Genomic DNA, 57671 nt, shown 5'->3' with positions numbered 1-57671 from the left:
CGAATAAGCGTAGCAAGATTATTTCGTTGCCGTGTCACAAATCCTGATTTATATCAGAAAGCACCCTAGCCAGCGTCTATATTATCAGCGCTACGTCCGAGTCTCGGAGTCCCTCAACCTATGGTCACATACTCTCCTCACGCCTCTGCAGCTCGCTTTCATGCGCTGCGTTTACTCCCTGGCCAGGAAGTCTTTTCCCGACTGCACGATTTTATCCAACAGCATCAATTACATGCCGCCTGGATTGCCGGTTGTACCGGAAGTTTAACCCACGTTGCCTTACGCTTCGCGGGTCAGGAAGAAACCACATTGCTCACCGGCACCTGGGAAATTATCTCCCTGAACGGCACGCTGGAACTGACCGGCGAGCACCTGCATCTTGCGGTTTCTGACCCACAGGGCGCGATGTTGGGAGGCCACATGATGCCGGGCTGTACCGTGCGAACCACGCTGGAACTGGTGATTGGCGAACTCACAGAGCTGGCGTTTAGCCGTCAACCTTGTGTCGTTTCCGGCTATGACGAACTGGTTATCACATCCCGTTAACGCTTCACTTTAAAGAGGTTTTCTATGGCGCGTCGCCAATTTTCCAGCCAGTCACTGGTACTGATTGTTATTGCCATTGCCATCAATATGGTCGGTGGACAGCTCATCAGCATGGTGAAACTGCCTATTTTTCTCGACTCCATCGGCACCATTATCAGCGCGGTGCTATTAGGCCCGATTGTGGGAATGTTAACGGGATTACTCACCAACCTGCTGTGGGGATTACTCACCGATCCGATCGCTGCCGCCTTCGCGCCGGTAGCCATGGTTATCGGGCTGGTCGCAGGATGGCTAGCACGAGCAGGATGGTTTCGTACCTTACCGAAAGTGGTGATCAGCGGCGTGATCATTACCCTGGCCGTCACTGTCGTTGCCGTGCCTATCCGCACCACCTTGTTTGGCGGCGTGACCGGCAGCGGCGCTGATTTATTTGTTGCCTGGATGCACTCGGTTGGCGAGGGTCTGGTTGAGTCGGTGGCTGTCACGGTGATTGGCGCCAATCTGGTAGATAAAATTCTCACCGCCGTGATTGTTTGGGTACTGTTGCGCCAGCTTCCATTGCGCACCACACGTCATTTTCCAACGATGTCTGCTGTGCGCTAAATGCACCCGTTTACCTCGTTAACCCTGTGGGCGCTGGCCGCATGTTCCACATTGCTGCTACCCGCGGGAATACCGCTTACCGTTTACAGCACGGTCGTGTTCCTGTTCTTACTGTGTATGCCAGCCACGCGTCCCCGGGCGAAATATGTCGTCTGGTTGATGGTGCCCCTGGGCGTTGGATTGTGGCTGGTCCACGGTGGCTGGTTGACCGAATGGATAAGCGGACAACCGCGCACGCCACAACGGTGGGCCGATGCCATCACGCTGTGGCTGCGGATCCTGGCAATTGTGTCAACGTCACAGCTGTGGATGCAGTACGTGCCGGTATCGCGGTTTATTCGCGCCCTGTTTGCCTCCCGCCTGCCACCCGGCGTTGCCTACCTGTTTGCAGGCCCGCTGCTGGTTGTTGAGCAACTCAAACGCCAGTTGGCGATTATTCACGAAGCCCAGCGCGCGCGCGGCGTGCCGTTGGACGAGCACTGGTATCAACGGCTGCGCGCCATGCCAGCGCTGATCGTGCCACTCACGCATAATGCGCTTAACGATCTGGTGGTTCGCGGGGCGGCACTGGACATGCGGGCCTTTCGTTTGCATCGCAGACGCACAACGTTATGGGCACCGGAGGACAGCACCTTACAACGCATTGCCCGCTACACGATGGTACTCGCCATGCTGGTCGAAACAGGAGTGTGGATATGGTTACGCTAGAGCAGTTTCGCTATCTCCCGACGCACGCCACGCGCCCACCAGCCTGCTTTGACTTCCACTATGCAGAACCCGGAATGGTGGCAATTTTCGGTGATAACGGCAGCGGAAAAAGTACGCTGGCACAGCTGATGGCAGGCTGGTACCCCGATTTTCTTCCCGGAGAGATTGAAGGGAAAGGAAAGTTGCTGGGAAATCCTGTCGGACAACTGTCACTCGTCGAGCAGTCGTGTACCATCCAACTGGTGCAGCAATCGCCTTATCTGCAGCTTTCTGGCTGCACATTCAGCGTGGTGGAAGAAGTGGCATTCGGCCCGGAGAACCTCTGCCTGCAGGAGGCTGAAATTATGCGTCGAATTGACGCCGCACTCACACTGACGGAATGCCAGTCGTTGCGCCATCGCCATCCAGGAACGCTTTCCGGCGGAGAAACACAGCGGGTGGTCATTGCCAGCGCGCTAGCCATGCAACCCAGAATATTGATTCTGGATGAAGCATTCAGTCGTCTGACGGCGCAGGCCACCAGTATGTTGCTGGATCGGTTGCATCAATGGGCGCAGGAACAACAGGCGTTGATTGTGCTTTTCGAACGCGACCACACCCCTTTTATCAGCCATTGTCAGCAGGCATGGCAACTGCGTGACGGAGCGCTATCCCCACAATGCTAACGCTTAACCAGGTGACGTATCGCTGGCCGAATGCCTCTTATAACTGCCTGCACAACATCTCGCTTAATCTTAACGCCGGTGAATGGCTGGCGCTGACGGGCGATAATGGCGCGGGAAAATCCACGCTGCTGCGCATCATGGCGGGCCTTCTGCCCCCCTCATCTGGCACGATAACCTTGAGTGACAGATCGATTGCGCAACTGAAAAACCGCGAAAGAGCTAAGGTGCTCGGCGTATTGTTTCAGGAAGCCGAAAACCAAATTTTTCACAGCAAGGTCGTAGAGGAAGTCGCCTTTGGATTGCGACTGCAAAAGCATCCCGCCGCAGAGGTTGCGCAACGCACTGCAGCAGCCCTGCAGTTATGTCAGTTAGCGGACGTCGCCGACGCTCATCCGCTGGATCTGCACACCGCGCAACGACGTATGGTCGCCGTCGCCAGCCTTGAAGCCATGGCACCGGCCCTTCTCCTGCTTGATGAACCGAGCCGGGATTTTGATGCACACTGGCTGGCGATATTTGAGAACTGGCTCGCGGTGTGCCGCGCACGAGGCACTAGCGTGATCGCGATCAGCCATGACGTTGCATTTACGCAGCGTCATTTTTCTCGCGTAGTGCGCCTTGAAACGGGTCAGCTACGCCAAGAAAAAATCTGACGCACAATAAAAAGGGCCGCCTGAGCGACCCGTTATACCGTTGTAATCGTAATTACAGCAGTTCTTTGGCTTTCGCAACCACGTTGTCTACGGTGAAGCCAAACTCTTCAAACAGCAGCTCAGCCGGAGCAGACTCACCAAAGGTGGTCATACCGATGATAGCGCCGTTCAGGCCCACGTATTTGAACCAGTAGTCCGCGATACCCGCTTCAATTGCCACGCGAGCAGAGACAGCTTTCGGCAGCACGGATTCGCGATAAGCGGCATCCTGCTTGTCGAATGCATCGGTAGACGGCATGGAGACCACGCGCGCTTTAACGCCTTCCGCCGTCAGTTTGTCCCATGCAGCCACCGCCAGTTCAACTTCAGAACCGGTAGCAATGAAGATCAGCTCAGGCTGGCCAGCGCAATCTTTCAGCACGTAACCACCGCGTGCGATGTTTGCCAGCTGCTCTTCAGTACGCTCCTGCTGTGCCAGGTTCTGACGGGAGAGGATCAGCGCGGTCGGACCGTCCTGGCGCTCAACACCGTATTTCCACGCTACCGCAGATTCAACCTGGTCACATGGACGCCATGTGCTCATGTTCGGGGTCACGCGCAGAGAAGCAACCTGCTCTACCGGCTGGTGAGTCGGGCCATCTTCGCCCAAACCGATGGAATCGTGGGTATAGACCATCACTTGACGCTGTTTCATGAGTGCCGCCATACGCACCGCATTACGGGCATATTCAACGAACATCAGGAAGGTAGAGGTGTACGGCAGGAAACCACCGTGCAGCGCGATACCGTTAGCGATAGCGGTCATACCAAATTCACGAACACCGTAATGGATGTAGTTACCAGCAGCGTCTTCGTTAATGGCTTTAGAACCAGACCAGATAGTCAGGTTAGATGGGGCGAGGTCAGCGGAACCACCGAGGAATTCTGGCAGTAAAGGACCAAACGCTTCAATAGCGTTCTGGGATGCTTTACGGCTGGCGATTTTGGACGGATTGGCCTGCAGTTTAGCAATGAACTCATTCGCTTTCGCATCGAAGTCAGATGGCATTTCACCTTTCATACGACGGGTGAATTCAGCGGCTTCCTGCGGGAAGGCTTTCGCATAAGCAGCGAATTTCTCGTTCCACGCCGCTTCTTTAACCTGACCTGCTTCTTTCGCATCCCACTGTGCGTAGATTTCAGACGGGATTTCAAACGGCGCGTATTTCCAGCCCAGCTGCTCGCGGGTCAGTGCAATTTCTGCGTCGCCCAGCGGTGCACCGTGAGAGTCGTGGGTGCCAGCTTTGTTCGGGGAACCGAAACCGATGATGGTTTTGCACATCAGCAGGGACGGTTTGTCGGTCACTGCGCGGGCTTCTTCTACTGCGCGCTTAATCGCATCAGCATCATGGCCATCAACGCCACGCACCACGTGCCAGCCGTAAGCTTCGAAACGCTTCGCGGTGTCATCAGTGAACCAGCCTTCAACGTGACCATCGATAGAAATACCGTTGTCATCGTAGAACGCAATCAGTTTGCCCAGCTTCAGCGTACCAGCCAGAGAACATACCTCGTGAGAGATACCTTCCATCATGCAGCCGTCGCCCATGAAGGCGTAGGTGAAGTGGTCAACAATGTCGTGACCTGGACGGTTAAACTGCGCCGCCAGCGTTTTTTCAGCGATAGCCATACCCACCGCGTTAGCGATGCCCTGACCCAGCGGACCGGTAGTCGTTTCCACACCCGCGGTATAACCCACTTCCGGGTGACCCGGCGTTTTGGAGTGCAGCTGACGGAAGTTCTGCAGCTCAGACATCGGCAGGTCGTAGCCGGAGAGGTGCAGCAAACTATAAATCAGCATTGAGCCGTGACCGTTTGACAGCACGAAGCGGTCACGGTCAGCCCAGGACGGGTTATTTGGGTTGTGGTTCAGGAAATCACGCCACAGGACTTCGGCAATGTCAGCCATACCCATCGGGGCACCCGGATGACCGGATTTGGCTTTCTGTACTGCGTCCATGCTCAGCGCACGAATAGCATTGGCAAGCTCTTTACGTGAGGACATTTTGACTCCAGATCGGATAATGAAGGCTGTGCCCGGAACGACTTGACGACAGAGCGTTTTGGGCTACGCCGGAAAAAAGTGCCAACAATGTAACCCAAGCCGCGTGCCATGTACATGGAGCATCCTTTTACCGCTTCAGAAATCTCTGGATCCTGCACGCATGTTGCGCAATCTTCTCGCCCGCTTGTTGTTCTTTTCTTTATACTTAGGTTGAGCGTCGCATTACCTGCAAACGACGCATTTTTTAGAATAATCCTGACTTCGTGCGGAAGAGAAAAAATGAAAATTCGCGCTTTACTGCTTGCTATGAGCATGGCAACGGCATTGACCGGCTGCCAGAATATGGACTCCAACGGACTACTTTCATCTGGCGCAGGTGCTTTCCAGGCCTACAGTCTGAGCGATGCTCAGGTCATCGCGCTGAGCAACCAAGCCTGCCAGGATATGGACAGCAAAGCGACCATTGCTCCTGCCAGCAGTGAATATACCAAACGACTGAGCAAAATCGCCGCTGCGCTAGGCGATAACATCAACGGCCAGCCGGTGAATTACAAAGTCTATGTGGCGAAAGACGTTAACGCGTTTGCGATGGCAAATGGCTGCATCCGCGTGTACAGCGGCCTGATGGATATGATGACAGATAACGAAGTTGAGGCGGTTATTGGTCACGAAATGGGCCACGTTGCGCTGGGTCACGTGAAGAAAGGAATGCAAGTTGCGCTGGGAACCAACGCCGTGCGTGCCGCAGCGGCCTCTGCGGGCGGCATCGTCGGCAGCTTGTCGCAGTCTCAGCTTGGCGATCTGGGAGAAAAACTGGTGAACTCGCAGTTCTCCCAACGTCAGGAATCCGAAGCGGATGATTACTCGTATGATTTGTTGCGCAAACGCGGTATTAATCCGGCAGGCTTAGCCACCAGCTTTGAGAAACTGGCAAAACTGGAAGCCGGTCGTCAAAGCTCAATGTTTGACGACCATCCAGCCTCCGCCGAACGTGCGCAACATATTCGCGACCGCATGAGCGCAGACGGAATCAAGTAATCTTCAAACAGTGCCGGATGGCTGCGTAAACGCCTATCCGGCCTACAGATTCAACAACAATGTAGGCCGGATTAGCGTCAGCGACATCCGGCAAAATTGTCCGAAATCCGTTATTCGCCTTTCTTCGCCGCCTGGATATACAACATCTCCAGTGCCAGCGTTGCTGCTGCCAGCGCGGTGATCTCAGACTGATCGTAGGCCGGGGCCACTTCAACTACATCCATCCCGACAATATTCAGATCCTTCAGGCCACGCACCAGTTTGATCGCACGATCCGACGTCAGACCGCCGATCACTGGCGTACCCGTACCCGGAGCAAACGCCGGATCCAGGCAGTCGATATCAAAGGTCAGGTAAACCGGCATGTCACCGACAATCTGCTTCACCTGCGCAATGATGTCATCCACGCTGCGATCGTTCACCTGGCAGGCATCCAGTACGGTAAAGCCGTTGTCTTTGTCAAACTCGGTCCGAATACCGATCTGCACGGAATGGTTCGGATCGATCAGGCCTTCGTTCGGCGCGGTATAGAACATGGTGCCGTGGTCAAATTCACAGCCGTTAGCATAGGTGTCGGTGTGGGCATCAAAGTGCACCAGCGCCATTTTACCAAAGTGCTTAGCATGCGCGCGCAGCAGCGGCAGCGTGACGAAGTGGTCACCGCCGAAGGAGAGCATGCGCTTGCCGGCAGAAAGCAGCTTTTCAGCATGCGCCTGCAATTTTTCACTCATTTCACGCGCATCGCCAAACGCATACACCAGATCGCCGCAGTCCACGACGTTCAGACGTTCACGCATGTCAAAATTCCACGGGAAGCGGTTGTGCTCCCAGGCCAGATTGGTCGACACCTGACGGATCGCTGCCGGACCATGACGCCCACCCGCACGACCAGACGTCGCCATATCAAACGGTACGCCGGTAATAACCCAGTCGGCATCGCTGTCGTAGGGCTGGAAATTCATCGGCAGACGTAAAAAACCAAAGGCGTTAGAAACCAGGGAGTTGTCGTATTGATGACCTAAGGTGCTCATGTACTGACCTCTTATAAAATCGGTTAAAAAAAATCCCCTCCGCGTCGTTAAGCCCGACGAGGAAGGGATTGATTTACGTGACTACGTGTATGGGCGAATTATCGCCGCTAATTTGTCCAGGTTCAAGCGACCCAGAACAACCTTACTCGTCTTCGAGATAGGTATAGCCGTACAGTCCAGCCTCGAACTCTTCGAGGAACTGCTGTTGCAGCGCATCGTCCAGATCGGTCTGTTTAACCTGATCGCGGAAGTGGGTCAGCAACGTTTTTGGATCCAGCTGCACGTACTGCAACATGTCCGCGACGGTATCCCCTTCATCAGACAGCTCAACTTCAACGCTACCATCCGGGAAGACAAATACGTCGACCGCTTCGGTATCGCCGAACAGGTTGTGCATGTTGCCAAGGATTTCCTGGTACGCACCAACCATAAAGAAGCCCAGCATCGGCGGGTTCTCAGGATCGTACTCCGGCATCGGCATGGTGGTAGCAATACCATCGCCGTCAACATAATGGTCAATAGCACCGTCAGAGTCGCAGGTAATATCCAGCAGCACCGCACGGCGCTCAGGGACCTGGTTCAGTCCTTCCAGCGGCATGACCGGGAACAGCTGATCGATCCCCCACGCATCCGGCATCGACTGGAACAGTGAGAAGTTGACGTAAATCTTATCCGCCATACGCTCCTGCAGTTCGTCGATGATCGGACGATGCGCGCGGTTGCTCGGGTCGAGCTGTTTCTGCACGTCATGGCACATGTTCAGATACAGCTGCTCTGCCCACGCGCGCTCATGCAGGCTGAAGGTTCCGGATGAATAGCCAATGTGAACATCGTGCAAATCCATCTGACTGTCGTGCAGCCATTCACGCAGCGAACGACGGGTGCCCGGTTCGTGCATCTCCTGCCAGGTTTCCCACATGCTTTGCAGGGCACGCGGCGCATCGTCAGCCGGAGGCGTAGCTTCGGTGTGTTCGCTACGCTCAACGCCGATGATGTTAGACACCAGCACGGTATGGTGCGCGGTTACCGCACGACCGGACTCGGTAATTACCGTCGGATGCGGCAGACCGTGTTCTTCACAGGCATCGCCAATCGCCCAGATAATATTGTTGGCGTATTCGTTCAGACCGTAGTTGACCGAACAGTCAGACTGCGAGCGTGTCCCTTCATAGTCCACGCCGAGGCCACCACCCACATCGAAGCACTGGATGTTTACGCCCAGTTTGTGCAGCTCAACGTAGAAACGCGCAGATTCACGTACGCCGGTGGCGATATCGCGAATGTTCGCCATCTGTGAACCGAGATGGAAGTGCAGCAATTGAATGCTGTCCAGACGACCGCGTTCGCGCAGAATTTCCACCAGTTGCAGTACCTGGTTCGCCGCCAGGCCGAACTTGGATTTTTCACCACCGGAGGACTGCCATTTACCAGAACCTTGCGAGGCCAGACGCGCACGCACGCCCAGACGCGGGACCACATTCAGCCGTTCGGCTTCATCCAGCACGATCGCGATTTCAGACATCTTCTCAATGACCAGATAGACCTTGTGGCCCATCTTCTCGCCAATCAGCGCCAGACGAATGTATTCGCGGTCTTTGTAACCATTACAGACAATCACGCTGCGGGTCATGCCCGCATGCGCCAGAACCGCCATCAGTTCGGCCTTAGAACCGGCTTCCAGTCCCAGCGGCTCACCGGAGTGAATCAGCGATTCAATCACACGACGGTGCTGATTAACCTTGATCGGATAAACGAGGAAATAATCACCCTTGTAGCCGTAAGATTCGCGGGCGCGTTTGAATGCGGCGTTAATCGAACGCAGACGGTGTTGCAGGATCTGTGGGAAACAGAACAGCGCAGGCAGACGTTGCCCCTGCGCTTCGCGAGCTTTTACCAGCTCGGCAAGATCAACACGTGCTTCCGGGACGTCAGGGTCCGGACACACGCTAATGTGACCGAGTTCGTTGACGTCGTAGTAGTTATTACCCCACCAGGCAATATTGTAGGTACGCAGCATCTTGCTGGCTTCCTGGGAACTCATTGCAACCTCCTGCATGGAGCGTAGTACACCCTGTCCGCCTGCTGACGAAGGCGAACCCATAGAAATGTCGTCAGACATAGCGAACCTCAAATTTTATTAACAAGTGTAAAACAGTTGACTACTATCGCAATCCGAAGAAGCGATAACAACCCATAAACAGGCAGATTTTCCAGCAGATAGTGCTGACGCTCCGACTGTGCGACCGGTTTCTTTATCATTTCATTGTAAACACGTTACCGAACGTAATACTGACAGTTCGGCGAAACCACGAGAAAACTCTTGTTTACCAAGAGCGCCCTTGTTCAGTCCTTAGTGACCGTTACCGGCTCTTGAGTCCTGAGATACGCCGGGATGGGTATACACTTCATCCTTCATGCAGCCTCGACGCAGCATGAATGATTTTATGTATATAACATCGACAGGTATGCAAAGCAGAGATGCAGATTGCGGGGGACATATGCACACCTGAACGGTGTGGCAGATTCAGCAGAATACAACGGTTCATTATCTCGTATCACCTCCACGGTCGCTCCAGACGGAACGAACCCACAAGCCAAAGCTAAAGTGTTAACCCGGCTGGAAGTGGCGACACGATGAAAACGTCGTGTGCTTTTTGTATAAGCCGCGCGCCGCGTTTTATACCGATAAGAGTACGAAAAAGCAAAAGATAAATGCGCGCATTGCCAGCACCGTCAGGAAAAATTTCCAGTTACATTTTCGGTACAATGCGACCGTAGTCAAAAAAAGCTGGAAATCGGGCGAAGAACTGTCCTAAAATAGCCGTCCAGATGTTAATCCATCTATACCGATTAACACTCAGACTGCCAGTGTCCGAAATCTGCAGACTCATGGTAGAATCTTCTACACATGGCTATTCCACTCGACAGTTTGAGCTAACCAAATTCTCCTTAGGTGAAATTAAATATGGCAAAACACCTTTTTACGTCCGAGTCCGTATCAGAAGGGCATCCTGACAAAATCGCTGACCAAATCTCTGATGCCGTGCTGGATGCAATCCTCGAACAGGATCCGAAAGCACGCGTCGCCTGCGAAACCTATGTCAAAACCGGTATGGTTTTAGTTGGCGGTGAAATCACCACCAGCGCATGGGTCGACATCGAAGAGATCACGCGTAATACGGTTCGCGAAATTGGCTATGTGCATTCCGACATGGGCTTTGACGCTAACTCTTGCGCAGTACTGAGCGCTATCGGTAAACAGTCCCCGGATATCAACCAGGGCGTTGACCGGGCCGATCCGCTGGAACAGGGCGCGGGCGATCAGGGTCTGATGTTTGGTTATGCCACCAACGAAACCGACGTGTTGATGCCGGCACCAATCACTTACGCTCACCGTCTGGTACAACGTCAGGCTGAAGTGCGTAAAAATGGTACCCTGTCGTGGCTGCGCCCGGATGCGAAAAGCCAGGTCACCTTCCAGTATGACGATGGCAAAATTGTCGGTATTGATGCGGTGGTTCTGTCTACTCAGCACTCTCAAGATGTTGACCAGAAAACACTGCAAGAAGCAGTGATGGAAGAGATCATCAAGCCGGTACTGCCGACCGAGTGGTTGAGCGCATCGACCAAATTCTTCATCAACCCAACCGGCCGTTTCGTTATCGGTGGCCCAATGGGTGACTGCGGTCTGACCGGTCGTAAGATCATCGTTGATACCTACGGCGGCATGGCGCGTCACGGTGGCGGCGCATTCTCAGGTAAAGATCCGTCTAAAGTTGACCGTTCTGCAGCCTACGCAGCCCGCTATGTTGCGAAAAATATCGTGGCTGCCGGTCTGGCTGACCGCTGTGAGATTCAGGTTTCCTACGCTATTGGCGTGGCAGAACCTACCTCTATCATGGTCGAAACCTTCGGTACCGAGAAAGTGCCAACTGAACAGCTGACCCTGCTGGTGCGTGAGTTCTTCGACCTGCGTCCATACGGCCTGATCCAGATGCTGGATCTGCTGCACCCGATCTATAAAGAAACCGCAGCCTACGGCCACTTTGGTCGCGAACATTTCCCATGGGAAAAAACCGACAAAGCGCAACAGCTGCGCGAAGCTGCCGGACTGAAGTAATTTACTGAATACCCCCGCTTACCAGGACCAGCCTTAAGGCTGGTCTTTTTTTTAGCTGTACCTTAACGTCCCTCTCCTCCCTGACTTTCAATGCAAATGAAAGCGATTACATCCAGTCATTATCATAATGAATTGATTTTACATCCCTTAATTTCTGCATTTTCATTATTGTTACATTACTTTTCAGTATCGTCTTAATTCCAGGCAATCACTCATTTTTCATTTTTATTAAATTGCATATTTTTCAAATAATTAACTTATAACAGCCGTGAATGCCAGTGTAAGCGATTACACTAATGTGATATTAATCTCATTTTTTCACCCCGTACTCACCTACCCTTAACATCAACAAAAATAAGTTACCCAACCTGGAGGGCATCATGCCTGGGAATAAAAAACAGGGGCGTTCCAACAAAGCCATGACATTTTTTGTCTGCTTTCTTGCCGCCCTGGCAGGATTACTTTTTGGCCTGGATATCGGCGTGATTGCCGGTGCATTACCGTTCATCACCGACGAGTTTCAAATTACCCCGCACACTCAGGAATGGGTGGTCAGCTCCATGATGTTTGGCGCAGCTGTAGGTGCTGTCGGCAGCGGCTGGCTCTCCTTCAAGCTTGGACGTAAAAAAAGCCTGATGATCGGCGCGATCCTGTTTGTCGCCGGCTCGCTGTTCTCCGCCGCGGCGCCTAACGTAGAAGTACTGCTTCTCTCCCGTATCCTGCTGGGTCTGGCCGTGGGCGTTGCGTCTTACACTGCGCCACTGTATCTGTCTGAAATTGCACCGGAAAAAATTCGTGGCAGTATGATTTCCATGTATCAGCTGATGATTACCATCGGGATCCTCGGGGCCTATCTATCCGATACCGCCTTTAGCTATAGCGGTGCATGGCGCTGGATGCTGGGCGTGATCATCATTCCTGCCCTGCTGCTGCTGGTTGGCGTGTTCTTCCTACCGGACAGCCCGCGCTGGTTCGCCGCTAAACGTCGCTTCGTCGATGCCGAACGCGTGCTGTTGCGTCTGCGTGATACCAGTGCAGAAGCGAAACGCGAGCTGGATGAAATTCGTGAAAGCCTGCAGGTAAAACAGAGTGGTTGGGCGCTGTTTAAAGAAAACAGCAACTTCCGCCGCGCGGTATTCCTTGGCGTACTGTTACAGGTGATGCAGCAGTTCACCGGGATGAACGTCATCATGTACTACGCACCAAAAATCTTTGAACTGGCGGGTTATACCAACACCACTGAGCAGATGTGGGGCACCGTTATCGTGGGTTTGACCAACGTGCTGGCGACCTTTATCGCCATTGGCCTGGTTGACCGCTGGGGCCGTAAACCGACGCTGATCCTCGGCTTTATCGTGATGGCTATCGGTATGGGCGTGCTGGGCACAATGATGCACATTGGTATCCACTCCGCTGCCGCCCAGTACTTTGCCGTACTGATGCTGCTGATGTTTATCGTTGGCTTCGCGATGAGTGCCGGTCCGCTGATTTGGGTACTGTGCTCTGAAATCCAGCCGCTGAAAGGCCGCGATTTCGGTATCACCTGCTCTACCGCAACCAACTGGATTGCCAACATGATCGTCGGCGCAACCTTCCTGACGATGCTGAACTCGCTGGGCAGCGCCAACACCTTCTGGGTCTACGGCGGCCTGAACGTCCTGTTCATCTTCCTGACCTTGTGGCTGATTCCGGAAACCAAAAACGTCTCCCTGGAACACATTGAACGTAACCTGATGAAAGGCCGTAAACTGCGCGAAATTGGCGCACACGACTAATCACCTGCGGCTTCCTCCCCTCGCGGGGGGAAGCCTGCCTCTTGCAGTCCTTTTCCTGTCGCACTATCCTCTGGCGTTATGAAAACCTCTCGTCTCCCCATCGCCATCCAGCAAGCCGTTATGCGCAGCCTGCGGGAAAAACTTGCCCTCGCCAATCTCAAGCTCGAACGCAATTATCCGGAACCTAAGCTTGTGTACCAACAGCGCGGCACTGCTGCGGGTACAGCGTGGCTGCAAAGCAATGAAATTCGCCTCAACCCGGTGCTGCTGATGGAAAACGTCGAGGCGTTTATCAACGAGGTCGTACCGCATGAACTGGCACATTTGCTGGTGTGGAAGCACTTTGGCCGCGTACCGCCTCACGGGAAAGAGTGGAAATGGATGATGGAAAGCGTGCTGGGCGTTCCGGCCCGGCGTACGCATCAGTTCGAACTGCAATCCGTACAGCGCAAAACCTTTACTTACCGCTGCAAGTGCCAGGAGCATCAGTTGACCGTCCGCCGACATAACCGCATTGTGCGCGGTGAGGCCACCTACCGCTGCGTCCACTGCGGCGAACCGTTGATTCCCGGGCCGCAGGAAAACCCGGCGAAGGCCTGACATCCTCGTTCATCAATCCAAAAAAGATAATGAACTCAACGTTTCCTGCAATAAGATCCTTTCCTCCCCCTTCAGCGTTTGCAGCGGAAAGGGGAGACAAGGCGCAGACACTTTCCCCATCATTTCTGCCACCGTCGCGATCACCCTCAGGCTACCGTGCCGTTGATAAAAGGCCCACAGAGGCTGGAGCGCGCTATCCAGTTGCTGGGTTTTGACGTGATCTCCCGTCAACGCGGCATTGGCTAAAGCACGTGAATAATGCGGGAACAAGCCTGCCAGGACGGAATACCAGACATCGCCTCCGGCTAACAGCCCTGAGGCAGCCTGACCGTCGCCACTGACACCAATAGAGACGCCTGCCGGAAGACTGTTTTTTAGCCTGGTGATCCGTTCAGAGGTGAATGAAGCCAGTTTAATCGAACCAATAGCCGGTAAATTTGACAGCGCGATAAGCAGGGCATCGCTAAATTCAAACCCGGTGGTGGCGGGATTGTCATAAATACATAGCGGCACCGACAGCTCACGAGAGACTCGATCGTACAGATCAAAAACTTCATCCACGTTCAGCCGCTGGTAAGAGACCGGGGCCATCAAAACGCCGCTGACACCCGCCTGCTGCGCATCATCGATAAGGTGCAGAATTTCTTCGACTCGTACGCTGCCAATGCTGGTAATAACGGGGATACCAGATGCCGCCTCAAGCGCTAGCCGGGTAACGCGTAGGCGCTGTTCACGCGTCAGGTAGGCATAGCTCCCGGTTGAACCCAGCACACCGATGGAATCAACGCCGGCACCGGCAATATTCTCAATTAGAGAAAGCCATGTATTTTCATCAACCTCACCCGCCCTCAGCGGCGTAAGCGGAAACGCGCTCAACCCTTTCTTCATCTTTTTTCCCGGTCATTAATTCGATAAAAACGGCTGTTATCTGGGCAATCTGCGCAACGCCCTGGTTCGCGCTCGTGACACGCTACTGTATGAGCAGGCGCGCTAAACAAGCAAACAATAATCCGCCGATAGCGCCTTGTTACTCAAAAGTAATTTCTGGAACTTATATGATTTAGCTGATTGCATCTGCCCGACGCTTTCGTTACGTTGCGGGCTCGTTTTGACACGGAGTGTGTGATGTACCGTAATCTTTCTATGGCAGTGGCGTTATTGGCTACTGCACTCTCTGGCCCGGCATTCGCCGAAGGTATCAACAGCTTCTCCCAAGCGAAAGCCGCTGGTGTAAAAATTAATGCCGATGCGCCCGGCGATTTCTACTGCGGCTGTAAAATTAACTGGCAGGGCAAAAAAGGGGTCGTGGATCTCGAGTCCTGCGGCTATAAAGTGCGGAAAAACGAAAACCGCGCCAGCCGTATTGAATGGGAACACGTGGTTCCGGCCTGGCAATTTGGTCATCAACGCCAGTGCTGGCAGGACGGTGGACGTAAAAATTGCGCCAAAGATCCGGTCTATCGCAAGATGGAAAGCGATATGCACAACCTGCAACCGGCAGTGGGTGAAGTAAATGGCGATCGCGCGAACTTTATGTACAGCCAGTGGAACGGCGGCGAAGGCCAGTATGGGCAGTGTGACATGAAGGTCGATTTCAAAGAAAAAGTGGCTGAGCCGCCTGCGCGCGCTCGCGGCGCCATCGCGCGCACCTATTTTTACATGCGCGACCAGTACAACCTGACGCTTTCCCGTCAGCAAACCCAGCTTTTTAACGCCTGGAATAAACAGTATCCAGTGACCGACTGGGAGTGCGAACGCGACGAACGTATTGCGAAGGTACAGGGCAACCATAACCCATACGTGCAACGCGCTTGCCAGGCGCAAAAGAGCTAACCTACACTAGCGTCAATATTTTAACCCATGCCCTGCCGTTTTGTCGGCCAGGGCCATGACGCGGATGGTTAACTATGCGCATTCCTCGCATTTATCACCCTGAACCACTCACGGCAGGCAGCCAAATTTCACTGTGTGAAGATGCCGCCAACCATATCGGTCGCGTGCTGCGCATGGGACCGGGCCAGGCTCTTCAACTATTTGACGGCAGCAACCAGGTGTTTGACGCCGAGATCACCCACGCCAGCAAGAAAAGCGTGGATGTGAAGATACTGAGCGCCGAACTCGACGATCGCGAATCTCCCTTGCATATTCATCTTGGGCAGGTGATGTCGCGCGGTGAAAAAATGGAATTTACTATCCAGAAATCGATTGAACTGGGTGTAAGCCTCATTACGCCACTTTTTTCTGAGCGCTGCGGCGTTAAACTGGACAGTGAACGCCTGAACAAGAAGCTCCAGCAGTGGCAGAAAATTGCGATTGCCGCCTGCGAGCAATGCGGTCGTAACCGGGTGCCTGAAATTCGCCCGGCAATGGATCTGGAAGCCTGGTGTGCCGAGCAGGACGTGGGGCTAAAACTGAACCTGCACCCGCGCGCCAGCGCCAGTATTAACACGCTTCCGCTGCCGGTAGAGCGCATCCGACTGCTGATTGGCCCTGAAGGCGGGCTGTCGGCAGATGAAATTGCCATGACTGCACGCTATCAGTTTACTGATATTCTGTTAGGACCTCGCGTTCTGCGTACTGAGACAACTGCGCTCACCGCCATTACCGCGCTACAGGTGCGATTTGGCGATCTGGGCTAACGGAGAAGAACAATGATCAAGCTCGGCATCGTGATGGATCCCATCGCAAGCATCAACATCAAGAAAGATTCCAGCTTTGCTATGCTGCTGGAAGCACAACGTCGTGGTTACGAACTTCACTATATGGAGATGGCCGATCTTTATCTGATTAACGGTGAAGCCCGCGCCCGCACGCGTACCCTGAGCGTAGAGCAGAACTACGACAAATGGTATGAGTTCAACAGCGAACAAGATCTACCACTGGCTGACCTGGACGTCATTCTGATGCGTAAGGATCCGCCGTTTGATACCGAGTTCATCTACGCCACCTATATTCTGGAGCGTGCAGAAGAGCAAGGGACGCTGATCGTGAACAAACCGCAGAGCCTGCGCGATTGTAACGAAAAGCTGTTCACCGCCTGGTTCGCGGACCTGACGCCAGAAACGCTGGTCACGCGTAACAAAGCGCAGCTGAAAGCCTTCTGGCAAAAACACAGCGATATCATTCTCAAGCCGCTGGACGGCATGGGCGGTGCATCGATCTTCCGCGTGAAGGAAGGCGATCCGAACCTCGGTGTAATTGCCGAAACGCTGACCGAACACGGTACCCGCTACTGCATGGCGCAGAACTACCTGCCGGCAATTAAAGACGGCGACAAACGCGTACTGGTGGTCGATGGCGAACCCGTTCCCTACTGCCTGGCACGCATTCCACAGGGCGGTGAAACCCGTGGTAATCTGGCGGCCGGTGGCCGTGGCGAACCTCGTCCGCTGACCGACAGCGACTGGGAAATTGCACGTCGTATCGGGCCAACGCTGAAAGCCAAAGGACTGATTTTTGTCGGTCTGGATATCATCGGCGATCGCCTGACGGAAATTAACGTCACCAGCCCAACCTGTATTCGCGAAATTGAGGCGGAGTTCCCGGTGTCCATTACCGGTATGCTGATGGATGCCATTGAAGCTCGCTTAGCCAAGTAAACCTGCGCCGGATGACGACGCCACGGTGTCTTATCCGGCCTACAATTGCACCCCGTTGGCCGGATAAGGCGAAGCCGATATCCGGCAATGTTATTTTCAGAGGGTGACAACTTAACGCTTTCCTCGCATACTGACCGTTGTTGCTTTTTTGAACCAGGAAACAGAACCTCTGACAATGAATTTACAGCATCACTTTCTTATTGCCATGCCTGCTCTCCAGGATCCGATTTTCCGCCGTTCCGTGGTCTACATTTGCGAACATAATGAAAATGGCGCAATGGGGATTATCGTCAATAAACCCCTGGAAAACTTACAGATTGCAGGGATTCTGGAAAAGCTGAAGATTACCCCTGAGACACGCGATCCGGCGATTCGCCTGGATAAAGCCGTGATGCTCGGAGGCCCGTTAGCAGAAGAGCGTGGGTTTATTTTGCATACCCCTCCTTCACGCTTTGCCTCCAGCATTCGTATTTCGGACAACACCATTATCACCACTTCCCGCGATGTACTGGAAACCTTAGGCACTCAGGAACAACCTTCCGAGGTGCTGGTCGCCCTGGGGTATTCATCATGGGAAAAAGGCCAACTGGAGCAAGAGTTGCTGGATAACGCCTGGCTCACCGCCCCCGCGGATCTCAATATTCTGTTTAAAACGCCGATTGCCGACCGCTGGCGCGACGCGGCCAAACTTATCGGGATCGATATCCTGACCATGCCTGGCGTGGCGGGACACGCATAATGAGCGAAACATTACTCTCCTTTGATTTTGGGACCAAAAGTATTGGCGTGGCGATTGGTCAGCGCATTACAGGTACTGCCAGACCGCTGCCTGCCATCAAAGCGCAGGACGGCACGCCAGACTGGAACGTGATTGAACGCCTGCTAAAAGAGTGGCAACCGGATGAAATCATTGTCGGTCTGCCGCTCAATATGGACGGCACCGAGCAGCCGCTTACTGCGCGCGCACGCAAGTTTGCCAACCGTATTCATGGCCGCTTTGGCGTCACGGTCACGCTGCACGACGAACGCCTGAGCACCGTCGAAGCACGTTCCGGCCTGTTTGAGCAAGGCGGGTACCGCGCGCTGAATAAAGGCAAAGTAGACTCCGCGTCTGCCGTCGTTATTCTCGAAAGCTATTTCGAACAAGGTTACTAAGGCTCATATTTACAGCCTGCCTTGCGCCTGACGCTGCTGCAGGCTCTGGGCAAATGTTTGCATACCCACCTGTTGCCCGGTTTGTATCACGCCGGGTAGCTGGTGGGTTTTCCCTTCACGGATCAGATTACTCACAGCCGACGTATTGACCAGCAGTTCAAATAACGCCACCCGCCCACCCTGCCTGTCGGCTTCCAGTTTTTGTGCGAGCACCGCCCGCAAACTACCCGCCAGTTGATTACGCACCGGGTCTTTTTCCTGTGCAGGGAACGTATCCACCAGCCGCTCCACCGCCTGCGCCGCACCGCGCGTATGCAGCGTTGCCAGCACCAGATGCCCCGTTTCCGCCGCCGTCAGTGCCAGACGAATCGTCTCGCTGTCGCGCAGTTCCCCCAGTAAAATCACGTCAGGATCTTCACGCAATGCCGCCCGCAGGCCGGCAGCAAAAGAAAGGCAGTGCACGCCAATCTCACGCTGTTGGATCAGACAACGCTGGCTGGTATAGCGGAATTCAATCGGGTCTTCCAGGGTCAGAATATGCCCGTCAACGTGCTGATTGAGAGAGTCCACCATCGCCGCCAGCGTCGTCGACTTACCGCTGCCCGTCGCCCCGGTCACCAGAATCAACCCGTTTTCGCTGTGCAGCAGTTCTGGCAACGCAGCGGGCGTCTGGAGATCATCCAGGCACGGGCAATCAAGCGGCAGCAGTCTCAGCGCCAGTGACGTTCCCTGCTGATGCGTAAATGCGCTGGCCCGTAAACGCCGGGAATCCGCCAGTGCGATAGCAAAATCAACCTGACCCTTTTCCCGCCACTGTACCTGTTGTTGCTCACTGAGCCATAACATCAGCAGCTTCTCCACGTCAGGCGCGGTAAACGGGGCAATTTCTACCCTTCCACATATGCGCCAGCGCGCAGGCCATGCATTGCACAGGTGTAGATCCGACACGTTATGCTTTACACTAAGGGCCACTATTTCTTCCATATTCATATGAACATCCTCGGAAAATGAACGATATCGCGCATAACCTGGCACATGTCAGGGAGAAAATCTCAGCCGCCGCGACGCGTTGCGGGCGGTCTTCAGAAGACGTTACGTTGCTTGCAGTGAGCAAAACCAAACCTGCGAGCGCCATCGAAGAAGCCATTGCTGCCGGGCAGCATGCCTTTGGGGAAAACTATGTTCAGGAAGGCGTGGATAAAATCCGCTACTTCAGCGAAAACGGCGTGACTGGACTGCAGTGGCACTTTATCGGCCCGTTGCAGTCCAACAAAAGCCGTCTGGTGGCTGAACATTTTGACTGGTGCCACACGATAGACCGTTTGCGCATCGCCACCCGACTCAGCGAACAGCGCCCGGCAGACCTACCGCCGCTGAATGTGCTGATTCAAATAAACATCAGCGATGAGAACAGCAAGTCAGGTATTCCGCTGGCAGAGCTTGATGCCCTGGCCGCAGACGTCGCCGCTCTGCCGCGCATTACCCTGCGTGGACTGATGGCAATCCCGGCGCCTGAGTCAGATTATGTAAGGCAGTTTGAAGTTGCACAGCAAATGGCTGTAGCATTTGCCGGGTTGAAAACACGCTACCCGACAGTCGATACGCTCTCGTTGGGAATGTCTGATGATATGGATGCCGCCATCGCGGCGGGTAGCACGATGGTGCGCATTGGCACTGCCATTTTTGGTGCTCGTGATTACACAAAAAATTAAGGAAAACTGAGGAACACCATGAATACGTTGACCTTCCTGCTCTCAACGGTAATTGAGCTGTATACCATGGCGCTGCTATTGCGCGTGTGGATGCAGTGGTCTCGCTGCGATTTTTACAATCCGTTTTCGCAGTTCATTGTAAAAATCACTCAGCCTATTATTGGGCCGTTACGCCGAATTATTCCCCCGATGGGGCCGATTGATAGCGCATCGTTACTGGTCGCGTTAGTGCTCAGCTTTATCAAAGCTATTGTGCTGTTCAAAGTGGTCACGTTCCAACCCATTATCTGGATCGCCGCCGTACTGATCGTCCTGAAGACTATCGGGCTGCTGATTTTCTGGGTACTACTGGTGATGGCCATCATGAGCTGGGTCAGCCAGGGCCGCAGCCCTGTAGAATACGTACTGATTCAACTGGCGGATCCGCTGCTGCGTCCTATTCGTCGTATCCTTCCAGGAATGGGCGGGATCGACTTCTCCCCGATGATCCTGGTGCTGCTACTCTATGTCATCAACATGGGGATCGCAGAAGTGTTACAAGCGACAGGCAACATGCTGCTGCCGGGGCTGTGGATGGCGCTATGAGTGCCGTAACACCCTGCGATGACGGTCTGGTTTTACGGCTCTACATTCAGCCTAAAGCTAGCCGTGACAGTATTGTGGGTTTACATGGCGACGAAGTAAAAGTCGCCATTACCGCCCCACCGGTCGATGGGCAAGCCAACAGCCATCTGGTGAAGTTTCTCGGTAAACAGTTCCGCGTGGCGAAAAGCCAGGTCGTTATTGAGAAGGGCGAGCTTGGCCGCCACAAACAGGTTAAAATCATTCATCCGCAACAGATCCCGCCAGAAATTGCGGCGCTAACTGATTAGGTATCCCATGCAAAAAGTTGTCCTCGCGACCGGCAATGCCGGTAAAGTGCGTGAACTCGCCTCTCTCCTGAGCGACTTCGGGCTTGATGTCGTTGCCCAAACGGATCTGGGCGTTGATTCCGCAGAAGAAACCGGCCTGACGTTTATTGAAAACGCCATTCTGAAGGCGCGTCATGCCGCGCAAATCACCGGTCTGCCGGCCATTGCCGATGATTCCGGCCTGGCCGTTGACGCCCTCGGCGGGGCACCGGGGATTTATTCTGCTCGCTATTCTGGTGAAGATGCGACTGACAGACAAAACCTGGAAAAACTGCTGCACACCCTGCAGGATATCCCGGACGAAAAACGTCAGGCACAGTTCCATTGTGTACTGGTGTATATGCGCCACGCAGATGACCCAACCCCTGTTGTATGTCACGGACGCTGGCCGGGCGTGATCGCTCGTGAGCCTGCCGGAGACGGTGGTTTTGGCTACGACCCTATCTTCTTTGTACCGTCTGAGGGTAAAACCGCAGCCGAACTGACCCGCGAAGAAAAGAGTGCTATTTCCCACCGTGGACAGGCACTAAAACTGCTGCTGGATGCGCTGCGTAATGGTTAAGTTGCCACCGCTGAGTCTTTATATCCACATCCCGTGGTGCGTGCAGAAATGCCCCTACTGCGACTTCAACTCGCATGCGTTAAAGGGCGAAGTTCCCCATGACGATTACGTTGGGCATCTGCTGAGCGATCTGGATGCCAACGTCGCCTACGCGCAGGGACGCGAAGTAAAGACCATTTTTATTGGTGGCGGTACGCCGAGCCTGCTCTCTGGCCCGGCAATGCAAACGCTGCTGGATGGCGTGCGTGCGCGTCTGAATCTGGCGGCGGATGCCGAAATCACGATGGAAGCCAATCCCGGTACGGTGGAAGCCGATCGGTTTGTCGATTATCAACGCGCTGGAGTTAACCGCATCTCGATTGGCGTGCAAAGTTTTAGCGCCGCCAAGCTTGAGCGACTGGGGCGTATTCACGGGCCAGAAGAAGCCAAACGCGCGGCGAATCTGGCTGACGGTCTGGGATTGCGCAGCTTTAACCTCGATTTGATGCACGGCCTGCCGGATCAAACACTGGAAGAAGCGCTGGGCGATTTACAGCAGGCCATTGAGCTTAACCCCCCGCATCTCTCCTGGTATCAGCTCACTATTGAGCCCAACACGTTGTTTGGTTCGCGCCCGCCGGTGCTACCGGATGATGACGCCCTGTGGGATATTTTTGAGCAAGGCCACCGGTTGCTGACCGCCGCCGGGTATCAGCAATATGAAACCTCGGCCTATGCAAAACCGGGATATCAGTGCCAGCACAACCTGAACTACTGGCGTTTTGGCGACTATCTTGGCATTGGCTGCGGGGCTCACGGCAAGATCACCTTCCCGGACGGACGTATCCTGCGCACCACCAAAACCCGACATCCGCGCGGTTACATGCAGGGACGTTATCTCGAAAGCGAGCGTGATGTCGCCGAGGCTGATAAGCCATTTGAGTTCTTTATGAACCGCTTCCGCTTGCTGGAGGCCGCACCGCGTGTGGAATTCACCCACTATACCGGGCTTGCCGAAGAGGTGATTCGGGCACAGGTTGATGAGGCTATCGCCCAGGGATATCTGACGCAGAGCGATGAGTACTGGCAGATTACCCAGCACGGTAAGCTGTTTTTAAACTCACTGCTGGAGCTGTTTCTGGCGGAGTAACGCGGAAAACCGTAATGAATGTTGGCCTGATAAGGCTTTGAGCCACCATTCGGCAAATTGCCTGATGGCGCTGCGCTTATCAGGCCTACAGGGTTAGGTCGATAAGCGCAGCCACCTTCATCGATTAGTACTGATTAAATATTTCCTGGATCTGTTTAGGATCTTTGGTCTGTGTCAGCGCCAATTGCAGCAGCACGCGAGCTTTTTGTGGGTTCAGCGAGCCAGACGCCACAAATCCGTACTTCGCATCATCGATTTCAGCATCCTGCGTGGTGGAGCCAGTAGGTACGCGGGAAGAACGCACGACCACGGTGCCTTTGTGCGCAGCGGTTGCCAGCGTATCGAAAATGGTTTTATACAGGTTACCATTACCCACACCAGCACTCACAATCCCGGCGTATCCGGCATCGACCAGCGCTTTTGCCGGCAGATCGGAGGCGTTAGCGTAGTTATAGATAATGCCCACCTTCGGCAGCTCGGTCAGCTTAGAGACATCGAATGGCGTTGCGGAAGTATGCTTGCGCGCAGGCGTACGCTGGTAATCAATTTTACCGTTATGGATATAGCCCAGCGGGCCATAGTTGACGGCTTTGAAGGTCGCGACATCCGTGGTGTTGGTCTTGGTCACATCACGGCCATCCAGGACAGTGTCGTTCATCACCACCAGCACACCGCGGTTAGCAGACGCTTTATCCGCCGCGGTCACCACGGCGTTATACAGGTTGAACGGGCCATCGGCGCTCATACCCGTAGACGGACGCATTGCGCCGACCAACACCACTGGCTTGTTGCACTTGACGGTCAGATCGAGGAAATACGCGGTTTCTTCCATAGTATCCGTACCATGGGTCACCACGAAGCCGTCGGTTTTATCACATTCGGTGTTGATCTTCTTCGCCAGCGTTAACCAGACGTCGTCATTCATGTCCTGCGAGCCAATATTCACCACCTGCTCGCCTTTAACGACGGCAATATCTTTCAGTTGCGGCACCGCATCGACCAGATTTTCTACGCCAACTTTACCCGCCGTGTAGTTGGATTTTGTTGCGGAATCACCGCCACCAGCAATCGTCCCGCCGGTAGCCAGAATGGTGATATTGGGTAATGCGAGCGCTGCGCCGCTGAACCCCATAACCAGTGCTGCCAGTGCCGTTTTTCTGAAAAAATCCATGTTATTACTCCGGTTATTTGAATTTGCCGCATTATGTCAACCTGACAGATGAATAATGTGACCTCTTCCAATTAACCAGACTTATATATTTATAAATTTGTTATTTTTAGAGATGGATATCAAAAAAAAAGGAAAATGCAAAGCAAAACGGCACAGAATGTTTCTGTGCCGTTAAAGAGAGGTAAATGCTATTTTAGACCGTTCACCAATGCCTTACGGTCATCTTCCAGCGTCACGACGCGCGCGCAAACATCCTTGCCAAACTGCTGGAAGTCTTTCTCTTGGTTCTTCCATTCATTCTGGATGGAGGTTTGCAAACCGCCAAGGCTACCGAGCACACCCTGCAGTGGGTTACCGCCACCTTTGAGCACCGCTTTGGCACCCATTTCGTTGATGCTGTCCTGCAGAATGCCGCCCATCGCCTGATTCACCAGCTGCTGCCCGTCAGCACGGACCTGATCAATCGCCTTATAATGGAAGGTCAGACCGTCAGTACGATGCTCGATGATCCGGTTCATCTGCTCTTTCAATTGGGCGTCAAGCTTGGTTAAACGACCGCGCATGTTGCTGCTTTCACCGACTTCTTTGGCGATAATTTTGTCCAGCGCGATGCGACCTTTCTCGACGCGTGCTCTGGCGCCGTCGTCAATCCACGGCAGGCTGCTACGCAACGCCGCCTGATAATCTTTCGCCTGCTCACGCTGTGCGGCGCTTAAGGTGTACTGCTTACCGTTGAAGGTAACATTCCCGGCTGGCGTGATCACCAGATCGCCGTTTTCACCCTTCACCTGCACCGTTTGCGGAGTCACAATCACATCATCACGCGGGGTGACGCTGCACTTATAATCAGCATGTGCGGCCATCGCCGTGAACGTCAGAACTGCCGCCAGCAGCGTTTTACGCATCATATCTATCCCTCAATACAAATCGGGCCGGCATTTGCCGACCCTGTGCTACTTAGTCCCACCAAATATCGAAAAGTTCGCTGGTGCGCACATCTTCAAGTTTGTGCTCTTCCAGCCACTTACGCACGATTGCCTGATGTTCTTCAGTGCATTTGCCGATTTCCTGCAGGCAGATCAGACCTTCCCAGGCCAGATAGCCACTGCCGTCATAGGCCAGCTTGTTCGGCTCAATAACCTCATTGATAAAGTCATCAACGATTTTATCGACCTGCTCTTCAGATGTGCCTTCCGGAAAACGCCATGCAACCGAAAATCCGACTTCCTGGAATTCGTCGATATGCATTTTTTTACGCAGACGACGGCTACGGTTCTTTGCCATTATTTCACCCTCTCGAACATTAAGTCCCATACGCCGTGGCCAAGACGATGGCCACGTTGTTCAAATTTGGTTACCGGGCGCGATGGTGGGCGCGGTACATAATCGTTACTCTCAGACTGGTTTTTATACCCGTCAATGGAGGACATCACTTCAAGCATGTGCTCCGCATAGGCTTCCCAGTCGGTAGCCATGTGGAAAACACCGCCCAACTTCAGCTTACTCTTCACCAGCTCAGCAAACGGTACCTGAACGATACGGCGTTTATTATGACGTGCTTTATGCCACGGGTCAGGGAAAAAGAGCTGAACCATCGATAAAGAATTGTCAGGAATCATTTTGTGCAGCACTTCAACGGCGTCATGACACATCACGCGCAGGTTTTCGACGCCCTCTTCATGCGCCGAAGCCAGGCAGGCGCCAACGCCCGGAGAGTGAACCTCAATACCGAGGAAGTTTTGTTCCGGACGCGCTTTGGCCATCGCCACCAGCGAAGCGCCCATACCGAAACCTATTTCAAGCGTCACCGGTGCGTCACGGCCAAACAGCGCAGCAAAATCGACCGGCGCTTCGCTGAACTCAACGCCCATCACCGGCCAGTAGTTTTCCAGTGCGTGTTCCTGCCCTTTAGTCAGTCGCCCCTGGCGACGAACAAAACTACGAATCCGGCGCAGCGGGCGACCGTTTTCATCAAATTCCGGTGAAATGACGTCGTTCTTCATAAAAGTTTAGTCTGCTGTGTTTGAGTTCTGAAAACGGGCATTATCCAAAGTTAGTTGCCGGATGCAAGTAAAGGAAGAGAGTCAGCTGCGGAAAGTTCCGGTTTACACCCTTCGACCTCTGTGCTGCAATCTTGCCCCCAGCAATAATGAAACGGTAATCATGCAAGCGTCTCAATTTTCAGCTCAGGTGTTGAGCTGGTACGACAAATACGGGCGGAAAACGCTGCCCTGGCAAATTGACAAGACGCCTTACAAAGTATGGCTTTCTGAAGTCATGCTGCAACAAACTCAGGTTGCGACCGTTATTCCTTATTTTGAACGCTTTATGGTGCGCTTTCCAACGATAACCGATTTAGCCCATGCCCCGCTTGATGAAGTCCTGCATTTGTGGACCGGGCTGGGGTATTACGCGCGTGCGCGCAATCTGCATAAAGCCGCTCAGCAGGTGGCGACGCTGCATGGCGGCACCTTCCCGCAAACCTTTGATGAAGTTGCCGCCCTGCCCGGCGTTGGACGCTCTACCGCAGGCGCGATCCTTTCGCTCTCTTTGGGTCAGCATTTTCCGATTCTCGACGGCAACGTCAAACGCGTGCTGGCACGCTGTTATGCTGTCAGCGGCTGGCCGGGGAAAAAAGAGGTCGAGAAAAAACTGTGGGCGTTGAGTGAGCAGGTTACACCCGCCCACGGCGTTGAACGATTTAATCAGGCGATGATGGATTTAGGCGCGCTAGTCTGTACGCGTTCAAAACCTAAGTGCGCCCTGTGCCCATTACAAAATGGCTGTGTGGCTACCGCCAATGCAAGTTGGGCACAATACCCGGGTAAAAAGCCCAAGCAGACGTTACCGGAGCGCACAGGCTATTTTTTACTGATGCAGCATAACGATGAGGTGTTACTCGCGCAGCGTCCACCTAGCGGCTTATGGGGCGGATTATACTGTTTTCCGCAGTTTGAAGATGAAGATGGACTGCATCAGTGGCTGGCGCAACGGCAAATTAACGCAGATAATCTGACCCAGCTTACTGCGTTTCGCCATACCTTTAGTCATTTCCACTTAGATATTGTGCCTATGTGGCTTCCCGTGTCCTCATTCACCACCTGCATGGATGAAGGCAACGCGCTCTGGTATAACTTAGCGCAACCGCCGTCGGTCGGACTGGCGGCTCCCGTGGAGCGTTTGTTACAGCAATTACGCGTCGGTGCGCAGGTTTAACGTGCCGGTCGATAAAGAGGATTTTTTATGAGCAGAACGATTTTTTGTACTTTCCTGCAACGTGAAGCAGAAGGTCAGGATTTTCAGCTGTACCCAGGCGATCTGGGAAAACGCATTTATAACGAGATTTCGAAAGAAGCATGGGCACAGTGGCAGCACAAGCAAACCATGCTGATTAACGAGAAGAAACTCAACATGATGAACGTCGAGCACCGCAAGCTGTTGGAACAGGAGATGATCAACTTCCTGTTTGAAGGCAAGGACGTGCACATTGAAGGCTATACGCCAGAGTCATAAGAACCGTTGCCGGATGGCGCTGCGCTTATCCGGCCGACGATTTAATCTGGTCCTTGCAAATAACCAACACAACACGCACCCCCGGAATGATGAAAAAATTTCTCGCGCTTGCCGTTATTGCGCCGTTGCTCATCTCCTGTTCCAGTTCGACCAAAAAAGGCGATTCCTATAACGAAGCCTGGGTCAAGGATACCAACGGTTTTGATATTCTGATGGGGCAGTTTGCCCATAACATTGAGAATTTGTGGGGATTTAAAGAAGTGCTGATCGCGGGTCCGAAGGACTACGTCAAGTATACCGATCAGTATCAAACCCGCAGCCACATCAACTTTGATGACGGTACCATAACCGTGGAGACCATCGCCGGGACAGATCCTGCCGGGCATTTACGACGGGCAATAATCAAGACCTTGCTGATGGGAGACGATCCGGGTTCCATCGATCTCTATTCCGATGTCGATGATATCAAGATTTCCAAAGAGCCGTTCCTCTACGGGCAGGTCGTTGATAATACCGGTCAGCCTATTCGCTGGGAGGGGCGCGCGACAAACTTCGCCAACTACCTGCTGCAAACGCGACTGAAGAGCCGGAGTAACGGCCTGCGCATTATCTACAGCGTGACAATTAACCTGGTGCCAAACCACCTTGATAAGCGTGCGCATAAGTATATCGGCATGGTTCGTCAGGCATCGCGTAAGTATGGCGTCGACGAGGCGCTGATCCTCGCCATCATGCAAACCGAGTCCTCCTTTAACCCGTATGCGGTCAGCCATGCTGATGCACTGGGCCTGATGCAGGTCGTGCAGCACAGCGCCGGGAAGGATGTATTCCGCTCACAGGGCCGTTCCGGTACGCCAAGCCGTAGCTTCTTGTTTGACCCGGCCAACAACATTGATACCGGTACCGCCTATCTGGCGATGCTCAACAATGTCTACTTGGGCGGAATCGATAACCCAACCTCACGTCGTTACGCCGTCATTACCGCGTATAACGGTGGAGCAGGCAGCGTGCTGCGCGTGTTCTCCAGCGATAAAATTCAGGCAGCAAATATCATCAACAGCATGTCGCCGGGGGACGTTTATCAAACATTAACCACCCGACATCCGTCGGCGGAATCACGCCGCTACCTTTATAAGGTCAATTCTGCACAAAAATCCTATCGACGTCGGTAATGTTTACCCTCTTCGGCCGCGTGAAGCTGGCGGCAGAAGAGGGTAAAAGTGTTAACTCCGTCACTATTTTGCCTTGCAATTGGAAATTGTTTGCAAATATTTGTCACAGCTAACAAAAAAACACCCCTTCTCATTGATAGAATCACATCATATTGAAACGGCAAATGTGCTTTTTAAAACATCCATCCGCATTACGATGTGAGGAAATTAACATGAATCTTAAGCTGCAGCTGAAAGTCCTTTCCTTTCTGCAGTTCTGCCTGTGGGGTAGTTGGCTCACGACCCTCGGCTCTTATATGTTTGTCACCCTTAAATTCGACGGTGCCTCTATTGGCGCAGTCTATAGCTCGCTGGGGATTGCCGCCGTATTTATGCCTACGCTGTTAGGTATCGTCGCCGACAAATGGATCAGTGCCAAGTGGGTTTATGCTCTTTGCCACCTGGTGGGTGCGGGTACGCTGTTCGCTGCCGCCGAGGTCACCACGCCTGGAGCCATGTTCTTTGTGATCCTGCTTAACTCCCTGGCCTATATGCCAACGCTGGGGTTAATCAACACTATTTCTTACTATCGCCTGCAGTCTGCCGGGATGGATATTGTCACCGACTTCCCGCCAATCCGTATCTGGGGCACCATCGGGTTTATTCTGGCCATGTGGGCGGTAAGCTTCTCTGGCTTTGAACTGAGCCATATGCAGCTGTATATCGGCGCAATTCTGTCCGTGGTACTGGCACTGTTCACCCTGACGCTGCCACATATTCCGGTTGCTAATCAGCAGAAAAATCAGAGCTGGACATCAATGATGGGTTTGGATGCCTTCGCCCTGTTTAAAAACAAGCGTATGGCAATTTTCTTCATCTTCTCGATGATGCTGGGCGCAGAACTGCAAATTACCAACATGTTCGGTAATACCTTCCTGCACAGCTTCGATAATAACCCGCTGTTCTCTGGTAGCTTCATCGTCGAGCATGCGTCAGTCATGATGTCCATCTCGCAGATTTCAGAAACCCTGTTTATCCTGACCATCCCGTTCTTCTTAAGCCGTTACGGTATTAAGAACGTTATGCTGATCAGTATTGTGGCGTGGATGCTGCGTTTTGGTCTGTTTGCGTACGGCGACCCGACTCCGTTCGGTACCGTGCTGCTGGTTCTGTCGATGATTGTTTACGGCTGCGCCTTCGATTTCTTCAACATCTCCGGTTCGGTGTTCGTGGAAAAAGAAGTTCGTCCGGAAATTCGCGCCAGTGCACAGGGTATGTTCCTGATGATGACCAACGGCTTTGGCTGTATTCTGGGTGGTCTGGTGAGCGGTAAAGTGGTGGAACACTTCACACTGAACGGCATTACTGACTGGCAGAGCGTATGGCTGATCTTCGCGGGCTACTCACTGTTCCTGGCCTTTGCCTTCGTCGCACTGTTTAAGTACAAACACGTTCGCACTCCGGCTGGCACGCAGACTATCGCACACTAATCTTCATTGATTAAAAAGGGTCACCTGACGGTGACCCTTTTTTTGCCGGAAATGTATCGGCCGCGCGATCCGTTTTTTATTTCAGAACATATCCGTACAGACGCTTAATACCGTCGGCATCCGTTTCACTGTAAACCCCTTGCAGTTCAGGTGAAAAGCCCGGCAGCAGATTAACGCCCTCTTCCAGCGCCAGGAAGTAACGCTGTACCGCTCCGCCCCACACTTCACCGGGTACTACGCACAACACGCCGGGAGGATAAGGCAACGCACCTTCTGCCGCGATACGACCGGCAGCATCACTAATGCGCAACAGCTCAACATCTCCCCGGATATAAGCACTGTTGGCATCCTGCGGGTTCATGGCAACAGCGGGTAAGCTCTCCTGACGGAACATCGCTTTTTGCAGATCCTTCACATCAAAGCTCACGTACAGGTCATGCATTTCCTGACACAGTTCACGCAGCGTGTAATCCCGATAGCGCATCGGGTATTTGTTGAAGATTGTGGGCAGCACATCTGCCAGCGGCGTATCGTTCTCAATGTGCTGTTCAAACTGAGCCAGCATCGCCACCAGCTGCGCCATTTTCTCTGCGCTTTCTGCTGGCGTCAGCAGGAACAGGATTGAATTGAGGTCGCATTTTTCCGGCACAATACCATTCTCTCGCAGGTAGTGTGCGAGGATCGTCGCTGGTATACCAAAGTCAGTATACTGCCCAGTTTGCGCATCAATGCCCGGCGTGGTCAGCAGCAGTTTGCACGGATCGACAAAATACTGATCGCTCGCATAGCCGTCAAAACCATGCCATTTTGCTCCCGGCTCAAAGCTAAAGAAGCGACGCTCGCTGGCAATAACCTGCGTCGGGTATGTCTGCCAGGGCTTCCCCCCCACCATCGGGGGAATAAAGGGCTGAATCAGCTTACAGCGATCGATAATGGCTTTACGTGCCTCAATTCCTAACGCCACGCATTCCGCCCATAACCGGCGTCCGCTCTCACCTTCATGGATTTTTGCGTTAACGTCCAGCGCGGCAAATAGCGGGTAAAACGGGCTGGTGGAGGCGTGCAGCATAAAGGCATTGTTCAACCGTTTGTGCGGGCAAAAACGCGCCTGGCCGCGAATATGGTTATCTTTTTTGTGGATCTGCGAGGTTTGTGAGAACCCGGCCTGCTGTTTGTGCACCGACTGGGTGACAAAAATCCCGGGATCGTTGGGTTTGAGATCCAGTAGCAATGGCGAACCATCCGCCATCATCGGGATAAATTGTTCGTAACCAACCCAGGCAGAGTCAAACAAAATGTAATCGCACAAACTGCCGATCTTGTCGATCACCTGTCGCGCGTTATAAATGGTCCCATCATAGGTTCCCAACTGGATAATCGCCAGACGGAACGGGCGCGGCTGGTCGGCTTTATGTGGTGCGACGTCGCGTATCTGCCCGCGCAGATACGCTTCATTAAAGCAGTGCTCATCAATGCCGCCAATAAAGCCAAACGGGTTACGCGCCGCCTCCAGATAGACTGGTGTAGCGCCGGCCTGGATCAGCGCACCATGGTGGTTTGATTTATGATTGTTACGGTCAAACAGCACCAGATCGCCACGCGTCAGCAACGCGTTGGTCACGACTTTATTGGCAGCAGAGGTGCCGTTCAGCACAAAGTATGTTTTATCTGCATTAAACACTTTTGCCGCAAACTTCTGCGCATGCTTTGCCGACCCCTCATGAATGAGCAAATCGCCCAACTTGACGTCAGCATTGCACATATCCGCGCGAAACAAATTCTCGCCAAAGAACTCATAAAAATGCCGTCCGGCAGGATGTTTCTTAAAAAATTCACCGTGCTGATGGCCTGGGCAGGCAAAGGTACTGTTGCCCATTTCGACATACTGCGTCAGCGTGTCATAAAATGGTGGCAACAGATCGTCCTCATAACGACATGCGGCGGACTCCAGCTCCAGCCAGTCCTGTGCGTTACCGCCAATAACCGCCTCTGCACCCGCAGGCAATTCGACAGTAACCTCTGAGAAAATAAACACCGGTAAATGAAAACCTGTGCGTTTAAGCAACGCGAGGATCCCGCTGCGGCTGTCCGCAACGGTAATGACGACTGCCGCAACATCAGTAAAATCGGTACCGTCCAGTGACACCACCTGACGATGGGTAGACAGACAAGAGACCAGTTCACCACTGGCGGCAATTTTCATTGATTTCATAAGCGCAAAAACCCGTTTCGGGAAAGTCAAAGTCCCGGACAATGCCACACGGCGTTATCCCACGAAATGTTTGGTCAAACTGGTTACCAGCCCCGACCGCCAGACATCAGTAAAAGCAGATAGCCTCTGATCTTACTGTTATCCTGCAGTGAGCGTACGCCGCCGTCACCGCATGGAGGGAGAATGAGGATGTGTCGTAGAAAGGGGAGGACGTCGCGCAAAAAGGCGATGTTGAAGGTGATGTAGGGGGAATTGATTCATCCCAGGCAACCCCATTCAGACAGGAGAAAATTCGCGCAATCATGGCACCTTTCACTACCAGGCGCAAGACAAAATCCTATGCATATCCCCACAGATAAACAAGCATTTTGCCGGACAATAGCGTCATAATAATGCAATCTGAAAACATAAATATACCCCGAAAATTGCCTTCGTCATCAAGACGATAACGGGTATGCAGGAGCTCATGTGGTAATCGGACCTTTTATTAATGCCAGCGCTATTTTACTTGGTGGCGTTCTCGGCACGCTGCTCAGCCAGCATTTACCCGAACGCATTCGGGTCTCAATGACCTCTATTTTCGGACTGGCTTCTCTGGGCATTGGTATCTTGCTGGTAATCAAATGCGCCAACCTGCCGGTTATGGTGCTGGCAACACTGGTCGGCGCACTGATTGGCGAGTTGTGCCATCTGGAAAAAGGGATTAATGCGGCGGTCGCCAAAGCGCAGCAGCTTTTCTCAAAGTCAGATGCCAATGCAACGCACGAATCGTTTATTCAAAGCTTTGTCGCCATCATTGTACTGTTTTGTGCCAGCGGCACCGGGATCTTTGGGGCGATACATGAAGGAATGACCGGCGATCCGAATATTTTAATCGCGAAGTCGTTTCTCGATTTCTTCACCGCTATCATCTTCGCCTGTTCGCTGGGGATTGCGGTATCCGCCATTTGTGTGCCGATGCTGGCAATCCAGCTGACGCTCGCCTCCTGCGCCGCGCTGATCTTGCCTTTGACGACGCCTGCCATGATGGCTGACTTTAGCGCCGTAGGTGGCTTGCTGTTGCTGGCAACCGGCTTGCGTATCTGCGGAATTAAAATGTTTGCCGTCGTGAACATGCTACCTGCCCTGCTATTGGCCATGCCGCTTTCCGCCGCGTGGACGGCATTTTTTGCCTGAGAATGCGTGCAATACCAGCAATGTGGTGATAGATTGTGCAGTCTGCATTGATTTGAAGAAATTTCGTTGACGAAAAGAAGCGAATCGGTTTTAATGCGCCTCGTTGCCCGGATAGCTCAGTCGGTAGAGCAGGGGATTGAAAATCCCCGTGTCCTTGGTTCGATTCCGAGTCCGGGCACCACTATTTAGAAAAACCAGCCTACGGGCTGGTTTTTTGCTTTCTGGGGTTCCGGTAGATTTCTGGTCATCTTAGCCACAGTAACCATCACTCGGCCTCTTCCCTCCAACCCGAGCATTTCCCTTTAGCTACTCCCTGCCCTTCCGGTCACAGTGTTGTTCTCTATTCGGCTTCAAACTGCCAATAAACACTATTTCCACCTTGTATGCCTATCTGGTGGATTCATCACAGCAAGGCAGAGTCCGGTCTTTGTCCGGTCTGGGGTAGGAAAGTATCATCGCTTGATTCAGATATGTGCAAAACACTACCGCGCTTAGGGTGGTGTCCACATTTCATGTGGTAGGATCATTATCCTCATCACATACCAGCATACCGAAAATAATATTATACTGCTCCATTTTCGGATAGGATAAATTAAGAGAGCACGCAAGAATTTTTTGCAGCACCACATATGCCCCTCGTGGCTGAGTATCAATAATATTGACAGAGAAGTATAATATATTCACCTTCTGTTCTTATCCTCCAGTTATCATTTTTAAGAAAACATTCAGGACTCAGATAACAGATTTTGCTGACCAGATCGTCGCGTCCTCCCGTTAAAAATAATTTATTTCTATCACCCACTCGTTTTCTTCTTATAATATCAACGGCCTCACCAATTATTACCCAAGCCAGCATGGAAAAATTGTTACTGTAATAAGGCACAGCATTCATATCAAATTTTTATTACTATCTTCTAGAAGTACACAATATCATTGCAAGTTAACATTAAAAAACCACAAAAAACTGCATGCACATTTCAGAGATCATTCAAAAAATGCAAAAGAAATATCATTACTTATAGAATGAAATGTTTTATTGAGGATACAAATATAAAACTTAATTTTCATAAACATTACAAAAAGCATATAATTAAAAAACATGCCAGACTGAAACAATCAGAGTAAACAGTCAGTATTCATGAGAGACGATCATTTATGAACATCACGTTAACGATATTTTTATGTATGGCAACATTTTTATTAAACGGTTGCGTACACTCCCCCATTGATGCGAAAAAAACCAGCGTTCCCCGGACAGAGGACAGCATTAGTAAAGATGCAACAACGAAGCTCACGGATAAAGATATTTTTGGCAATGAAACCACGCTGGCGGTTTCAGAAGAGGATATTCAGGCTGCACTCGATGGGGGGAAATTCAGTGTACCGCTGAACTCTGCCGTTATTCTGGTTCAGTCCGGCAGTCGTGCGCCGGAAATGACCATGCAGCAGGAGATGGGAAGGTACTACCAAGTATCAACATTCTCCGGTATTCCAGACAGGCAGAAGCCCCTTTCCTGCAACAAAGTCAAAATGGAAGAAGGGAATGCCGTCGCCAGCGAAAATATGAACTATATGCAGGCGCTGCGTTATATTGCGGCAAAAGGGCAACAGAAAGCCGTTATTGTTTACTGGGATACACTACAAACCGGCAGGAACGACGCCGCGACAAAAGCAACCATCTGGTCGGATTACCGTGGTGAAACATTGTCCGGTTCCACATCACTGCGTTACCTGATACGTTTCGCTCTGGTGGACGTGGCAACCGGAGAATGGGCCACTTGGTCTCCGATCAATTACGAATACAGTAGCCAACAGCCGCTGGCCGAAAAAACGCCGGCGCCGATGACAGAACCACAAATCACTCAGCTCAGACAAAAAACTTATGCAGCCGTGGTTAAGGATCTGGTAAACCGCTATCAGTAACCACCCTGTGACCATTTAAATGATGTCATACCAGGTACCGCATAAAACAAAGGGGACTTTACAGACCGCCAGTGAGGATCAAATAAAAAACCAAGTTGCAGAGCCTAACTGATATTCAGTCAGTCTTCTTGCACTTCCTGATTCTTTCGGCGCTGGCGGCGCTTTATCTCCCCTTAGAGGGCGGTCACGATAAATTGCGCAGTGCTTTCGCCGGGTTCCTTTAAGGCTTCCATCTATTCAATTACCTCATGCGGCACACAAGCCTGTAATTTCTGTAAGCTCGCATTTTTCGTACCCGTAGCCAATACGGCGGTTATTATTCACCACATCCAGGCTCACCATCGCCCAGAACCCGTATAATGGCTCCCCGGTCATAAGCATTCCCGGCGTTCTGACGCAAATACACCACTCCGGAAACCGCAAAAAAACATCCACCGGCAGTGAATCAGCAATGGGCGTTTCCGTCAGGGCACACAGTTGTGCTGAATGGATAGATAGAATAAATCCCCTTACTATATCAACAGGTTACCAGCACCTGGAATTTCTTCATTTCCAGCCATACTTCTCTGGTGCATTGTCGGCGCTGTTTGCCCATAAACAGAATCATCCAGTAAGCTATCGGTAAAAAACACCAGTACGGCCATTCGGGAATTTCCCAGCCTTTCATTAAACAGGTTTTCTCAATTCCGGCAACCGCCTGCGGATAACGCTTACAAAAGGCATCGGCATTCCGACCGGATCGGATATCTGATGGTTCACAGACACCCCGTTAAAATATCCGCTCGCTCCACAGGCTGAACGAGCTGGTTCCGGCAATACAGTGATCCTGAGAGATACTTTCGTAGGTAAACGATATCACCTCTTCCGCCTGTCCTTCGCTGTTGAGGATAGTATGAGGCAGTTGCAGGTTGATTCTGGCTATTCTGGCGTTGATCAGCTTCAGCTTGTAATACACCTCATTGATGCCAAAACGGTTGGTACGGTAAAACTCAAAATCACAGGTCAGGCATTCATTTTCATTGATTGCCTTACTCAACAGAGGCGTGGATTTATCCACCGGTTTACTGATATCCACCGTCTGGTGATTGACGTTCTGCGCCCGGCTTAAGCCATGCTTAATGCTGGTCACCATAATCTGATCCAGATGCGAAACCTGCGCCTTATTCCCGATGGAGGCCAGCGATGAACAGCCAGCCGAAATCAGTCCCTGTAACTGGCCGTTCAGCGTCAGATAAACAAGATTTGCCATAGTGATACTCCTTTCAACTGAGGGTTATTTTCCGGGTTTAACGTCCAGTACTTCCGGCAGCGGGTTCTGCGTCAGTAACAACCAGCGGCTTAACACACCGTCCAGCCGTTCATTAATCTGTTTTGCCAGCATATCGGTGCTTTTTCCGGCAGACTGAGCCTGCTGGTACTGCGTCAGCAGATACTCCAGCGGAGTCTCCTGATTCAGCGTGCGTTCGGCTTGGTAAACGATGGTTTTGATATAAGAGAGTGTGAACCCTGCTTTCGCCTGTTCACGCTGTACTAGCAGTTCGGCGAACGACCGTAAATCCGTCCTGCTCTGTTGCCAGCCCTGCATCTTCGGACTGTTTGCCGCCCGCTCTTTCAGGGTGGTGTTCCACTGTGCCGTGGCCTGCTGCTGTTGTAGGCTTCCCGGCCAGCGGCTGTCTGCCAGACGGACCATCTGCTGAGCGGCTTCCAGCGGTTGTAGCGGTGAAGTACCTGTAAGCTGTCGTAACCGCTGCGGATAGTCATTCAGTTGAGGCGATGCTAGCCAGATCGTCGCCGCCCCCTGCGTAGTGTCACGCACGGCGGCAATCTGCTGTTGCAAGGGATAAACCTGCCACCACCAGACTGCTGCGGCGACAGCCGCACTACATAAAACACCAGCGACACACCCTTTCACGGAGCTTCCCGGTTTCGCTGCACAGGCAGCCTGCGGAGGCGCTGTCACGCCATGAACGGCCACCCTCACCTCCGGCAATTCCGGTAGCGGCGGCTCCGGGATGCTCATGATTTCCGCGCTTTCCGGCATATAGACCAGCGTCCGCACCGTCGTTTTTGCCGACATATCCTTCACATTCATCGCTGGCTGCGGCTCCCAGCGTTTTCGCGTGTTCTGCACAAAATAGAGCAGGTTTTCCACTCGCGGGATACGCTTCAGCGCCACCTGCTGAAGCTTGTCGCATATCACTTGTAGCGCCCGTTCCACCCGGTACAGCAGCGGTAGATCGGCTGCGGAAAACGCCAGCTGCTGGCGGAGGATGTTGCCGGTACGGGCGTTGAACCAGTCAAGCATTTCCGTGCGCGCCGGACCTTCCTTCGGCCAGAACTTATCCCATTCACGGCTTATCAGTGCAGCCAGCAGCTCCACGCCTTCACAGAACCCAGCCAGCCCCTGCGTGCGCGTGCGGGCCAGCGTGTAGTACGTGGCAGTATGCAGATCCACGCCATTCGCTTTGAAAATACTCAGCGCCAGCGACTCCACCAGCGTCCAGTTCATCACCGGCTGGGCCGGATGGCTGGTCTTGTTGATTTCCTCGCGCATCGCGCTGAACTCCGGTAGGTCGCGCGGATCCTTGCCTGTTATAATCATCTGCGTATCCGTACTCATTGTCATTCCCTCAGTACAGCGTATCCGGCAGGCTGAACTGGCTGAACAGTCCTCCGGCAAACGGGTTGTCCTGCGTATCCGTATGGACGCGATAGGTCATGGTGCCACCATCAACGCCGAAACGGGCGGTAAAGGTACCGTCCTGCACGCTGGTCAGTTGTCCCGCGTCAAACAGGCGGAACTGCGCCCACGGACCGCTGAAAGCGATACTGCGCGGCGCATTACCGCCCGCACCAATCAGCGTCAGCTTGCTTTCGTTGCCTTCACGCATATTGTTCGGCCACACCAGATGCGCCGTATAGTTGCGGCCCTGGGCGTAATCCACCAGCTGTCCGTCCAGGTTCAGCACGCTGCGGCGCTTATTGCCCGACAGCGATACGGTTTCCACCGCAAACTGCGCGCCCAGCCCGTTCTGCTGGCTGAAGAAGATGTCGCGGATTTTCTGCGCGGTGTCTAACTGTCTGAGGATATCTTCGCGAATAATCACATTGTCATCCCCGTTTATCCCCTGACCGTTTTCCACAAACAGTTTCAGGTTCTGCTGGTAAAACGTATCCAGCACGCCGTCCGGCTTAAAGAACCGTTCGAACGCATCCAGCGAGGCATCGTCTTTTGCACGCGGGTTAAACGGATATTTATCCGCAAGCCTGCTGTTGAAGGTTTTCACCACGTTGTCACGCCAGTCCAGCTCCATATAGTGAACCGCTTCGATCATCACAACATGCCAGGCCTGATCGGCCAATTTCCCTACCCAGCGGTTAAGCGGCGCAGGCAGGGTTTTCGCCATCTGGCGGGTGGCGAAAATCGGATCGCTGCTGTTCTGGTCGAGCCGCAGCTGCACTGCCTTCAGGGCGGATTTACCCGGTACAGGCGCATTCTGTATCGCCAGCAGATAGCGGTGCAGTTCGGTCAGTTGCTGGTAAACCGCCTGTAAGGCGCTGCCCTTATCCTTCTGCTCTTCCAGCGTGCTGTTTTCCGGTGCGAACTCATGCCCCAGACGATTCAGCAGCCGCCAGTCAGATTCTGCCTGCGCGTCGGTACGGGATTTATCATCCAGTTTTTCAGACAATACGGGAGAGCGGGTATTGTCACGTAACGCCGTCAGCACCCGCTGCAGAGGCTGGTCGCCGCTGATAATCTGCTCCAGCACCCCCGTCAGTTCCGTCAGCGATTCATAATCGCGGACATTCAGGTTATCCATACCCGCCCGCCAGGTGGCGGTGTAGTCGCTGATGTACTGTTCGGTAAGCTGGCGCTGAATTTCGGTACGATCGGAATCGCTGTAAGTCACGTTGCGCGTCAGCGCCAGCACCCAGGAATCCATTGCGGTGAGCGCCACCAGTTCATCACGCTGCTTCACAAAATAGCTCTGCAACCCGTAACGGGTCAGAAACTGCGGGATTATCAGCCGGCTGTCGTCAGCGGAGACAAACACCTTGTCGAAGGTCGGACCTGTCTGATCGCGCAGGCTGAGATCGGCAGGCAACACGCCCAGAGCTCGCGTTTTCAGGCTCTGGTACACCCGCTGATACACCGGCAGCTTACTCAGTTCTTTCTGTGCCACCGCCACCGGTCTGTCATACGGCGTCCACAGGCTGATAGCGTCCGCGTCGCCTTTCTGGCGCTGCGCTCGCCAGTCGGTATGCGCCAGGGCGTAGTCGAGGTGGGACATCAGTTGCGCCTGAATATCCTGCTTGCCGTGGAACTGTTCGCTCCAGCGCTTCGCCATAAACTGTTTCACCACTTCATTATTGCGCCCGCTTTTATCCTCCAGCATACGGATAACGCGCAGGACGGCGAGCTTCTCTTCCGATTCCGGCGGCGCATTATTCAGGTCTTTCATCAGGCCATTAAACAGGGCCGGGAGATAACGCTGTTCTAACAGATGCAGGTAGGTCTGCTCCACATAGGGACCGACGCGCGTCCCTTGATACAGCCCCATATCGGCAAGCCAGCTTCTGTCGCCCCAGTCGCCGTAGGCCAGCGTGGCATCGCGAACGGGATTCAGCAGCGGCAGCTGGAGCTGGCCGGACTCATCGGTTCCCTGCGGCGGCGGGACATCCATAAACGACTTCGCCTGTGCCAGCACGGTCAGCCCAGCGCGATAGTTCTCGTTGTACCAGTGGTGCCAGCCCCCGATGAGCAGAAGCGCTGCCACCGCGCCACAGCCAGTAAAGATGCTCATCCGGCGGCGGGAACCAGCCAGCCACAGACGATTTTCCCCGGCAAAATTCGGCTCGGCCAGCAGCACCTCCGGAAACAGGGTGCGGGAAAAATACGGCGTGGTGTCCACCAGCGGCCAGGCGGTCAGGGAGCCGTTTTCAAGACCATACTGACGGGCTGCGGACTGGGTGAAAATATCGTCCATCTGGCCGCGTTGCAGGGAAGAGGTCAGATACACGCCGCGTAGCATAATGTCCTGATGTTCACCATCCAGCAGCGCATCCAGCAGCAGGGCGATAACCTCCCCCGCGCCCTGCATCTGGCGGGAAAAGCTGAATGCCGCGCTGCGCGCCGGTGAGGACTGCGTTAGCATCTGATTCACCAGCGCCTGGTTCATCTGCTGGCCCCATGCCAGCCAGAAGGCGTTCAGTTCAGTACGCCAGTCATTGCTTTCATGGACATTGCGGGTGAAGGTCACGCCCAGGATACGGTCGCGATCGCGCCGGTCCAGCGCGCGGAACCATGCGGCAAAACCGGTCAGCAAATCCAGCTTCGTCAGCACAATGTAGACCGGCAACCGAGTATGCAGGGACTGGCGAACCTCCTGCAGACGGCTGCGCAGCATCTGCACCAGTTGTTCATGACGCCGCTTGTCTGCGATCAGTAAATCGGGCAAATCCAGCGTCAGGATCAGGCCATTCAGCGGTTGACGCGTGCGTTTTTGCACCAGCCAGCCCAGCCAGTGCTCGCGCAGGCGACAGTGCAGCATGTCGCCGTCGTCCGTTTCCGTCAGCGCACCATCGGTATCGAATATCACCGCCTGTTTGCCGATATGTGGCGTGATATAAACCCGCTGCTCCGCTCCCCGCAGGGCATCCGGGGTATAAATGATATCCGCCGAAAATCCTTCCCGCAGAAGCGCCGTTTTACCGCTGTCCGCAGGTCCTATCACCACATACCAGGGCAACTGCCACAGGTAACGGCGGCTATCCAGATGGCGCTGGAGCCGCAGCAGCCAGCGGTCGAGGTAGCGCTGCTGGCGGTTAATCGCAACGGTGAGTGGATCATGCTCTTCCTGACGCTGCTGCTTCTGCTGTTTCTCAATCAGTTGCAGGCGTTTCACCACCCTGACGGTGAGCCAGACCAGCGCCAGCAGCCCCCAGACGGTGGTTACCAGCCAGCGGTTGACCAGTGGTATCAGCCAGTGCTCCCCGTACAGCGTCCACGCCGGGCCTTTCCACCAGATCCACACCAATAGAAAAATCCATGCCAGCGCCAGCAGCCAGGCCGCGGACACCTTAAGCCGGGGCATTGCAGGTCTGAGCATGGAACTCAGACCGCTGAACATCCTGGGGGTTGGTACTCTGAACACAAACGCTCCTTGTTATCCTCTGGCTCGGTCTTCCAGCTGTTGCAACAGTTCCGGTTCCCAGTCCGCAAGCGTCATATGCCGTGCAAACTGGTACAGGGTGTGATAATGCTGACGGGAAATCGTCACCATACCGGACGCTTCAAGCAGCTGCGCCGTCAGGTATTCCCGGTAAAAATGCGTGCGGGGGCCGCCTTCCGGCAGCTGTTCGAGAAGCGCCAGCGCCACTTCCAGCCCCTGCTCCTGATAGCACTGCCAGACCTGCTGCGTCGCATCATCCGCTGCGACAACAGACACCGCTGACATCTGCGGCTCATCGCTCAGCCACTGCCGGGTGGCATCGCTGATAAACGGCGAGCGATCGTTAAACAACAGGGTACCAAGCGCAGGCAGACGCGCGAGGAAGTAGCAGGCCTCGTCGCGGATGGCCTGCGCCACATAGCTGTAACCCAGGCTCTGCGCAATGCGTGCCGAAAGATGGTGCCCATCCAGCCAGTACGGCGCCAGCAGCAGGCTCTGTTCCACCTGCTGCCAGAGCGCCATATCGGCACGGGCAAAACGCGCCTGATAATCGGCAACCATATCGGCAGATACAGCGGCCAGCGGCGTGCGTCCGTCACTTTCCGCCTGCGGCGCACTGGTAATGTTCTGCCACAGCGCATGGCGGCGCAGACGGTAACCCTGCGGCGACGCGGGCTGACGCTCACAGAGGATGGCCGTCACTTTCAGCAGCGTGTCGCGCCAGGCTTTATCGTCATGGCTGTCGACAGTCACCACCGTAGCAGGCGCTGTCGTAACGGTTGCGGGAGTTGTGGCAACCGCAGCAGATGGTGCTGATGCCGCAGATGAGTCGTCGCGAAACGCCCGCTGATACAGCGCAGACAGGTCATCAGTGGCGGAAGCCAGCTCCGGCATCCCGCTCTCCTGCCAGCATAGCGCCAGCTTCGCCAGTTCCCCCAGCAGGACATCGCGCCGTTCCGGATCCGGGGATGCAGAAAAACCGGCAATACCGAGTTCAAAGCGCTTCAATATCTGCCCGGCAAAACGCTTTTTATGCTCCGCATTCTGCGGCCAGGCAACGGTCCAGTAGTAGCTGACATACTGCGCCAACATCCTGAGTGCCAGCAGGTGATCGCCCGCGTGCTGCAACGTGCGCAGAAGGTGCGACACTAGGCGAAAATCCTTGCTCTCAGAGGCCAGAAGCGCCAGCCCCCGGCGCTGAATCTCCGGCACATCAAGCTGCGTATGACTCATCGAGCCGAGTTTAACAATCTCACTGTCGATATATTCCCACTGCGGGTTGTCGTCGCCGAGCTTACCGGCCAGCTTCTTTTCCGGCAGGTTCTCCAGCAGGTGTGATAACCAGACTTCCGGGTTGTGTATATCCATCTCGTTATTCCCCCGCCCAGTGGCAAGCTTCACGCAGCGGCGCAATGGTCTGCGCCAATCCGTCGATGTTAAAGGTCAGTTTTCCAGTCGCGCTGTCGGTTCCGGTATCCAGCGTCAGTGTTTTTGCGCCAAAAAGTTGTTTAATTTCGTCGATACCCGACAACCCCCGACTGGCTTCCAGCAGGGAGCCGTTCTCGCGCACAAACCAACTGGAGCGGAACTGGCTCCGGTCCGTGACAAGCACCACCGGAATATCGTTTTCCCGGCGAGGAGAAGTGAGTGCAACCTGCATCCGGGTGATGTTGTCCACACAACTGAACATCAGCACCGGGCGCGGCGGCAGGCTACCGATGGCGGGCGTGGTGATAATCACCGTCGGACGCTCCCCTTCCATGCGGGTTATTAGCAGCCCGATGGAGTTATCCGTGCGCTGCTTTTCCTGCTCCAGCGCGCGCGTCCACGCCTCGCCGTCGTAACGCGCTTTTACCAGCGCCCCGGCAAAACCTTCCGGGCGAACCGGCGCCAGAATGTGGTCATAGCAGTCCAGACGCTCCAGGGCGGCAGGCTCTTTCCGGCAGGTCGACATGGCGTTAATCGTGGCCTGCGCATCCGGCGTCTCACCGGCGTATAGCGAAGGGGTTATCAACAGCAGGGGCAGTAGCAAGCTGGCCGAAAGTCTCATATCGCGCTTTCTTCATCTGTCACCGCATCCTCAACGTCTGCGGTAAACGCGCCGTCCTGCGCATCAAGCGTGATACGGGCAATAACAGTGTTCGCCGCCATTTTCTGCAACAACAGCAGGGAGAGCGTCGGCAGCATTTCACCGTCGATAACCGACTCCAGCATTCTGGCACCATTCTCCGCACGGGTAACGCGGCTCATGATTTCATCAGTCACGCCCGGCGTAATCACCACCTGCGCACCAAAGCGGGTACGTAATAAATTATCCAGTCGCGCCAACTTCCCGGTGATAATCACCGCCAGCGTGTCGCGGGACAGCGGCAGGTACGGCACCACTTCCATGCGCGCCAGCAGCGCTGGTTTAAAGAAGTCGGCCAGCACCGGATACAGAGCGTCGTGCATCACTTTCGGACTGTCCGCATGATCCACAATCACCTGATAACCGAGGTTGGAGGTGAGGAAGAAGACGATGTTCTTACAGTCGGTCATCCGCCCTTCGCCGTCGGCTATTTCACCTTTGTCGAACACCTGGTAGAACAGGTTGAGCACGTCCGGATGCGCTTTTTCTACTTCATCCAGCAGCACCACCGAATATGGCTTCTGACGGATGGCCTCGGTCAGCACGCCACCCTCACCATAGCCGACATAGCCCGGCGGCGAACCAATCAGGCGAGAAACGGTGTGCCTCTCCTGGAACTCCGACATATTTATGGTGGTGAGGTACTGACGCCCGCCGTAAAGCAGTTCCGCCAGTTGCAGGACGGTTTCGGTTTTACCGACGCCGCTTGGCCCCGCCAGCAGGAACGCACCGAGCGGACGCCCCGGACGGCGCAGGTCGGCGCGCGCAGTCAGCAGATGTTTATGCAGGTGCTTAATCGCCAGTTCTTGGCCCTTGATGGTCTCGCCCAGCCACTGCGGCAGGTCGGTAATGACTGACATTTCATTCTGCGACAGGCGGTTAAGTGGCACGCCGGTCCATTCTGCGATAACAGCGGCAATCTGCTTTTTATCCACATGCGGGGAGACCAGCAGTTGCGAGTGATGCAGGGCACCCAGCTCAGCGCTCAATGCGGCAAGACGCTCTGCCAGAAGAGGTGAGACCGTTTCGTCTTTCGGTATAGCGTCGTCATTCACCACATCGTCGTTCATCTCCGCCACATCCGTCAGCAATACCTGGCGCAGGGCGATAATCTCCTGCACCAGAGTCTGCTGTTGATGCCAGGCGGCTTCCAGAGACAGAAGCTCTGCCTGAGCCATTTCATACTGCGCGTGGACTTCATCCCTCCGCCCGCCGTCCATACGCAGGCCGATACGAATTTCCCGCTCAAGCAGGCGGATTTCCGCATCATACTGATGGCACAGGGTGGTCAGCGCCGAAATTTGCTTCGGCGGCGAGGAGAGGTTGATCGCCACACGGGCGCAGGCGGTGTCCAGTACATCGATGGCCTTGTCCGGCAACTGACGCCCGGAAAGATAGCGCTCACTTAATGTTGCCGCTGCCTGCAATGCATCATCATCAATCAGCACGCCGTGCGACTGCTCGTACACCGCCGTCAGGCCACGCAGAATAATGGTCGCTTCCACCGCTGTTGGCTCGCTCACCTTCACTAACTGGAAGCGGCGCGATAGGGCAGCATCTTTTTCGAAGTATTTTTTGTATTCGCTCCAGGTGGTGGCAGCAATGGTTTTCAGCTCACCGCGTGCCAGCGCCGGTTTCAGCAGGTTAGAGATATCCAGACCGCCCTGCTGATTGCCCGCGCCAATCAGCGTATGCGCCTCATCAATAAACAGGATCACCGGCACCAGCGACTGGGTAACCTCGGCCATCAGCCCCTTAAAGCGTTTTTCAAACTCGCCCTTCACCGCGGCTCCAGCCTGTAACGCGCCGAGATCCAGGGTCATGATATCGGTATTTCTCAGCTTGTCCGGCACCTGACCGGCGACGATACGCAGCGCCAGCCCCTCGATCAGTGCGCTTTTGCCGACACCGGCTTCACCGACCACCACCGGGTTGTTCTTGCGGCGGCGGCAGAGAATGTCGATCATCAGGTCGATTTCATTGTCCCGGCATAGCACCGGATCGAGCCTGCCGTTACGAGCGTCTTCGGTCATGTTTTTCGCGTAACGGGCAAGCAGGCTGTCGTCTAAACGTATCACCGCAGATGCTGATTTAGCCCCGTCCGGCACTACCGACTCCATCGACTCACGCGTCCAGTCGGAAAAATCCTGTTGCAGACGGTCGCGGTTAATACCGGTCAGCAGACGGGCGGCGGCTGGCGGCACATAGCGTGATACAGAATGCAGCAGCGCTAGCAGCAGAATACCGCCACGCAGCTCGCCGGACTGCATCTCCGCCGACGCCAACAGCCAGCCATCGCGCAGCCAGTCGACCAGCAACGGCGAAAAGGCCGGGTAACTGTCCGAGTGGCGCAGGGTGGCATAGTGCTCCACGGTCAGCGCCTGTTTGAGCTCCGCCACGCCAATCTCCGCCTTCTCCACTATGACGCGCAGGTCGCAACGCGGAATGGCAAGCATCTGCAACAGCACATGGCTGACTGTAATTTCCGTGGCCTGCTGGCTCATACAGGCCGTTGCCGCCATTTCCAGCGACTGACGGGAAAACGCGTTCAGCCGTTTTACCAGCGTGGAGATATCAATCTGAATCATTCGGTGTCCTTACCTGGCAAGCAGCCGGTTTAACTGATGAAGAATGTCCTGGGTCTGGCCGTCCAGGCGCAGTAGATAAAATAGATACACCAGCGCCAGCACTACTGTACTGCCCAGCAGAATGTGTCTGACCGTCAGGCGTTTTATCAACCGATAACGTCCGCTCTGCGTTTTTTTATCCTGATGCAGCAGCGGAAACGGCGCGTCACCGCGAAGCCCATGCAGGACATGATGCAGCCGACGGTAAATCTGTTCGAACTCATCCTGCCCCTGATGCGCCACCTTGTAGCGCCCGCGAAAGCCCAGCGAAAAGCAGATATATAAAAATTCCAGCAAATCCTGGTAGCGCTTTGGCTCACGCATCAGGCGCTCCAGCAGAATGAACACCTTCTCCCCGCCCCAGGCTTCGTTGTGGAAATGGACCAGCAGCGACTGTTTGATCCATTCGTTCTTATTCGACCAGCCGTTGCCGAGCGCCGCTTCGTCAATAAAGGTACAGAGAATGTAGCGAAACGACACGATAACGCCCGGCTCGTAGCCCTGCTCCTGCAACAGTTGATCTACCGCTTGGACGTCCGTTACCACCTGCGCAAACAGGTGTTCCGGCATCGTCTGACTGTTCATGCCCGACAGGCGCATTACCATGCCGAGCAGCGGCGTGGCAGCGTCGATCATCGGGTTGAGGCTGTTACCGCGAAGCCCCAGACGGTACTGACGACCGGACGGGGCGCGGTCTGATTCTGCAGGGAGAACGAGTTCACTCATCACCTTAGCCTCTTATCGCCCACAGCTGCATATCCAGCTCCGGGAAGGTGCCGGAAATATGCATCGCCAGCGCGCCCGCTTTTACCACGTCCTGCCAGGCGGAAGTGCCTTTTTCCAGTTCAAAGTAGACATAGCCGTCGTGGTACGGGAGCTGGCGGGGTGCCGCCGGAAGCGTGCGCAGTGGAATACCCGGCACCTGCACGCTGACCATATTGCGGATTTTGTCGGTGGCGGCGATTTTCGACTGCTGAGTGAACTGGAGAATAAGCTGGTTGTGCGGCATCCGGGCGCGAACGGCCAGCACAAATGCGCCGGAATGGAGCAGTCCCAGATCGTTGACGGTCGCCAGATACACCCCTTCGGTGAAAATCAGCGGCAGGTTCTGCGCACGCGGTTGCAGGACAATATTGAGCGCCCGACGCAACTCCGGGATCACCGTTTTGAAGGACAGCGTCAGATCGCGATGATCGTAGGGTTCCACCTCACTGGGCAGACGGCTGTTCTCGGTAAAGGTCATCAGTTCGCCCAGCAACTGAGTCAGATCCAGATAAAAGATTTCCGGATGCAGGGTATGCAGGCGTGCACGATGCGAGAAATGCATCTGGCTGCGGTTAAGCAGTTGCAGCATCATAAATTCCGCCACATCCGCGATACCGCTCTGCTCCGGTGAGCCAATGCGCTTCGCCAGATCGACCGCACGGGTGGCAATCATCCCCTGAACATCACCGGCAAACCGGTTCAGCACCGGGCTGACGCGCAGCGCCTGGCAGGTCGGGATAAAATTCTCGTCCAGCACCAGCGCCCCGCCGGATTGCCCGCTGCGGATACGGCAAAGCGGCAGCACCACCATCGCGCTGAGATCCTCCGCGCCGCTGACAATTCTGAACGCCAGTTGGCCCAGCGTCAGCGACTGCATATCGCCGTCATCGGTATGCACGTCGCGCACATCGGTCCGAGTCACGCTGTATCGCTCCGAGCTCTGACCGGCGCTGCGTACTCCCTGAACTTCACTGATGTTGTGGGCGGCGACAGGCAGCGCCAGATAAATATTATGGCTTCCCGGCGAGGTCAGCGCACCTGGCTGAAACGGCTGTGGCAGCAGATCCTGATCGGGAATACGGAACACGGTGCCGTCCGGCATACAGCCTGCGGCGCAGTCAATCATTACTTTGCCCTGCGCAAGGAGTTCGGTGTTCAGCGACAACAACGTAAATCCCCAGGCAAAATCCCCCTGCGCCTCCAGCCGCTCGCACAGCATGGCGTCATTATGGCGCTGCTGCTGCTGAAAGTGCTGCGGCAGTGCGAACATGCCTTCCTGCCAGAGCACCCGGTTTTTCATTGTGGCCATCGTCAGTTGTCCTCTATTTTCATTTCAATACTGTTCTGTCGCACATGGACCAGCAGGCGGTATTGATGCCCGGTTCCTTCCACTGGCTCTATTTGCTTCCATTCACTGGTCTGGTCGTCGGAAAAGTAAGCGACGATGCCGATAAACTGCGTTTTTTCTTCAAGCTTTACGGCGGGCAGCGTTTTCAGGGTATCCGGCAGCAGGGTAAAATCCTGATGGTCGAGATAATTTTTTCCCAGTGCATCCGGCAGCGACGTGGTCGCCAGCAAATCGTAATCCGCCGCCTGTAATTTCGAGTCGTCACTCAGATACACCAGCTGTACATCGACTGGCGCGGCCTCGCCTTCGCCATTCAGGTTGGTGTCTGGCTCCGTCAGCAGCGTGACGGTCAGATCCGAAGGCTGATCCTTCATGTCGCCGACCTGAATGCCGGGATCGGCGATGACCTGACCTATCTTTTTGCTCATCGTGCAGCCGCCAAGCGCGCCAGCCAGCACAAACACCAGCATGACGAAAGCCCGTCTCATACATATGGCTCCTGCTGTTTTTCACGCAGCACCCGGTCATAGACCTGGGCGTAAACCTCGTTAAACAACATGGAGAATCCCTGCTGCCTGTCCGACGCCAGCTCATCGTAATAATGACGGTACATCCCCCATGCCCCGGCATCATCCAACTCACGACGCAGTTCATGGCTGCGGCGGTACTGGATAAAACGGCGCATCAGGCTCTGCGGCGAGAACGCGTCAAGCATGACGTGCAGCGCCTCATCAATCGCCGCACGGTTGGCCTCTTCGTGGTGACGGACGTTACGCAGGCTCTCGCGAATGGCCGCAGGCGCGGCAAGATGTACTGGACTTTTGCCTTCGGCAAACATCACCTCCAGTGCCGTGGCGTAGTCCAGACTGAGGCGCAGCGGATTATCTTCCAGCGGACGCAGGTGCTTGTCCGACAGGCAGTTCTGGCTATGCTGCAAATCAAGTAGCCCCTGAATGGCAGCCTGAAGGGCGCGCCCGGTCTCTTCCAGAAAGGCATCGGCATCCTGTGAATTTTGTACGCTGAGCGTGCTGCCCAGCCCGCGTAACAGCGGCGTTACCGCCAGGTGTTTCTGCGCCATCTCCGCTGTAGCGAATTCATCATCACGCGGATCGGCGTAAACCGGCGGCAGATCCATAAATGACATGTCGATCCCGCCGTTCGCTTTCTGATCGGACAACGGCACCGTACGCTGCCCGTAAGCTATGTTTTGCGGTGCTGTCGTCAGACTTTCACTCTGCAACACCTGTAGTGGATCGGACGAAAAGCTATTCACTACCGTGGAGGTAAGATGATGGCGCTGCTGCATCCCCGGATATTCCGGCTGACCGTCGGTGGAGATCAAAGCCTCCACCAGACTGTCGCGCTGTGTCACAATACTTTCCGGCGTCGCCATCTGCTCGCCATAGCTGACACGTTTCCCTTCATGTAGGAAGACTTTCAACGCCAGCGCGCCGAGGCTGATTTCATCGCCCTGGCGCAGGCACACCAGTCCGGCATCCGTCGATACCGGTGCAAGGTTAATCATCAGTCCCGGCATCAGGCTGCGCAGGCAGAATGCGCCGTCGTGGCTGACAATGGCGCAGGCGCGCCCGGCAATCGATCCGGCCCGGTCCTGCACCGGCCAGTGGCAGCCTTCCGAGTGGCCAATTTCACCGCCATCGCCGGAAAAAAGGCACCTCGCGGCACGCCCGCTTTCCAGTTCGTTACCGTTCATCACCTGTAAGGTCAGTGATACATTGCCACGTTGTTGTTGTTCCGCAACCACAGACTGTTCCATAAAATTACTCCCTGATGTGGAGGGTGACGTAAGGCGGTGTCTTCGGCAGACCGATAAAACCGGTACGGCCCAGACGGGTACTGGATTTATCCCCTAGTTGCATCCCCTTCGCCTGCGAAGGTGCCAGACACAACTGCAAATCCCACGCTAACTGGTCGCGCAGCAGAAAAGAGATAAACATCTGCAGTGCCTGATGGTGTTCACCATCAGGCAGAAATGACAGATAACGCTTCATCGACAGATTGCCTATCCGCAGCAGAAATTTACCGCTGCGATCCGGCACACGCGCGCCGAGCGTGAAATTGACGCCCAGCACGGAGCGTCCGGCCACATGCCCGGCGGTTCGCGTCTTCGGATTACGCTCTCCCAGCCGGTTCTGCTGTAACGGCTCAACGGCAACTTTACGTAACTGCCAACTGTCAATCGTGACGTCCGGTAAATCAAAACAGTGGGAGACCAGATTGCATACCACGTCCGGTGCACGCCCCGGCGTTGCCAGGACGCCCGCATAGGCCAGCATCTTGCTGTGATTAATAGCGAGCTTATTGCGCACCTGCGGATTCCCCAGCCCCACCAAGGAATACATGCGCTGCGAAAACGTATCCGTACCGCCATTGCGAAAACAGATGTAATAGCGGTACTTACGCCAGGCGTGGTAGGCAAACTGCGTCCAGCGATGGCTGAACAGATCGAGGAACTCTTTCAGCCCCTCTTCATTCTGCGCGGACTCCCGCGCCATCCGGTCCAGGTAATAACCCGGTAGCGGCGACTGGCTACCGGAAAAACCGAGAAATTTAGTGGTCAGGGAAAACTGTCTGGCCTCATTACGCTCAAGGGTGCTTAAATCACTGCCCGGAAAGGCAATGCTGGCGTCGGATTTGAACAGCACCACCTCGTCTTCCGGTTCGGTGCGCAGGGAAGGTTCACTGCCCCGCTCACCGTAGCGGCGATACAGCGACTCCAGCAGCACATAGAAATTCATGCCGCGCACGTCTGCCGGAAGCGGTAACACCTGCGCTACATCAGGGCGTGCTGACCGCTGCTCTGCCATTCCCAGGCCTCCTGACTTTCCGTGTTGATGATTTTCAGACAGTGGAACGAGTTGATGCTGGCGTAAAGCGCAAAGAACTGCGACAGCACGGTTCCCAGCAGATATACCTCACCTTCGCAGACAAACGGCGCGGGATTCATCCACAGCGTAGTGGCAAGTCCCCTGACGGGAATGCCCTTAAACAGCCTGTCTACAGGCTTTGTTTCCATCTTCTCAATGGCATCCAGCTTCTGCCGGGAGAGCCGGGCCTGCTGCGGGTGGTGAACGCCAGGAAGATCGAAGGTACGCAGGATCTGCACCAGCGCATCCCGGTCCAGCAGAGAGAGGTAGTTCAGGTTCATACTGGAAATCAGCGACCAGTGCATATCACCGTCCATAACCGGATACAGCGGGCGTGTCGGACGCATGATGTTGCTGAAAGAAGCAACGGACGGATTTTTGCCGATGGAGACGCAGATATCACCAGTATGCAACCCCACGGGCAGCATCCGGTTGGTACAGACCAGCTCGGCGGTGATCACCTCGCCTTTCAGCCGGGAAGCCTCCGGCACGCCGCCATCGGCATGAACAAAGGCGATGGCATGATCAAGACCGCGATGGAGCAACGATGTTTTTATCCGGTTATGCCAGTAAATAACCTCACGCTGGCGACTGTACTCAATCTGGTGGTTGAAACTTTCAAACTCAGGCCAGAGGCGAACTGATTCTCCCAAATCAGAAGCATCGTCTGACGCTGCAATCTTGCTGGAAACGGACTTCACGCGGAAAATATCATAAGAATCCGGATGCTTATGGCTGGCATGCAACGGATACTGCGCCAGGCTGCCGTCCGCTCTGACAGGCTCGGCATGATGCACAAACAGATTGACGGCGGGCGTGCAGTGAAGCCGCAATGAACTGCGGCGCAGTTTGATATCAACAGGTAACGGCTGGTTAAAGCGCAGGCGCAGCGTGAAATTGCCGACCGGAAAATCCTCCGGCAATGGAGCAGCATCACGAAGATGAAAGAAAAAGAAGCTCTCTGGGTAACAAAAATACTCCTGGAGCACCCGGTAGCCATTGTGGACGTTTTTAGGCCACGGTAACAGCGCATCCTCACTTTCAAACCCGGCAGCATCCAGCCATAAATCTGGCAACGATACCCTATGCTCTCCACAAACTAATTCAGCGTTCATCAGGCGTTCACTGAACCACAGATAGAGCTGATGGCGGGTATAGTCATCGTCGTTACCCAGCCAGAACGTGAGTTTATTCAAATCCAGGTCGCGAGGAGATATCCCGTTTCCGGCAGAAAAATCAATATCAATGATCCCCTCTTTGAGAGTGCTGTTGTTATGCACATCTTGGATGTACAAGGGCTGTAACCAGAGATCTCTTGCAAGCGTAAAATGACAAACCGGGGGGAGGGTTAATTCCCTGTCGGCCAGTACCCCCTGACCGGAAGACAATGAACCATTAACGGTGCAGGATCTGACCAGCTCATCACGACAAACCTGAACGGGCGCATTCAGGTTGTTTTTAGGCTGGTACTCAATCACCGTCATGGCTGGAACCGGACGCAGATAATTAGGCCACAGCATCCGGATAATCCCGTGCGTGAACTCTGGGAACTCATCCTCCAGCTTTTGCCGCAGGCCGCCGGAGAGAAAAGCGAACGCCTCCAGCAAACGCTCCACGTCCGGATCGCCTTCTTTCTCGGCCAGAAAACGGGCCAGATACGGTTTGTCCTCCGCCAGCAGTTTGCCTAACTGGCGAAGGTAATCCAGTTCTTCCCGGTAGTAACGCTCTTCAAAAGCCATAATATTCACTCCACCTGATAGTGCTGGTGGTTATCCAGCAGGATGTCAAACTCCAGGACATCCGCTGCATCAGCAAAATTCATCCGCGCCACAATATGAAAGCGCAACTCCAGCGGAGAATGCCCCTCTGCTGTGGCTGCAATCACCACCGCCTTCGCAATACGCGGCTCATAATGTAGGATACAGTCATGAATACCCCGGCCAATTTCCTGGCGAAAATCACTGGAGACTAGGGCTTCATCATTTAAATCAGCAATCCCCAGCTCCGGCGAGCCGTGACAGCTACCGTAACGGGTATTGAGGATGTTTTGCAGGTTATGCCTGATGGAATACATCAACGCCGTCTTCGGCCTGCGGCGCGGCGATGACGCAACCGCATCGCCAATACGCTCAAACAAACTTCCCCCGATACTCCGTTCCGCTATCATGACTACTCCCTGTCCAGACGCCCGACCAGCGACAGTTCAAAACTGGCGCCCATATACTTGAAGTGCGGACGTACGGAAAGCGCCACCTGGTACCAGCCCGGCTCACCGTCCACATCCAGCACTTCAATTTTCGCCTGCCGCAGCGGTTTACGACTACGGACGTCAGCAGGCGGGTTCTCCTGATCCGCCACATACTGACGTATCCAGGTGTTCAGTTGATTCTCCAGGTCGCCGCGCTCCTTCCACGAACCAATCTGCTCACGCTGCAACACCTTGATGTAGTGCGCCAGACGATTAATGATGAAGAGGTAAGGCAGTTGCGTCCCCAGCCGGTAGTTAGTTTCCGCCACCTTGCCTTCCGGGGTGTTCGGGAACACTTTTGGCTTCTGTACCGAGTTGGCTGAGAAAAACGCCGCGCTGTCGCTGCCCTTACGCATGGTCAAAGTGATGAAACCCTCTTCTGACAATTCGTATTCACGACGGTCGGTAATCAGCACTTCGGTCGGAATTTTGGCCTGTATCTGCCCCATCGCCTCATAAAGATGCACCGGCAAATCCTTCACCGCGCCGCCGTTCTGCGGACCGATAATATTCGGACACCAGCGGTATTTTGCGAAGCTCTCCGCCATATTCGCCGCCAGCAGAAACGCCGTATTGCCCCAGAGGTAGTCATCGTGCCTGCGGCTGACGTTCTCGCGATAGTTAAAGCTCTTCACCGGATTGTCACCCGGCGCATAAGGCTGACGCAGCAGGAAACGTGGTGCCGTCAGGCCAAGATACCGGGAATCTTCAGATTCGCGCAGGGAGCGCCATTTGGTGTAAGCCGGGCCTTCGAAAATCGCGCTGATGTCCTTAATACCCGGCAACTCCGTCCAGGAATCAAGACCAAGAAACTCAGAGGCCACCGATGACAGGAACGGCGCGTGCGCCATCGCACCGACCGCGCTGACGTACTGCAATAGCTTCATATCTGCCGCATTGTTTCCAAACGCATAATTGCCGACCACCGCCGCAACAGGCTCACCGCCGAACTGACCGTATCCGCTGGAGTAAACATGCTTGTAATAACCGGACTGGATGATTTCTGGGGCAAACTCGAAATCGTCGAGCAACTCTTCCTTCGTCACATGCAACAAGTGGATTTTGATATTTTCTCGCGTATCTGAACGCTCCACCAGCAGCTTCAGGGAGCGCAGGAATGACTCCAGATCCTGAAACTCAGGAGAATGGAAAATAATATCCATCTGCCGACCCATGCGTTCATCGATATCGGCAATCATGGCGTTCACTGCCAGAATATCGATTGATTCGGCTTCATGCTGCAACAGGGCTGCGATAAAGGCGGTCACGCCCTGACGGGCAATATCGTAGCTTTCAGACTCAGGCTGAAAGCGGCTCTGCGCCATAATGTTATCCAGCAGAGATCCTGTAGCCGCCGGTGCAGCGACGGGAGTAACTTCTTCCTGTAAAGACATAGTGAAATCCTTGTGCAAAATTATTTCTGACCGGCGAGACCCAGTTCCTGAATCAGCTGTTCGCGGGTTTCCTCGTTACCCAGCAACGCCTGCAACTGAGCACGAAACGCGGGGATATTGCCCATTGGCCCTTTCAGCGCAACTAGCGCCTCACGCAGCTCCAGCAGTTTTTTCAGCTCCGGCACACTGGCGGCAATATTGTCCGGTGTGAGGTCAGCCATTGATTTCACTTTCAGGCTGATGTCCATCCGGGCGCCAGAAACCTCACTGAGCGCCGACAACACGGTGAAGTCCCGTCCGATTCCGGACTCTGCAATTACCGCATCGAAATTATTTTTATTGATTGAAACCGACTGGCGTTCATCCAGCGGCGTGTCATCTGCCCGCCCTTTCAGATCGCCAGTGACCAGCAGATTAAGCGGTAATTCCACTTCTGCTGTTTGTCCCTCAACTTTGGGGAGGTAGCGGATATTAATACGTTCTTTAGGAGCGATACTGCCGTCTTTATTGTTGCTCATGATGGTTAGTCCGTCTGGTTATCTACTAATTCCATTCATAACGCGGGGGTGGATATTATAACCCATACAGTAAAGACATCCTTTATACTGTTCCCGCATCGTTAAAAAAAAGGTGCAACACTATTTTTAAGGCGTATGATACGCGCAGAACACAAATTAGAAAACACCTGTTAAGGTTATTTTATCGATGGTATTCATACGAATGTTACTTAATGCATAAACTATTCAATCCAATGTCATTATAAATTTTAAATTTGTTATTTTTCAAAATCATACATAGACCCAACTAAAGAAGACAGGCAACCAAAACAATTTCAATAACTGAGTAAATATATAGATTTAGAAAATGAGTTCGCGTGACTCATTCGTAAACGCGGGTGTTAATGGAGTAAGAAACCCATCAGATACAATATTATTCATGACACACATGTAATTATTTTTATTAACAAGTCCGATTCTGCACTTTAATACTTGCATCGACAGCAATTATTAAGGTGAATCTGACATTACGGTTTCCAACTTAATGGTTACCAGTAGAGATGCTCACATTGAGTTAATTAAGAAAGGAGTTACACATGCCAACGCCGTGTTATATTTCAATTAAAGGACAAACCCAGGGACTGATTACTGACCGGGCATTTACCGCAGAATCTGTAGGTAATATTTATGTTCAGGGCCACGAAGACGAGATGCTGGTGCAGGAATTCAGCCACAATGTTACCGTCCCTACCGACCCGCAGTCTGGTCAGCCAAGCGGTCAGCGTTCTCACAAGCCATTCATCTTCACTGTCGCGTTGAACAAAGCCGTCCCGTTACTGTACAACGCGCTGGCTTCCGGTGAAATGCTGCCGACCACCGAACTGCACTGGTACCGCACGTCTGTTGAAGGCAAACAGGAGCACTTCTTCACCACCCGTCTGACCGATTCCACCATCGTGGATATCGACTGCAATATGCCGCACTGCCAGGACGACACCAAACGCGAGTTCACGCAACTGGTTAAGGTCTCACTGGCCTATCGCAAAATCGAGTGGGAACACGTCTCGGCAGGCACCTCCGGTGCTGACGACTGGCGTGCGCCGCTGGAAGCTTAAGAGTAAATCTACAGCATTCTGCCCTGAGGGCGGAGTGCTGTGTTGCTTTATCACCGCGACGAGAAGTCGTGTCAGTACAGGGTTACGTTTTATCAGGGGAGATGGCAGACGCCGGAAACTTCGGCGGTAGCGTGCCTGAAGACGAGCGTAACGCTGTACGGTCATTACAGTCGAAGCCATTTCCTGTGTCGATGATGGGGAGTATGATTATGTCTCATTTGTTTTATCCTGAAGGTAATGATTTACCAGGTTATGACTGGTCGCGCATGCTGGGACAGACGAAGGGGACTGATTTTGATTTTCATGCACTGGCTGATGCTCTCGACTGCCAGCGTGATTTTTATGGTGCAGGCATCATATACAATGACGGTTATCGCTCATTTTTAGTTCGTCCCTCACATCGTTCTCCCGCTCCAGGTCAAAATCAGATAACCCATGTCGTTGTGACTCAGACAACGCAGTTATCCCGTGAAGGCATGGAGAAAAGCGTCAAAGAAGCCGTTAAAGACCCGTCAATCGGAACAGAAATTGCATCAACAGTGTTATCCTGTGGAGCCGCCGTACTCACGGCTGTCGCATGGGCTGCCTCTGTGGGCTCCGTACCGCTTACGGGAGGGATGAGTACCCCTTTGGCTGTCCTGGCTACCGCTGGAACTGTTGCGACTGGGTTACAGTGTCTCAATGGTCTTGTACGTATGGTTGATATAGCCTTCAATGACGGTCAATATATTGACTGGGTTGATACGCAAGGCTGGTATATAGCAACCACCTCAGCACTTGATATAATTTCGCTTGCTTCGCTTGGTGGGCCGTTAAAAGAAGCAGTCATGACATACAAGACGATGAAATCAGTTTCTTCGCTGAAGGTTATTGACTGGTTGAAGCGTTATCCGAGAATGGAGCGGGTTCGTCTGACCGAAGGCATCATAAAACAGCTTAACCCGGGGATTTCTAATAAAACGATGAAAGCGATGATCCGTGCCGGAAAATATCCCAGACGA

The 57671-nt window shown here is 54.0% G+C and carries 53 protein-coding genes, 1 tRNA gene and 1 pseudogene; 28 read left to right on the top strand and 27 right to left on the bottom strand.

What is annotated here, in order from left to right:
- Positions 1–120 precede the first annotated feature (120 nt).
- The 5 genes from FDX22_RS22985 to FDX22_RS22965 are packed head-to-tail and all read left to right on the top strand — an operon-like array spanning position 121 to position 3175.
- Complete coding sequence (locus FDX22_RS22985) at positions 121–546, top strand: PPC domain-containing DNA-binding protein (protein WP_115257526.1); 426 nt, start codon at positions 121–123, stop codon at positions 544–546.
- Positions 547–570: 24 nt separating this feature from the next.
- The gene (locus tag FDX22_RS22980; protein ID WP_096755768.1) at positions 571–1149 is read left to right on the top strand and encodes an ECF transporter S component; all 579 of its coding nucleotides are present in this window, start codon (positions 571–573) and stop codon (positions 1147–1149) included.
- The gene (locus tag FDX22_RS22975; protein WP_146717838.1) at positions 1150–1857 is read left to right on the top strand and encodes an energy-coupling factor transporter transmembrane component T; all 708 of its coding nucleotides are present in this window, start codon (positions 1150–1152) and stop codon (positions 1855–1857) included. It begins immediately after the preceding gene.
- On the top strand, positions 1845–2522 hold the full coding sequence (locus tag FDX22_RS22970; RefSeq protein ID WP_146717837.1) for an ABC transporter ATP-binding protein: 678 nt from the start codon (positions 1845–1847) through the stop codon (positions 2520–2522). The genes FDX22_RS22975 and FDX22_RS22970 overlap by 13 nt, the downstream gene beginning before the upstream one ends.
- Entirely contained in the window at positions 2516–3175 is a 660-nt protein-coding gene (locus tag FDX22_RS22965; protein WP_146717836.1) for an ABC transporter ATP-binding protein, read from the top strand. The genes FDX22_RS22970 and FDX22_RS22965 overlap by 7 nt, the downstream gene beginning before the upstream one ends.
- A 52-nt stretch (positions 3176–3227) precedes the next feature.
- Here FDX22_RS22965 and tkt read toward each other — a convergent pair whose 3' ends face one another.
- The gene (tkt, locus tag FDX22_RS22960; RefSeq protein ID WP_096755758.1) at positions 3228–5219 is read right to left on the bottom strand and encodes a transketolase; all 1992 of its coding nucleotides are present in this window, start codon (positions 5217–5219) and stop codon (positions 3228–3230) included.
- Positions 5220–5498: 279 nt separating this feature from the next.
- On the opposite strand from tkt, the gene FDX22_RS22955 reads away from it, so the two are divergent.
- Entirely contained in the window at positions 5499–6257 is a 759-nt protein-coding gene (locus FDX22_RS22955; RefSeq protein ID WP_096755757.1) for a M48 family metallopeptidase, read from the top strand.
- 110 nt (positions 6258–6367) lie between these two features.
- Here the strand turns inward: FDX22_RS22955 and speB are convergent, their stop codons facing one another.
- The 4 genes and pseudogenes from speB to FDX22_RS32500 all read right to left on the bottom strand — a co-directional run.
- Positions 6368–7288: an agmatinase gene (speB, locus tag FDX22_RS22950; RefSeq protein ID WP_096755756.1), complete on the bottom strand. Its 921-nt coding sequence runs from the start codon at positions 7286–7288 to the stop codon at positions 6368–6370.
- Between the two features lie 142 nt (positions 7289–7430).
- Complete coding sequence (gene speA, locus FDX22_RS22945) at positions 7431–9407, bottom strand: biosynthetic arginine decarboxylase (protein ID WP_146717835.1); 1977 nt, start codon at positions 9405–9407, stop codon at positions 7431–7433.
- 8 nt (positions 9408–9415) lie between these two features.
- Complete coding sequence (gene yqgB, locus FDX22_RS22940) at positions 9416–9547, bottom strand: acid stress response protein YqgB (RefSeq protein WP_115257520.1); 132 nt, start codon at positions 9545–9547, stop codon at positions 9416–9418.
- 185 nt (positions 9548–9732) lie between these two features.
- A pseudogene (locus FDX22_RS32500) lies at positions 9733–9834 on the bottom strand (hypothetical protein); the annotation flags it as partial.
- 419 nt (positions 9835–10253) lie between these two features.
- Here FDX22_RS32500 and metK point away from each other — a divergent pair.
- The 3 genes from metK to FDX22_RS22925 all read left to right on the top strand — a co-directional run bounded on the left by metK (position 10254) and on the right by FDX22_RS22925 (position 13783).
- A complete protein-coding gene (gene metK, locus FDX22_RS22935) occupies positions 10254–11408 on the top strand; it encodes a methionine adenosyltransferase (RefSeq protein WP_115257519.1) in 1155 nt (384 codons plus the stop codon).
- A 380-nt stretch (positions 11409–11788) separates the two neighbouring features.
- On the top strand, positions 11789–13183 hold the full coding sequence (gene galP, locus FDX22_RS22930) for a galactose/proton symporter (protein WP_096755752.1): 1395 nt from the start codon (positions 11789–11791) through the stop codon (positions 13181–13183).
- 78 nt (positions 13184–13261) lie between these two features.
- Positions 13262–13783: a SprT family zinc-dependent metalloprotease gene (locus FDX22_RS22925; RefSeq protein ID WP_146717834.1), complete on the top strand. Its 522-nt coding sequence runs from the start codon at positions 13262–13264 to the stop codon at positions 13781–13783.
- Between the two features lie 12 nt (positions 13784–13795).
- Here FDX22_RS22925 and FDX22_RS22920 read toward each other — a convergent pair whose 3' ends face one another.
- Positions 13796–14671, bottom strand: coding sequence for a dihydrodipicolinate synthase family protein (locus FDX22_RS22920; protein WP_146717833.1), 876 nt, complete (start codon positions 14669–14671; stop codon positions 13796–13798).
- A gap of 237 nt (positions 14672–14908) precedes the next feature.
- On the opposite strand from FDX22_RS22920, the gene endA reads away from it, so the two are divergent.
- From endA to ruvX, 5 genes are all read left to right on the top strand, one after another.
- Positions 14909–15616: a deoxyribonuclease I gene (gene endA, locus FDX22_RS22915; RefSeq protein ID WP_117342640.1), complete on the top strand. Its 708-nt coding sequence runs from the start codon at positions 14909–14911 to the stop codon at positions 15614–15616.
- Positions 15617–15690: 74 nt separating this feature from the next.
- Positions 15691–16422, top strand: a complete 732-nt coding sequence (gene rsmE, locus FDX22_RS22910; RefSeq protein ID WP_117342641.1) for a 16S rRNA (uracil(1498)-N(3))-methyltransferase — start codon at positions 15691–15693, stop codon at positions 16420–16422.
- A 12-nt stretch (positions 16423–16434) separates the two neighbouring features.
- A complete protein-coding gene (gene gshB / locus FDX22_RS22905; RefSeq protein WP_117342642.1) occupies positions 16435–17382 on the top strand; it encodes a glutathione synthase in 948 nt (315 codons plus the stop codon).
- A gap of 175 nt (positions 17383–17557) precedes the next feature.
- Positions 17558–18121, top strand: a complete 564-nt coding sequence (locus FDX22_RS22900) for a YqgE/AlgH family protein (protein ID WP_096755746.1) — start codon at positions 17558–17560, stop codon at positions 18119–18121.
- On the top strand, positions 18121–18537 hold the full coding sequence (gene ruvX, locus FDX22_RS22895) for a Holliday junction resolvase RuvX (protein ID WP_096755745.1): 417 nt from the start codon (positions 18121–18123) through the stop codon (positions 18535–18537). Before FDX22_RS22900 ends, ruvX begins: the two co-directional genes overlap by 1 nt.
- 9 nt (positions 18538–18546) lie before the next feature.
- On the opposite strand, the gene FDX22_RS22890 is transcribed toward ruvX, so the two are convergent.
- Positions 18547–19527 carry a type IV pilus twitching motility protein PilT gene (locus tag FDX22_RS22890; protein ID WP_135911434.1) on the bottom strand — a complete coding sequence of 327 codons (981 nt, stop codon included), beginning with the start codon at positions 19525–19527 and terminating at the stop codon, positions 18547–18549.
- Positions 19528–19544: 17 nt separating this feature from the next.
- On the opposite strand from FDX22_RS22890, the gene FDX22_RS22885 reads away from it, so the two are divergent.
- Genes FDX22_RS22885 through hemW form a run of 5 tightly spaced genes read left to right on the top strand, consistent with a single transcriptional unit; the run spans position 19545 to position 22851 of the window.
- On the top strand, positions 19545–20249 hold the full coding sequence (locus FDX22_RS22885) for a YggS family pyridoxal phosphate-dependent enzyme (RefSeq protein ID WP_096755743.1): 705 nt from the start codon (positions 19545–19547) through the stop codon (positions 20247–20249).
- An 18-nt stretch (positions 20250–20267) separates the two neighbouring features.
- Entirely contained in the window at positions 20268–20834 is a 567-nt protein-coding gene (locus FDX22_RS22880) for a YggT family protein (RefSeq protein ID WP_096755742.1), read from the top strand.
- Positions 20831–21121: a DUF167 family protein YggU gene (gene yggU, locus FDX22_RS22875; protein WP_003027101.1), complete on the top strand. Its 291-nt coding sequence runs from the start codon at positions 20831–20833 to the stop codon at positions 21119–21121. The genes FDX22_RS22880 and yggU overlap by 4 nt, the downstream gene beginning before the upstream one ends.
- A gap of 7 nt (positions 21122–21128) precedes the next feature.
- Positions 21129–21722 carry an XTP/dITP diphosphatase gene (locus FDX22_RS22870; RefSeq protein WP_115257510.1) on the top strand — a complete coding sequence of 198 codons (594 nt, stop codon included), beginning with the start codon at positions 21129–21131 and terminating at the stop codon, positions 21720–21722.
- Positions 21715–22851, top strand: a complete 1137-nt coding sequence (hemW, locus tag FDX22_RS22865) for a radical SAM family heme chaperone HemW (RefSeq protein WP_146717832.1) — start codon at positions 21715–21717, stop codon at positions 22849–22851. The genes FDX22_RS22870 and hemW overlap by 8 nt, the downstream gene beginning before the upstream one ends.
- Before the next feature lie 124 nt (positions 22852–22975).
- Here the strand turns inward: hemW and ansB are convergent, their stop codons facing one another.
- From ansB to trmB, 4 genes are all read right to left on the bottom strand, one after another.
- Complete coding sequence (gene ansB / locus FDX22_RS22860; protein ID WP_146717831.1) at positions 22976–24022, bottom strand: L-asparaginase 2; 1047 nt, start codon at positions 24020–24022, stop codon at positions 22976–22978.
- 188 nt (positions 24023–24210) lie between these two features.
- Entirely contained in the window at positions 24211–24930 is a 720-nt protein-coding gene (locus FDX22_RS22855; protein ID WP_096755738.1) for a DUF2884 domain-containing protein, read from the bottom strand.
- A gap of 49 nt (positions 24931–24979) precedes the next feature.
- On the bottom strand, positions 24980–25306 hold the full coding sequence (locus FDX22_RS22850; RefSeq protein WP_096755737.1) for a YggL family protein: 327 nt from the start codon (positions 25304–25306) through the stop codon (positions 24980–24982).
- On the bottom strand, positions 25306–26025 hold the full coding sequence (gene trmB, locus FDX22_RS22845) for a tRNA (guanosine(46)-N7)-methyltransferase TrmB (protein ID WP_096755736.1): 720 nt from the start codon (positions 26023–26025) through the stop codon (positions 25306–25308). The genes FDX22_RS22850 and trmB overlap by 1 nt, the downstream gene beginning before the upstream one ends.
- Positions 26026–26185: 160 nt before the next feature.
- Between trmB and mutY the strand changes: the two genes are divergently transcribed.
- The 4 genes from mutY to FDX22_RS22825 all read left to right on the top strand — a co-directional run bounded on the left by mutY (position 26186) and on the right by FDX22_RS22825 (position 30176).
- Positions 26186–27238 (top strand): A/G-specific adenine glycosylase, encoded by a 1053-nt coding sequence (gene mutY, locus FDX22_RS22840; protein ID WP_146717830.1) that lies wholly within the window; start codon positions 26186–26188, stop codon positions 27236–27238.
- A 27-nt stretch (positions 27239–27265) separates the two neighbouring features.
- A complete protein-coding gene (locus FDX22_RS22835) occupies positions 27266–27535 on the top strand; it encodes an oxidative damage protection protein (RefSeq protein ID WP_003027126.1) in 270 nt (89 codons plus the stop codon).
- Between the two features lie 86 nt (positions 27536–27621).
- Positions 27622–28707, top strand: coding sequence for a membrane-bound lytic murein transglycosylase MltC (gene mltC, locus FDX22_RS22830; RefSeq protein WP_135911431.1), 1086 nt, complete (start codon positions 27622–27624; stop codon positions 28705–28707).
- A 212-nt stretch (positions 28708–28919) separates the two neighbouring features.
- Positions 28920–30176, top strand: coding sequence for a nucleoside permease (locus FDX22_RS22825; protein ID WP_096755733.1), 1257 nt, complete (start codon positions 28920–28922; stop codon positions 30174–30176).
- 76 nt (positions 30177–30252) lie between these two features.
- On the opposite strand, the gene FDX22_RS22820 is transcribed toward FDX22_RS22825, so the two are convergent.
- Positions 30253–32388, bottom strand: a complete 2136-nt coding sequence (locus tag FDX22_RS22820; protein ID WP_115257507.1) for an ornithine decarboxylase — start codon at positions 32386–32388, stop codon at positions 30253–30255.
- A 468-nt stretch (positions 32389–32856) separates the two neighbouring features.
- On the opposite strand from FDX22_RS22820, the gene FDX22_RS22815 reads away from it, so the two are divergent.
- The 3 genes from FDX22_RS22815 to FDX22_RS22805 all read left to right on the top strand — a co-directional run bounded on the left by FDX22_RS22815 (position 32857) and on the right by FDX22_RS22805 (position 35487).
- Positions 32857–33564 (top strand): DUF554 domain-containing protein, encoded by a 708-nt coding sequence (locus FDX22_RS22815; protein WP_146717829.1) that lies wholly within the window; start codon positions 32857–32859, stop codon positions 33562–33564.
- A gap of 105 nt (positions 33565–33669) precedes the next feature.
- Positions 33670–33745 (top strand) — tRNA-Phe (locus FDX22_RS22810).
- 974 nt (positions 33746–34719) lie between these two features.
- Entirely contained in the window at positions 34720–35487 is a 768-nt protein-coding gene (locus tag FDX22_RS22805) for a hypothetical protein (protein ID WP_146717828.1), read from the top strand.
- Positions 35488–36256: 769 nt separating this feature from the next.
- On the opposite strand, the gene FDX22_RS22800 is transcribed toward FDX22_RS22805, so the two are convergent.
- The 15 genes from FDX22_RS22800 to tssB are packed head-to-tail and all read right to left on the bottom strand — an operon-like array spanning position 36257 to position 55576.
- Positions 36257–36736: an Hcp family type VI secretion system effector gene (locus tag FDX22_RS22800; RefSeq protein WP_146717827.1), complete on the bottom strand. Its 480-nt coding sequence runs from the start codon at positions 36734–36736 to the stop codon at positions 36257–36259.
- Positions 36737–36760: 24 nt separating this feature from the next.
- On the bottom strand, positions 36761–38113 hold the full coding sequence (locus FDX22_RS22795) for a VasL domain-containing protein (protein ID WP_370317741.1): 1353 nt from the start codon (positions 38111–38113) through the stop codon (positions 36761–36763).
- 4 nt (positions 38114–38117) lie between these two features.
- Positions 38118–41642, bottom strand: a complete 3525-nt coding sequence (gene tssM / locus FDX22_RS22790) for a type VI secretion system membrane subunit TssM (protein WP_146717825.1) — start codon at positions 41640–41642, stop codon at positions 38118–38120.
- Positions 41643–41654: 12 nt separating this feature from the next.
- Positions 41655–43028 carry a type VI secretion system protein TssA gene (tssA, locus tag FDX22_RS22785; RefSeq protein WP_146717824.1) on the bottom strand — a complete coding sequence of 458 codons (1374 nt, stop codon included), beginning with the start codon at positions 43026–43028 and terminating at the stop codon, positions 41655–41657.
- Positions 43029–43032: 4 nt separating this feature from the next.
- Positions 43033–43710 (bottom strand): type VI secretion system-associated protein VasI, encoded by a 678-nt coding sequence (gene vasI / locus FDX22_RS22780; RefSeq protein ID WP_146717823.1) that lies wholly within the window; start codon positions 43708–43710, stop codon positions 43033–43035.
- Entirely contained in the window at positions 43707–46376 is a 2670-nt protein-coding gene (gene tssH, locus FDX22_RS22775) for a type VI secretion system ATPase TssH (RefSeq protein ID WP_146717822.1), read from the bottom strand. Before tssH ends, vasI begins: the two co-directional genes overlap by 4 nt.
- A 9-nt stretch (positions 46377–46385) precedes the next feature.
- Positions 46386–47141, bottom strand: a complete 756-nt coding sequence (icmH, locus tag FDX22_RS22770; RefSeq protein WP_146717821.1) for a type IVB secretion system protein IcmH/DotU — start codon at positions 47139–47141, stop codon at positions 46386–46388.
- A gap of 4 nt (positions 47142–47145) precedes the next feature.
- Positions 47146–48489 (bottom strand): type VI secretion system baseplate subunit TssK, encoded by a 1344-nt coding sequence (gene tssK, locus FDX22_RS22765; RefSeq protein WP_146717820.1) that lies wholly within the window; start codon positions 48487–48489, stop codon positions 47146–47148.
- A 2-nt stretch (positions 48490–48491) separates the two neighbouring features.
- Positions 48492–49016: a type VI secretion system lipoprotein TssJ gene (tssJ, locus tag FDX22_RS22760; RefSeq protein WP_146717819.1), complete on the bottom strand. Its 525-nt coding sequence runs from the start codon at positions 49014–49016 to the stop codon at positions 48492–48494.
- Entirely contained in the window at positions 49013–50305 is a 1293-nt protein-coding gene (tagH, locus tag FDX22_RS22755) for a type VI secretion system-associated FHA domain protein TagH (protein ID WP_135911419.1), read from the bottom strand. Before tagH ends, tssJ begins: the two co-directional genes overlap by 4 nt.
- 4 nt (positions 50306–50309) lie before the next feature.
- Positions 50310–51356 carry a type VI secretion system baseplate subunit TssG gene (gene tssG, locus FDX22_RS22750; RefSeq protein WP_135911418.1) on the bottom strand — a complete coding sequence of 349 codons (1047 nt, stop codon included), beginning with the start codon at positions 51354–51356 and terminating at the stop codon, positions 50310–50312.
- Positions 51323–53155 carry a type VI secretion system baseplate subunit TssF gene (gene tssF / locus FDX22_RS22745; RefSeq protein WP_146717818.1) on the bottom strand — a complete coding sequence of 611 codons (1833 nt, stop codon included), beginning with the start codon at positions 53153–53155 and terminating at the stop codon, positions 51323–51325. The genes tssG and tssF overlap by 34 nt, the downstream gene beginning before the upstream one ends.
- 5 nt (positions 53156–53160) lie before the next feature.
- Positions 53161–53583 (bottom strand): type VI secretion system baseplate subunit TssE, encoded by a 423-nt coding sequence (tssE, locus tag FDX22_RS22740; protein WP_135911416.1) that lies wholly within the window; start codon positions 53581–53583, stop codon positions 53161–53163.
- Positions 53584–53585: 2 nt separating this feature from the next.
- A complete protein-coding gene (gene tssC, locus FDX22_RS22735; protein ID WP_135911415.1) occupies positions 53586–55058 on the bottom strand; it encodes a type VI secretion system contractile sheath large subunit in 1473 nt (490 codons plus the stop codon).
- Positions 55059–55078: 20 nt separating this feature from the next.
- On the bottom strand, positions 55079–55576 hold the full coding sequence (gene tssB, locus FDX22_RS22730; RefSeq protein WP_135911414.1) for a type VI secretion system contractile sheath small subunit: 498 nt from the start codon (positions 55574–55576) through the stop codon (positions 55079–55081).
- A gap of 575 nt (positions 55577–56151) precedes the next feature.
- On the opposite strand from tssB, the gene FDX22_RS22725 reads away from it, so the two are divergent.
- Together FDX22_RS22725 and FDX22_RS22720 are read left to right on the top strand one after the other, a co-directional pair.
- Positions 56152–56670 carry an Hcp family type VI secretion system effector gene (locus tag FDX22_RS22725; protein ID WP_135911413.1) on the top strand — a complete coding sequence of 173 codons (519 nt, stop codon included), beginning with the start codon at positions 56152–56154 and terminating at the stop codon, positions 56668–56670.
- A gap of 209 nt (positions 56671–56879) precedes the next feature.
- Positions 56880–57671 (top strand): hypothetical protein (locus FDX22_RS22720; protein ID WP_186805444.1); only part of this gene is annotated, 792 nt, incomplete at its 3' end.

The organism is Citrobacter sp. TBCS-14, from assembly GCF_005280805.1.
Lineage (GTDB): Bacteria > Pseudomonadota > Gammaproteobacteria > Enterobacterales > Enterobacteriaceae > Citrobacter > Citrobacter gillenii.
This window is presented reverse-complemented; position numbering and strand designations above follow the sequence as displayed.

Coding starts and splice junctions, on each gene's coding strand:
- FDX22_RS22985 (WP_115257526.1), top strand. CDS start 121: ATGGTCACATACTCTCCTCACGCCTCTGCAGCTCGCTTTCATGCGCTG.
- FDX22_RS22980 (WP_096755768.1), top strand. CDS start 571: ATGGCGCGTCGCCAATTTTCCAGCCAGTCACTGGTACTGATTGTTATT.
- FDX22_RS22975 (WP_146717838.1), top strand. CDS start 1,150: ATGCACCCGTTTACCTCGTTAACCCTGTGGGCGCTGGCCGCATGTTCC.
- FDX22_RS22970 (WP_146717837.1), top strand. CDS start 1,845: ATGGTTACGCTAGAGCAGTTTCGCTATCTCCCGACGCACGCCACGCGC.
- FDX22_RS22965 (WP_146717836.1), top strand. CDS start 2,516: ATGCTAACGCTTAACCAGGTGACGTATCGCTGGCCGAATGCCTCTTAT.
- tkt (WP_096755758.1), bottom strand. CDS start 5,219: ATGTCCTCACGTAAAGAGCTTGCCAATGCTATTCGTGCGCTGAGCATG.
- FDX22_RS22955 (WP_096755757.1), top strand. CDS start 5,499: ATGAAAATTCGCGCTTTACTGCTTGCTATGAGCATGGCAACGGCATTG.
- speB (WP_096755756.1), bottom strand. CDS start 7,288: ATGAGCACCTTAGGTCATCAATACGACAACTCCCTGGTTTCTAACGCC.
- speA (WP_146717835.1), bottom strand. CDS start 9,407: ATGTCTGACGACATTTCTATGGGTTCGCCTTCGTCAGCAGGCGGACAG.
- yqgB (WP_115257520.1), bottom strand. CDS start 9,547: ATGATAAAGAAACCGGTCGCACAGTCGGAGCGTCAGCACTATCTGCTG.
- metK (WP_115257519.1), top strand. CDS start 10,254: ATGGCAAAACACCTTTTTACGTCCGAGTCCGTATCAGAAGGGCATCCT.
- galP (WP_096755752.1), top strand. CDS start 11,789: ATGCCTGGGAATAAAAAACAGGGGCGTTCCAACAAAGCCATGACATTT.
- FDX22_RS22925 (WP_146717834.1), top strand. CDS start 13,262: ATGAAAACCTCTCGTCTCCCCATCGCCATCCAGCAAGCCGTTATGCGC.
- FDX22_RS22920 (WP_146717833.1), bottom strand. CDS start 14,671: ATGAAGAAAGGGTTGAGCGCGTTTCCGCTTACGCCGCTGAGGGCGGGT.
- endA (WP_117342640.1), top strand. CDS start 14,909: ATGTACCGTAATCTTTCTATGGCAGTGGCGTTATTGGCTACTGCACTC.
- rsmE (WP_117342641.1), top strand. CDS start 15,691: ATGCGCATTCCTCGCATTTATCACCCTGAACCACTCACGGCAGGCAGC.
- gshB (WP_117342642.1), top strand. CDS start 16,435: ATGATCAAGCTCGGCATCGTGATGGATCCCATCGCAAGCATCAACATC.
- FDX22_RS22900 (WP_096755746.1), top strand. CDS start 17,558: ATGAATTTACAGCATCACTTTCTTATTGCCATGCCTGCTCTCCAGGAT.
- ruvX (WP_096755745.1), top strand. CDS start 18,121: ATGAGCGAAACATTACTCTCCTTTGATTTTGGGACCAAAAGTATTGGC.
- FDX22_RS22890 (WP_135911434.1), bottom strand. CDS start 19,527: ATGAATATGGAAGAAATAGTGGCCCTTAGTGTAAAGCATAACGTGTCG.
- FDX22_RS22885 (WP_096755743.1), top strand. CDS start 19,545: ATGAACGATATCGCGCATAACCTGGCACATGTCAGGGAGAAAATCTCA.
- FDX22_RS22880 (WP_096755742.1), top strand. CDS start 20,268: ATGAATACGTTGACCTTCCTGCTCTCAACGGTAATTGAGCTGTATACC.
- yggU (WP_003027101.1), top strand. CDS start 20,831: ATGAGTGCCGTAACACCCTGCGATGACGGTCTGGTTTTACGGCTCTAC.
- FDX22_RS22870 (WP_115257510.1), top strand. CDS start 21,129: ATGCAAAAAGTTGTCCTCGCGACCGGCAATGCCGGTAAAGTGCGTGAA.
- hemW (WP_146717832.1), top strand. CDS start 21,715: ATGGTTAAGTTGCCACCGCTGAGTCTTTATATCCACATCCCGTGGTGC.
- ansB (WP_146717831.1), bottom strand. CDS start 24,022: ATGGATTTTTTCAGAAAAACGGCACTGGCAGCACTGGTTATGGGGTTC.
- FDX22_RS22855 (WP_096755738.1), bottom strand. CDS start 24,930: ATGATGCGTAAAACGCTGCTGGCGGCAGTTCTGACGTTCACGGCGATG.
- FDX22_RS22850 (WP_096755737.1), bottom strand. CDS start 25,306: ATGGCAAAGAACCGTAGCCGTCGTCTGCGTAAAAAAATGCATATCGAC.
- trmB (WP_096755736.1), bottom strand. CDS start 26,025: ATGAAGAACGACGTCATTTCACCGGAATTTGATGAAAACGGTCGCCCG.
- mutY (WP_146717830.1), top strand. CDS start 26,186: ATGCAAGCGTCTCAATTTTCAGCTCAGGTGTTGAGCTGGTACGACAAA.
- FDX22_RS22835 (WP_003027126.1), top strand. CDS start 27,266: ATGAGCAGAACGATTTTTTGTACTTTCCTGCAACGTGAAGCAGAAGGT.
- mltC (WP_135911431.1), top strand. CDS start 27,622: ATGATGAAAAAATTTCTCGCGCTTGCCGTTATTGCGCCGTTGCTCATC.
- FDX22_RS22825 (WP_096755733.1), top strand. CDS start 28,920: ATGAATCTTAAGCTGCAGCTGAAAGTCCTTTCCTTTCTGCAGTTCTGC.
- FDX22_RS22820 (WP_115257507.1), bottom strand. CDS start 32,388: ATGAAATCAATGAAAATTGCCGCCAGTGGTGAACTGGTCTCTTGTCTG.
- FDX22_RS22805 (WP_146717828.1), top strand. CDS start 34,720: ATGAACATCACGTTAACGATATTTTTATGTATGGCAACATTTTTATTA.
- FDX22_RS22800 (WP_146717827.1), bottom strand. CDS start 36,736: ATGGCAAATCTTGTTTATCTGACGCTGAACGGCCAGTTACAGGGACTG.
- FDX22_RS22795 (WP_370317741.1), bottom strand. CDS start 38,113: ATGACAATGAGTACGGATACGCAGATGATTATAACAGGCAAGGATCCG.
- tssA (WP_146717824.1), bottom strand. CDS start 43,028: ATGGATATACACAACCCGGAAGTCTGGTTATCACACCTGCTGGAGAAC.
- vasI (WP_146717823.1), bottom strand. CDS start 43,710: ATGAGACTTTCGGCCAGCTTGCTACTGCCCCTGCTGTTGATAACCCCT.
- tssH (WP_146717822.1), bottom strand. CDS start 46,376: ATGATTCAGATTGATATCTCCACGCTGGTAAAACGGCTGAACGCGTTT.
- icmH (WP_146717821.1), bottom strand. CDS start 47,141: ATGAGTGAACTCGTTCTCCCTGCAGAATCAGACCGCGCCCCGTCCGGT.
- tssK (WP_146717820.1), bottom strand. CDS start 48,489: ATGGCCACAATGAAAAACCGGGTGCTCTGGCAGGAAGGCATGTTCGCA.
- tssJ (WP_146717819.1), bottom strand. CDS start 49,016: ATGAGACGGGCTTTCGTCATGCTGGTGTTTGTGCTGGCTGGCGCGCTT.
- tagH (WP_135911419.1), bottom strand. CDS start 50,305: ATGGAACAGTCTGTGGTTGCGGAACAACAACAACGTGGCAATGTATCA.
- tssG (WP_135911418.1), bottom strand. CDS start 51,356: ATGGCAGAGCAGCGGTCAGCACGCCCTGATGTAGCGCAGGTGTTACCG.
- tssF (WP_146717818.1), bottom strand. CDS start 53,155: ATGGCTTTTGAAGAGCGTTACTACCGGGAAGAACTGGATTACCTTCGC.
- tssE (WP_135911416.1), bottom strand. CDS start 53,583: ATGATAGCGGAACGGAGTATCGGGGGAAGTTTGTTTGAGCGTATTGGC.
- tssC (WP_135911415.1), bottom strand. CDS start 55,058: ATGTCTTTACAGGAAGAAGTTACTCCCGTCGCTGCACCGGCGGCTACA.
- tssB (WP_135911414.1), bottom strand. CDS start 55,576: ATGAGCAACAATAAAGACGGCAGTATCGCTCCTAAAGAACGTATTAAT.
- FDX22_RS22725 (WP_135911413.1), top strand. CDS start 56,152: ATGCCAACGCCGTGTTATATTTCAATTAAAGGACAAACCCAGGGACTG.